Source organism: Paenibacillus helianthi (assembly GCF_001909055.1).
Taxonomy (GTDB): Bacteria; Bacillota; Bacilli; order Paenibacillales; family Paenibacillaceae; genus Paenibacillus_AQ; species Paenibacillus_AQ helianthi.
Genome location: NZ_LVWI01000052.1, coordinates 1 through 57,671, shown reverse-complemented (window position 1 = coordinate 57,671; position 57,671 = coordinate 1). Strand labels below are relative to the sequence as shown.

53 protein-coding genes, 1 pseudogene and 1 riboswitch (1 of these 55 running past the window's edge) are annotated in these 57,671 nt (G+C 49.3%); of the genes and pseudogenes, 48 read left to right on the top strand and 6 right to left on the bottom strand.

Features of this window, described 5'->3' with window-relative positions:
* The 3 genes from rnhA to A3844_RS19975 all read left to right on the top strand — a co-directional run.
* Window positions 1-528: the 3' portion of a ribonuclease H gene (gene rnhA / locus A3844_RS19985; RefSeq protein WP_074108319.1), read on the top strand. 138 nt of this gene lie to the left of the window's left edge; the window shows 528 of its 666 coding nt (coding positions 139-666); the start codon falls outside the window, past its left edge; it ends in the stop codon at window positions 526-528.
* A 78-nt stretch (window positions 529-606) separates the two neighbouring features.
* Window positions 607-1,275 carry a uracil-DNA glycosylase gene (gene ung / locus A3844_RS19980; protein WP_074085392.1) on the top strand — a complete coding sequence of 223 codons (669 nt, stop codon included), beginning with the start codon at window positions 607-609 and terminating at the stop codon, window positions 1,273-1,275.
* A 37-nt stretch (window positions 1,276-1,312) separates the two neighbouring features.
* Window positions 1,313-1,717: a hypothetical protein gene (locus tag A3844_RS19975; RefSeq protein ID WP_074108318.1), complete on the top strand. Its 405-nt coding sequence runs from the start codon at window positions 1,313-1,315 to the stop codon at window positions 1,715-1,717.
* Window positions 1,718-1,801: 84 nt separating this feature from the next.
* Here the strand turns inward: A3844_RS19975 and A3844_RS19970 are convergent, their stop codons facing one another.
* Window positions 1,802-2,902: an AI-2E family transporter gene (locus A3844_RS19970; RefSeq protein WP_074108317.1), complete on the bottom strand. Its 1,101-nt coding sequence runs from the start codon at window positions 2,900-2,902 to the stop codon at window positions 1,802-1,804.
* 166 nt (window positions 2,903-3,068) lie between these two features.
* On the opposite strand from A3844_RS19970, the gene A3844_RS19965 reads away from it, so the two are divergent.
* A complete protein-coding gene (locus A3844_RS19965) occupies window positions 3,069-3,542 on the top strand; it encodes a general stress protein (RefSeq protein WP_143192114.1) in 474 nt (157 codons plus the stop codon).
* 20 nt (window positions 3,543-3,562) lie between these two features.
* On the opposite strand, the gene A3844_RS33525 is transcribed toward A3844_RS19965, so the two are convergent.
* Window positions 3,563-3,862: a hypothetical protein gene (locus tag A3844_RS33525; protein ID WP_074108315.1), complete on the bottom strand. Its 300-nt coding sequence runs from the start codon at window positions 3,860-3,862 to the stop codon at window positions 3,563-3,565.
* A 388-nt stretch (window positions 3,863-4,250) separates the two neighbouring features.
* Here A3844_RS33525 and A3844_RS19955 point away from each other — a divergent pair, with 388 nt between their 5' ends.
* The 14 genes from A3844_RS19955 (at window position 4,251) to A3844_RS19890 (ending at window position 18,392) form a co-directional block, all read left to right on the top strand.
* Window positions 4,251-5,012: a DeoR/GlpR family DNA-binding transcription regulator gene (locus tag A3844_RS19955; protein ID WP_074108314.1), complete on the top strand. Its 762-nt coding sequence runs from the start codon at window positions 4,251-4,253 to the stop codon at window positions 5,010-5,012.
* Window positions 5,013-5,044: 32 nt separating this feature from the next.
* Entirely contained in the window at window positions 5,045-5,956 is a 912-nt protein-coding gene (gene pfkB, locus A3844_RS19950; RefSeq protein ID WP_074085386.1) for a 1-phosphofructokinase, read from the top strand.
* A gap of 37 nt (window positions 5,957-5,993) precedes the next feature.
* Window positions 5,994-7,937 (top strand): PTS fructose transporter subunit IIABC, encoded by a 1,944-nt coding sequence (locus A3844_RS19945; protein WP_074108313.1) that lies wholly within the window; start codon window positions 5,994-5,996, stop codon window positions 7,935-7,937.
* Between the two features lie 232 nt (window positions 7,938-8,169).
* Window positions 8,170-9,015 carry an STM4015 family protein gene (locus A3844_RS19940; RefSeq protein WP_074108312.1) on the top strand — a complete coding sequence of 282 codons (846 nt, stop codon included), beginning with the start codon at window positions 8,170-8,172 and terminating at the stop codon, window positions 9,013-9,015.
* The gene (locus A3844_RS19935) at window positions 9,015-10,259 is read left to right on the top strand and encodes an STM4014 family protein (RefSeq protein WP_074108311.1); all 1,245 of its coding nucleotides are present in this window, start codon (window positions 9,015-9,017) and stop codon (window positions 10,257-10,259) included. Before A3844_RS19940 ends, A3844_RS19935 begins: the two co-directional genes overlap by 1 nt.
* Complete coding sequence (locus A3844_RS19930; RefSeq protein ID WP_074108310.1) at window positions 10,256-11,041, top strand: STM4013/SEN3800 family hydrolase; 786 nt, start codon at window positions 10,256-10,258, stop codon at window positions 11,039-11,041. The genes A3844_RS19935 and A3844_RS19930 overlap by 4 nt, the downstream gene beginning before the upstream one ends.
* Window positions 11,042-11,077: 36 nt before the next feature.
* Window positions 11,078-12,463: an STM4012 family radical SAM protein gene (locus A3844_RS19925; protein ID WP_074085381.1), complete on the top strand. Its 1,386-nt coding sequence runs from the start codon at window positions 11,078-11,080 to the stop codon at window positions 12,461-12,463.
* Window positions 12,460-13,332, top strand: coding sequence for an STM4011 family radical SAM protein (locus tag A3844_RS19920; protein ID WP_074085380.1), 873 nt, complete (start codon window positions 12,460-12,462; stop codon window positions 13,330-13,332). Before A3844_RS19925 ends, A3844_RS19920 begins: the two co-directional genes overlap by 4 nt.
* Window positions 13,329-13,853 carry an adenylyl-sulfate kinase gene (cysC, locus tag A3844_RS19915; protein ID WP_074108309.1) on the top strand — a complete coding sequence of 175 codons (525 nt, stop codon included), beginning with the start codon at window positions 13,329-13,331 and terminating at the stop codon, window positions 13,851-13,853. Before A3844_RS19920 ends, cysC begins: the two co-directional genes overlap by 4 nt.
* Window positions 13,854-14,005: 152 nt before the next feature.
* Window positions 14,006-14,506 (top strand): Crp/Fnr family transcriptional regulator, encoded by a 501-nt coding sequence (locus A3844_RS19910; RefSeq protein ID WP_074085378.1) that lies wholly within the window; start codon window positions 14,006-14,008, stop codon window positions 14,504-14,506.
* A 338-nt stretch (window positions 14,507-14,844) separates the two neighbouring features.
* The gene (locus A3844_RS19905) at window positions 14,845-15,516 is read left to right on the top strand and encodes a YitT family protein (protein ID WP_074085377.1); all 672 of its coding nucleotides are present in this window, start codon (window positions 14,845-14,847) and stop codon (window positions 15,514-15,516) included.
* 176 nt (window positions 15,517-15,692) lie between these two features.
* Complete coding sequence (locus tag A3844_RS19900) at window positions 15,693-16,484, top strand: TIGR00266 family protein (protein ID WP_074085376.1); 792 nt, start codon at window positions 15,693-15,695, stop codon at window positions 16,482-16,484.
* A gap of 233 nt (window positions 16,485-16,717) precedes the next feature.
* A complete protein-coding gene (locus A3844_RS19895) occupies window positions 16,718-17,416 on the top strand; it encodes a response regulator transcription factor (RefSeq protein ID WP_074108308.1) in 699 nt (232 codons plus the stop codon).
* A 1-nt stretch (window position 17,417) separates the two neighbouring features.
* Window positions 17,418-18,392, top strand: coding sequence for a sensor histidine kinase (locus A3844_RS19890; RefSeq protein ID WP_074108307.1), 975 nt, complete (start codon window positions 17,418-17,420; stop codon window positions 18,390-18,392).
* A gap of 116 nt (window positions 18,393-18,508) precedes the next feature.
* Here the strand turns inward: A3844_RS19890 and A3844_RS19885 are convergent, their stop codons facing one another.
* The gene (locus tag A3844_RS19885; RefSeq protein WP_074102535.1) at window positions 18,509-18,943 is read right to left on the bottom strand and encodes a MarR family winged helix-turn-helix transcriptional regulator; all 435 of its coding nucleotides are present in this window, start codon (window positions 18,941-18,943) and stop codon (window positions 18,509-18,511) included.
* 118 nt (window positions 18,944-19,061) lie between these two features.
* A complete protein-coding gene (locus tag A3844_RS19880) occupies window positions 19,062-20,099 on the bottom strand; it encodes an NADH:flavin oxidoreductase/NADH oxidase (RefSeq protein ID WP_074108327.1) in 1,038 nt (345 codons plus the stop codon).
* A gap of 187 nt (window positions 20,100-20,286) precedes the next feature.
* Between A3844_RS19880 and A3844_RS19875 the strand changes: the two genes are divergently transcribed.
* The 6 genes from A3844_RS19875 to A3844_RS19850 all read left to right on the top strand — a co-directional run bounded on the left by A3844_RS19875 (window position 20,287) and on the right by A3844_RS19850 (window position 29,067).
* Complete coding sequence (locus tag A3844_RS19875; RefSeq protein WP_074108306.1) at window positions 20,287-21,057, top strand: ABC transporter ATP-binding protein; 771 nt, start codon at window positions 20,287-20,289, stop codon at window positions 21,055-21,057.
* Complete coding sequence (locus A3844_RS19870) at window positions 21,032-22,981, top strand: FtsX-like permease family protein (protein WP_074108305.1); 1,950 nt, start codon at window positions 21,032-21,034, stop codon at window positions 22,979-22,981. Before A3844_RS19875 ends, A3844_RS19870 begins: the two co-directional genes overlap by 26 nt.
* Window positions 22,982-22,995: 14 nt before the next feature.
* Window positions 22,996-23,619, top strand: a complete 624-nt coding sequence (locus tag A3844_RS19865; protein ID WP_074108304.1) for a DedA family protein — start codon at window positions 22,996-22,998, stop codon at window positions 23,617-23,619.
* 155 nt (window positions 23,620-23,774) lie between these two features.
* Window positions 23,775-24,635: an undecaprenyl-diphosphate phosphatase gene (locus A3844_RS19860; protein WP_074102530.1), complete on the top strand. Its 861-nt coding sequence runs from the start codon at window positions 23,775-23,777 to the stop codon at window positions 24,633-24,635.
* Window positions 24,636-24,836: 201 nt separating this feature from the next.
* Window positions 24,837-25,050: riboswitch (cobalamin riboswitch) on the top strand.
* Window positions 25,051-25,195: 145 nt separating this feature from the next.
* The gene (metE, locus tag A3844_RS19855; protein WP_074108303.1) at window positions 25,196-27,484 is read left to right on the top strand and encodes a 5-methyltetrahydropteroyltriglutamate--homocysteine S-methyltransferase; all 2,289 of its coding nucleotides are present in this window, start codon (window positions 25,196-25,198) and stop codon (window positions 27,482-27,484) included.
* Between the two features lie 434 nt (window positions 27,485-27,918).
* Window positions 27,919-29,067, top strand: a complete 1,149-nt coding sequence (locus A3844_RS19850) for a DUF4349 domain-containing protein (RefSeq protein ID WP_074108302.1) — start codon at window positions 27,919-27,921, stop codon at window positions 29,065-29,067.
* Between the two features lie 97 nt (window positions 29,068-29,164).
* Here A3844_RS19850 and msrB read toward each other — a convergent pair whose 3' ends face one another.
* Together msrB and A3844_RS19840 are read right to left on the bottom strand one after the other, a co-directional pair.
* Window positions 29,165-30,151, bottom strand: a complete 987-nt coding sequence (msrB, locus tag A3844_RS19845) for a peptide-methionine (R)-S-oxide reductase MsrB (protein ID WP_074108301.1) — start codon at window positions 30,149-30,151, stop codon at window positions 29,165-29,167.
* A gap of 122 nt (window positions 30,152-30,273) precedes the next feature.
* On the bottom strand, window positions 30,274-30,891 hold the full coding sequence (locus tag A3844_RS19840; RefSeq protein ID WP_074085364.1) for a TVP38/TMEM64 family protein: 618 nt from the start codon (window positions 30,889-30,891) through the stop codon (window positions 30,274-30,276).
* A gap of 148 nt (window positions 30,892-31,039) precedes the next feature.
* On the opposite strand from A3844_RS19840, the gene A3844_RS19835 reads away from it, so the two are divergent.
* The 24 genes and pseudogenes from A3844_RS19835 to A3844_RS19720 form a co-directional block, all read left to right on the top strand.
* Window positions 31,040-31,975 carry a Gfo/Idh/MocA family protein gene (locus tag A3844_RS19835; RefSeq protein WP_074108300.1) on the top strand — a complete coding sequence of 312 codons (936 nt, stop codon included), beginning with the start codon at window positions 31,040-31,042 and terminating at the stop codon, window positions 31,973-31,975.
* A gap of 27 nt (window positions 31,976-32,002) precedes the next feature.
* Window positions 32,003-32,326, top strand: a complete 324-nt coding sequence (locus tag A3844_RS19830; RefSeq protein WP_074085362.1) for a hypothetical protein — start codon at window positions 32,003-32,005, stop codon at window positions 32,324-32,326.
* A 93-nt stretch (window positions 32,327-32,419) separates the two neighbouring features.
* Window positions 32,420-32,737, top strand: coding sequence for a winged helix-turn-helix transcriptional regulator (locus tag A3844_RS19825; RefSeq protein WP_039295412.1), 318 nt, complete (start codon window positions 32,420-32,422; stop codon window positions 32,735-32,737).
* 334 nt (window positions 32,738-33,071) lie between these two features.
* Window positions 33,072-33,794 (top strand): hypothetical protein, encoded by a 723-nt coding sequence (locus A3844_RS19820; RefSeq protein WP_074108299.1) that lies wholly within the window; start codon window positions 33,072-33,074, stop codon window positions 33,792-33,794.
* A 582-nt stretch (window positions 33,795-34,376) separates the two neighbouring features.
* Window positions 34,377-38,408, top strand: a complete 4,032-nt coding sequence (essC, locus tag A3844_RS19815; RefSeq protein ID WP_083606939.1) for a type VII secretion protein EssC — start codon at window positions 34,377-34,379, stop codon at window positions 38,406-38,408.
* A 19-nt stretch (window positions 38,409-38,427) separates the two neighbouring features.
* Window positions 38,428-39,138, top strand: a complete 711-nt coding sequence (locus tag A3844_RS19810) for a hypothetical protein (RefSeq protein ID WP_074108297.1) — start codon at window positions 38,428-38,430, stop codon at window positions 39,136-39,138.
* Between the two features lie 20 nt (window positions 39,139-39,158).
* Complete coding sequence (locus A3844_RS19805; protein WP_074085358.1) at window positions 39,159-39,410, top strand: hypothetical protein; 252 nt, start codon at window positions 39,159-39,161, stop codon at window positions 39,408-39,410.
* A gap of 27 nt (window positions 39,411-39,437) precedes the next feature.
* On the top strand, window positions 39,438-40,892 hold the full coding sequence (locus A3844_RS19800; RefSeq protein ID WP_074108296.1) for a hypothetical protein: 1,455 nt from the start codon (window positions 39,438-39,440) through the stop codon (window positions 40,890-40,892).
* 21 nt (window positions 40,893-40,913) lie between these two features.
* Window positions 40,914-41,216, top strand: a complete 303-nt coding sequence (locus A3844_RS19795; RefSeq protein WP_074108295.1) for a hypothetical protein — start codon at window positions 40,914-40,916, stop codon at window positions 41,214-41,216.
* Window positions 41,217-41,237: 21 nt separating this feature from the next.
* Complete coding sequence (locus A3844_RS19790; RefSeq protein WP_074108294.1) at window positions 41,238-42,287, top strand: SAF domain-containing protein; 1,050 nt, start codon at window positions 41,238-41,240, stop codon at window positions 42,285-42,287.
* Window positions 42,288-42,292: 5 nt separating this feature from the next.
* On the top strand, window positions 42,293-42,862 hold the full coding sequence (locus tag A3844_RS19785; RefSeq protein WP_074108293.1) for a hypothetical protein: 570 nt from the start codon (window positions 42,293-42,295) through the stop codon (window positions 42,860-42,862).
* A gap of 6 nt (window positions 42,863-42,868) precedes the next feature.
* Entirely contained in the window at window positions 42,869-43,702 is an 834-nt protein-coding gene (locus A3844_RS19780; protein ID WP_074085353.1) for a CpaE/TadZ family protein, read from the top strand.
* Window positions 43,695-45,542 carry an ATPase, T2SS/T4P/T4SS family gene (locus tag A3844_RS19775; RefSeq protein WP_083606938.1) on the top strand — a complete coding sequence of 616 codons (1,848 nt, stop codon included), beginning with the start codon at window positions 43,695-43,697 and terminating at the stop codon, window positions 45,540-45,542. Before A3844_RS19780 ends, A3844_RS19775 begins: the two co-directional genes overlap by 8 nt.
* The gene (locus tag A3844_RS19770; RefSeq protein ID WP_074108292.1) at window positions 45,539-47,620 is read left to right on the top strand and encodes a hypothetical protein; all 2,082 of its coding nucleotides are present in this window, start codon (window positions 45,539-45,541) and stop codon (window positions 47,618-47,620) included. The genes A3844_RS19775 and A3844_RS19770 overlap by 4 nt, the downstream gene beginning before the upstream one ends.
* A gap of 13 nt (window positions 47,621-47,633) precedes the next feature.
* On the top strand, window positions 47,634-48,140 hold the full coding sequence (locus A3844_RS19765) for a hypothetical protein (RefSeq protein WP_074108291.1): 507 nt from the start codon (window positions 47,634-47,636) through the stop codon (window positions 48,138-48,140).
* Window positions 48,141-48,196: 56 nt separating this feature from the next.
* Window positions 48,197-48,703 carry a hypothetical protein gene (locus A3844_RS19760; protein ID WP_074108290.1) on the top strand — a complete coding sequence of 169 codons (507 nt, stop codon included), beginning with the start codon at window positions 48,197-48,199 and terminating at the stop codon, window positions 48,701-48,703.
* Window positions 48,704-48,765: 62 nt separating this feature from the next.
* The gene (locus tag A3844_RS19755) at window positions 48,766-49,308 is read left to right on the top strand and encodes a hypothetical protein (protein ID WP_074108289.1); all 543 of its coding nucleotides are present in this window, start codon (window positions 48,766-48,768) and stop codon (window positions 49,306-49,308) included.
* Window positions 49,308-49,670, top strand: a complete 363-nt coding sequence (locus A3844_RS19750; protein ID WP_074085347.1) for a PDZ domain-containing protein — start codon at window positions 49,308-49,310, stop codon at window positions 49,668-49,670. The genes A3844_RS19755 and A3844_RS19750 overlap by 1 nt, the downstream gene beginning before the upstream one ends.
* Window positions 49,671-49,685: 15 nt before the next feature.
* Window positions 49,686-50,237, top strand: coding sequence for a hypothetical protein (locus tag A3844_RS19745; RefSeq protein ID WP_074085346.1), 552 nt, complete (start codon window positions 49,686-49,688; stop codon window positions 50,235-50,237).
* Entirely contained in the window at window positions 50,224-51,204 is a 981-nt protein-coding gene (locus A3844_RS19740) for a hypothetical protein (RefSeq protein WP_074108288.1), read from the top strand. Before A3844_RS19745 ends, A3844_RS19740 begins: the two co-directional genes overlap by 14 nt.
* Window positions 51,205-51,272: 68 nt before the next feature.
* A complete protein-coding gene (locus A3844_RS19735; RefSeq protein WP_074108287.1) occupies window positions 51,273-52,460 on the top strand; it encodes an S-layer homology domain-containing protein in 1,188 nt (395 codons plus the stop codon).
* Between the two features lie 121 nt (window positions 52,461-52,581).
* Window positions 52,582-55,887: a DUF5704 domain-containing protein gene (locus A3844_RS19730; RefSeq protein ID WP_083606937.1), complete on the top strand. Its 3,306-nt coding sequence runs from the start codon at window positions 52,582-52,584 to the stop codon at window positions 55,885-55,887.
* A gap of 199 nt (window positions 55,888-56,086) precedes the next feature.
* Window positions 56,087-56,386, top strand: coding sequence for a WXG100 family type VII secretion target (locus A3844_RS19725; protein WP_074085339.1), 300 nt, complete (start codon window positions 56,087-56,089; stop codon window positions 56,384-56,386).
* 109 nt (window positions 56,387-56,495) lie between these two features.
* Window positions 56,496-57,671: pseudogene (locus A3844_RS19720) on the top strand (hypothetical protein); the annotation flags it as partial.

The window sequence follows — 57,671 nt, the reverse complement described above, 5'->3', positions numbered from 1 at the left end:
GCCGCCTACAAGGCAGGGTGGAAGGGGAACTGGGGAACCGGAGCCGCAGCCTCGGGTGCAGGGAAGAGCAAATCTGCAAGCACGTATAAGCGCAGTACAACGGCTGCTGAGTCTTCGTCGGAGATTGATTACGACAGCATTTCCGTAGACGTGGGGACCCGCGGCAACCCTGGACCTGTAGAATATAAGGGGGTCGATACGCAGACCGGGGATCTCATTTTTTCATGCGGACCGATCAAGAAAGGCACCAATAATCTAGGGGAGTTCCTGGCGATTGTCCACGCGTTGGCTCTGCTGAATAAAGAAGGAAGCAGCCGCACGATTTACAGTGATTCCGTGAATGCCATGAAATGGGTTAAGCAAAAGAAGGTTGCCACCACGCTGCCGCGTGATGCTTCAACCGAGGAAATCTGGACACTGATTGACCGCGCGGAACATTGGCTGCAGACGAATACATACAAGAACAAAGTACTCAAGTGGCAGACCAAAGAGTGGGGAGAGATCAAGGCTGATTACGGGCGGAAATAAACTGCCGGGAGCCAGCTATATTTTGGGTAATATCAGGTAAAGAATGAATAACACGCATGGGAGCGGGAGGAAACATAAATGTTCGGCAACGATTGGGATGAAATTCTGCAGGAAGAGACATTGAAGTCTTATTTTCAGGAGCTGCGTTATGGGCTGGCGCGGGAATACAAAGAGTACACGGTATATCCGCCCAAGGACGAATTATTCTCAGCGCTTAAGCTGACGCCTTACAGCAAGACAAGAGTAGTCATACTGGGGCAAGACCCCTATCATGGAGCGGGACAGGCACATGGACTCAGCTTCTCGGTCAAACCCGGGGTGCGGATCCCACCTTCCCTGCGCAATATCTACACAGAGCTGCACTCAGACATGGATGTGCCAGTTCCGAACCACGGCTCGCTGCTGCACTGGGCGGAGGAAGGGGTTCTGATGCTGAATGCTGTGCTGACGGTCCGGGAAGGACAACCTAATTCCCATAAAGGACTCGGCTGGGAGACTTTCACCGATGCGGTGATGGAGAAGCTGAACGAACGGCAGGAACCCATGGTCTTTATCCTCTGGGGCAGTTATGCCCAGCAAAAAGGAGCCTATATCGACCCCAGCCGCCACCTTGTGATGAAGTCCCCGCATCCGAGCCCATTCTCAGCGCACCGGGGTTTTCTGGGCAGCCGTCCCTTTTCCCAGGCGAACAAGTATCTGGAATCGAAAGGCTTACAGGGAATCAATTGGTCCATACCGAATATATAGATAACTTGGATTTGGATACAGCTAAGGGGGTGGAGCCATGAAGCATTGGGTAGGCAGACCAGTTATTATGTATTGTGGCGAAGAACCCTACACGGTCATGAAAGGTGTTTTGCGTAAATGGGACCCGGCAGCTTCCGTAGCTGTCATTGGTCATCAGGAAATTGCCGTGCCTTTTCGCGACATTGTGTACATCAAAGCTCTGGCCCCCAAAGAGAGATCCTTGGCCCCAACGCTGCATGTTGTCGGATATGTCATGAGAGAACGCCAGCAGTTCGACAATGCAATCTATTTCAAATCAGCGGTCACCGTCTGGAAGGGCGATCAGCTGATTGCTTACAATACAACAATTGTTTCCCATACCAAGGGCTCCGTCACGCTCAAGGATGGACAGAATCTGCCTAAAGTTGGCCATATTTTTGTAGTACGTTCTCTCCGGGGCTGAACGGTTCGGACTAAAAAGGCGTAGGCTCCGTAACGAGAGCCTGCGCCTTTTGGTTGTTGCTGTAACCGAAGCTGACGCTCAGGGTCACAGCTGCTCTTCTTTGGTAACGACAACATCTTCGACCCGTTCGGCAATGATAATCTCGTAGATCCGCAGGAAAATGATTTTGAGGATCATATAGACCGGGAGTGCGATCAACACACCGATGATGCCATAGAATTCGCCCCCTACCAGCACGAGAATTACGGTTGTCAACGGATGCACGTCCAGGGATTTGCCGTAAATAATCGGAGACAGCACATTATCCTGGATCTGCTGGGCAACTACAATGATCACCAGTGACCAGAGGGCCATCGTCGGAGATTCAATGAAGCCAACGATGACGACGGGTATTGCGGCCAGCAGTGAACCGACATACGGAATGAAGTTAAGCGGGATGGAAATGATGGCGAGCAGCATGGAGTAAGGCAGGCCAATGATCAGGAACCCTACATAGAGCATGGCTCCCAGGACCACGTTCAGCAGCACTCGTGTAACGATGAACCCGCTCAGTGCGCTGTCAATATCGACCAGCATGTCCTGCCCTTCCTTACGGAACTTCCTGGGTACCAGACTAATCAGGATCGGTGAGAGCTTGTGCCCGTCCTTTAGCATGTAATAGAGAATAATGGGCAGGGTAGCAATTACCACAACGATGCTGGACACGACACTGATCAGATTGGTCATCGAATTGCTAACCCAGGTGATGGCATCGTTCAAATATCCCGAGAGCTTTGCTGACAGATCAGCATCGCTTTTGAAGAAGCGGGAGAAGGTGGGGTCGTTCTGCAGCTTGGTGAACTGGTCCTGAAGTCCCTGCACCAGATAAGGTGTATTGTCGATGAAATTCTGGATCTGCTCACGCAGTGTCGGCCAGACCAGCACCCAGAAGAGCACAAACAGACCTAGGAATACGACATAGATGAGGAGAATGGACAGCATACGGTTCAGCTTTTTACTCTCCAGAAGATTGACTAGCGGCCTTAGCAGATAATACATGAAGCCGGACAGCATCATCGGTACAAGCAGAAGATTGAAGATCGCTACCACCGGTGAGATGAGAAAAGCGACTTTGGAGCCCAGATACAGAATCGTCAAAAATGCGATAATGGCCAGGCATGTTCTGAAATATTTGCTTTGCAGCACTGCAGCACCCCCTAATTCTCTTGATTATAGCATTTATGTATCAATTCTATCTTTATAACCGAATTAAGAGGGATTGATTCAGTACGTTCAGATGTAAATCAGCACCTCTGGTTTAGGTACCGGAAGCAGCGGTTAATATCGCATTAAAACAGGAGGAGGGATGACAGTGACGAAACTGGTTCTGGGGATATTTGAACATCGGAGTGATGCCATCCTTGCGATAGAGGACGTGTGTGCGCACGGAATCAAGCCGAAACAGGTCTCGGCTGTAACGAAACAGAAGAATACGCTGGAGATCATAAGCCATGATACGGGGATTGGCCGGACAGAAGCCGGCGAAGGTAACGGAGGCTTGTTCGGAACCGCCAAAGGACTCGGTATAGGGCTGGATATGCTGCCTGATACTGCTGTAGCGGCCGGGCCGGCAGCCCACAAACTGGCGGGGGCGGATCTGGACAGGGACGGTCTTGAAGTCAGTCTGATTGGCATCGGAATTCCCATAGAAGATGCAAAGCTCTATGCAAGACATGCCGACAAGGAACATGTTATTGTCATCGTAGCTCTGAAGGAAGAGCAGAGCCAGCAGGAGGTGAGCTCCTTGTTTGAGCTGCATCATGCCATTCCGCTAGACGCTCCGTAAGGCCCTCAAAGTATAGATAATCAACGCGGTGAACGGTTTTTCCGTTTCGCCGCTTTTTTTTTCCTGGATTGCACGAACAGAATCGGATCTACGCTGACATTACCACCAGTTTCTTTGGATACCTGTTTGGCTTTTACAAGAGATAAAAAGGCGAAAATTTCCCCTAGTGCCGTCAGGCCCGCCGCAATAATGGCATAGTCTTCCGCATCCAGCTCTTCACCTTCGACGGGGGTTGTATTATTGCCCTTAGCCGTATTGCCCTTAGCCGTATTGTCGCCATTCCCGTTATTCCCGTTTCCCAAGTAGTTATTATGAGCCATCGCCTGTTCACCTGCTTTTTCCCATATGTAATATAAAATATGTCAAAGTGTGCCGGGGTGAAATAGGCAATTGAGAGGATATTTCGAAGGCCTATTTCTCATGCGGATTACGTGCTCCAATTGTGCTTGATTGAGCAACGCGAAATGTTCAAATGGTATGCTCGATCCCCTCTGTCAAACGGGTATATCTTTGCTGTCTGAAGAGGAAAATAAACCAAAGAAAAATTGCTTTACTACGAATGAAAACGCTGTTATAATCACAAGTGAGCAGAAACAATCACAAATAATCATCAACAATCATGATTTATGCTCATTTCGACCGTAGTTCTCTAAAGTCCACGAAATGTAAGGTTTCATATTTTGCCGCTGTTCACAAGGAGTGAGCGCTATGTTTGAAGAGGAACGGAAAAGGAGCATTGTTCACTTTGTGGAGAAGCATACCCGGGCGTCAGTCCAGGAGCTCAGCCAGGAACTGGGAGTGTCAGAGTCCACGGTACGCCGTGATTTGAAGGAACTTGAAGAATCGCGGCTGCTGAAACGTACGCATGGCGGAGCAGTTTCACTGCAGAGTGTCAATTTTGAAGCGGCGATTCCCGAAAAGGCGGACCGGTATCTGGATGAGAAGCAGCGAATCGCACACAAGGCTGTAGAAATGATTCAAGATGGTGACGCCATCCTGTTGGACGGCGGAACAACAACACTGCAAATCGCCAAGGCACTGAGGGCATTCTCGAACCTTAAGGTAATCACCAATTCCATGATCGCCCTGAATGAGCTGAAGGATTGCCGTAATATCGAAGTTTCGATTACAGGAGGACTGCTCCGGCAGGATACCTTGGCTTTTGTAGGGCCAATGACGGAGCGTTCGCTGGAAATGGTGCGTGTGGATAAAGCATTTCTGGGTACCAACGGATTGGATTTACGCGAAGGCATCACCACTCCGAACATGCTTGAAGCTGCGACTAAGCGCAAAATGATTTCCGTGGCCAAACAGGTTATTCTGCTGGCCGACCATAGCAAAATCGGGCAGGTTTCCTTCTGTAAGGTGGCTGACCTGCGGGAGATGGATCACTGCATTCTGGATAGAGAGACACCTGAAGGCTTCATTCGCGGGCTGAAAGGCTTGGACCTCGACTACACCTTGGTGTGAGGACAAGAAAACCATAATAAAGAGGGATAACCATGATCTATACTGTGACGCTTAATCCTTCCATTGACTATATCGTGGAAGTTGAAGATTTGAAGCTTGGCAGTTTAAACCGGATGACACGCGACCTCAAGCTCCCTGGTGGCAAAGGCATTAACGTTTCCCGTGTACTGAACACGCTGGAGGTACCCAATACGGCCACCGGTTTTCTAGGGGGATTTACCGGGAGATACATCGAGCAGTGGCTGGGTGAAGAGAACATCTCCAGTGACTTCGTAACGGTAAATGATGACACCCGGATTAACATCAAGCTAAAGGCCGGGGAAGAGACGGAGATTAACGGAACCGGACCGGTGATCCGGGATACAGAAGCGGAAGCTCTGGTGCTTAAGCTGGAGGCACTACAGGCAGGCGATATCCTCGTTTTGTCGGGCAGTGTGCCACCTTCGCTGGGAGCAGCCTTCTATAGCAGACTGATTGACATATGCAAGCGTAAAGAGGCCGAATTTGTCATCGATACCACAGGCCAGGCACTGAAAGATGCGCTTGCGCTGGAACCGCTGCTTGTGAAGCCCAACCATCATGAACTGGCAGAACTGTTCGGGGTCAGAATTAACACAAGAGATGAAATTATCACTTACGGCCGCAGATTGATGGAATTGGGAGCACGTTACGTTCTGGTTTCCATGGCTGGTGAGGGAGCACTCTTCATCTCAGATCAAGGCGTATATTATGCCAATGCGCCGAAGGGCAAGGTGAAGAACTCCGTAGGAGCAGGAGATTCGATGATCGCCGGATTTGTGGGTACGCTATCTATGACTGGTGATGTACTGGAGGCTTTCCGGACAGGCGTGGCTTCTGGCAGTGCGACAGCATTCTCAGATGACCTTGCAGAGATAGCACTAATCGGGCAGCTGCGGACACAGATTGAAATTGAACAGATTTAACCAAGCAGTACACATGTGATTAAGGGAGTGGATTGTAATGAAAATTACAGATCTGATGATAAAAGAAACAATGATCATGAACATTCAGGCGGTGTCTAAGGAAGCGGCGATTGATGAATTGATCGCCAGCCTGGCGGCCAGCGGACGGATTAATGATCCCGTATTGTTCAAGGAAAAGATTCTGGCGCGCGAAGCGCAGTCCAGCACGGGAATTGGCGGGGGAATCGCCATGCCGCATGCCAAGACCAAAGCGGTCAATGAAGCTACAGTAGTGTTTGCCAAAAGCGCTGCGGGAGTAGATTATGCCTCTTTGGATGATGAGCCTGCGAAGCTGTTTTTCATGATAGCTGCTCCAGAGGGAGCTGGAAATATGCACCTTCGCACACTGGCTGCATTGTCCAGGTTGCTCATTGAAAGCGAATTCATTGAAGCATTGATGAATGCCCGGACACCTGATGAAGTGACTGCGCTATTTGATGCCAAACAAGCCGAAGCAGAAGCTGAAGCAGCAGCTGAAGCAAAGGCGAATGAAGCAGCCAGCACTGTTGGAACCAAACCGAAGGCGCCCGAACGTGTAATTGTGGGCAACCCGGATTCGCAAAGCTTTGTCGTTGCTGTAACTGCTTGTCCAACAGGGATTGCCCATACCTATATGGCGGAAGACGCACTGAAGAAAAAAGCCAAGGAAATGGGCGTTAATATCCGAGTGGAGACAAATGGGTCGGAAGGGGCTCAGAATGTACTGACTGCGGACGAAATCGCCCGGGCCAGCGGTGTCATTATTGCCGCCGACAAAAAAGTTGAGATGGCACGTTTCGCCGGCAAGCCGGTGCTGCAAAGACCGGTAAGTGACGGTATTCGTAAGCCTGAAGAGCTGATCACCAAAGCCATTAAGGGAGAGGCTCCAATCTACCGGAGTGAGGGACGAGACGGAGATGAGGCTCCGGCAGAGAAATCCGGCAGCGTTGGAAGCAGAATTTACAAGGATCTGATGAACGGCATCTCGCATATGCTGCCGTTCGTGGTCGGCGGCGGGATTCTGCTGGCTATCTCGTTCCTGTTCGAGCAGGTGGCGAGTGTTGACAATCCGATCGTCAAGCTGCTGCAGACGATTGGCGGCGGTGATGGTGCCTTCCATTTCCTGATTCCAATCCTGGCCGGCTTCATCGCGCTCAGCATCGGTGACCGTCCTGCCTTGATGCCGGGTATGGTCGGCGGATATATGGCCCTTAATTCCAATGCCGGTTTCCTTGGTGGTCTGGCCGCCGGTTTCCTGGCAGGTTATGTGGTCATTATGCTCCGCAAAGCGTTTGCGGGCCTGCCCAAGACACTTGATGGATTGAAGCCGATTCTGCTCTACCCGGTGTTCAGTCTGCTGATTACCGGCGGGATTATGTTCTACCTGTTCGATCCGGTATTCAGCTGGCTAAATGAAGGCCTGATCAGCGGACTTAACAATCTGGGAACAGGCAATGCAGTTCTGCTCGGTCTGGTTCTCGGGGGCATGATGGCGATTGATATGGGTGGACCGTTCAACAAAGCGGCTTACACGTTTGCCATTGGCGTATTTACCTCCAGCGGCAACACGAACGGATTAATGATGGCGGCCGTTATGGCTGGAGGGATGGTACCTCCACTGGCGATTGCCCTTGCCACAACCTTCTTCAAACATAAATTTACGGAAACAGAACGTAAATCCGGTCTCACGAACTATGTGCTGGGTCTGTCATTCATTACGGAAGGCGCTATTCCCTTTGCTGCAGCCGATCCGATGCGTGTACTCACCTCCTGTATCGCAGGTTCAGCTGTTGCCGGTGGTCTGACCCAGTTATGGAAAATCAACGTCCCTGCACCGCATGGCGGTATCTTCGTAGCCGCACTGTCCAGCAATGCCTTGCTGTTCATCCTGGCCGTCCTGATCGGTTCTGTGATCTCCGGATTAACGCTTGGCCTGTGGAAAAAGCCGCTGAGAAACGGCTGAGCATAGCATAATCCAATGAGGTTGTCCCGAAGTCATTCGTTGACGGGGCAACCTCTTTGTTATGGTAAGGAGAAGGAAGTCCCGCTGCTCAGGCACACTGGCTCATAGAAGAATTTGCTAATAGGCCCAGTACCTTTTACTTTTACCTGAAGCCTCTGGACGGATTTGACCTACCCTCCTGCAAGATGTTAGGGTAATTTGAAGAGCCAAAATTTGCCGGGAGGGATTATTCATGTCGGAAGTAAAGCTTGTGATTGGATATGATGAATTTGAAGATGGCCAACGGATAGCGGATGCGATTGAACGCTTAAGTATGAGTCCTGAAGCAGCTTCGCTGAGCAGCCTTATTATCGGAGACTGGGGCCAAGCCTATGAGAACAGCTCGGAGGAGGTTGTCGGGGAGCTCGTGAAGTACAGTGCAAGCTTCCCGGCGCTGCGTAAGCTGTTCATCGGCGAGATGGGTTATGAGGAATGTGAGATCTCGTGGATTACCCAAAGTGATCTTTCTCCGCTCTTGCCGGCTTTCCCGGAGCTTCAATCGCTCACGATTCAGGGCGGGAACGAATTGAGCCTGAAGAACCTGCAGCATGACAAGCTGGAAGAACTGATTATTATTACCGGCGGCTTGGGGAAAGGCGTTCTGGCTGAGATCGCGGCTTCTAAGCTGCCGAATCTGCGCAAGCTGGAGCTGTATCTTGGAGTGGATAATTATGGATTCGACGGGAGTCTTGCGGATCTGACTCCGCTTATTGAGCCAGGCAAGTTCCCCAAGCTTACTTACCTCGGCCTGAAAAACAGCGAAATTCAGGATGAAATCGCCAAAGCAGTTGCTGATGCCCCTATCCTGGACCAGCTTGATACCCTTGACCTTTCGCTTGGCACTCTTAGTGATGAAGGAGCGGAAGCTCTTCTGGCCAGCCAGCGGATAAAGGGCTTGAAGGCGCTGAACCTCAGCCATCACTACATGTCAGAAGAGATGGTGGCACGCTGGCAGAAGAGCGGTCTGCCTGTTGATGTTAGCGACCGGCAGACCAGCGATGATGACGAAGACTGGCGGTATCCTTCCATTACCGAGTGATGAAGGAGACGCGGCCGCTGGTCGTCATCGGCATTCCCGGTGACAGACGGACTGGCGGAATTCAGCAGGCAAGAAGCCGTCTCGGACTGCCTCCGGCGATCATCTTGCCATATACCGGACTGCTTGCAGGTCAAACGCTGGCCGGACTGCTCGAAGCGGAGGGAATCCTGGATATGCAGAACAGGTTAACCTCCGGCATGCGCGCTCCGCTGCTCCGGCTGGATTCGCCAGGGGGCAGCTTTGAGGTGGAACGGGCCCTGATTGCGCTGGGAGCGCCCGATGCCGGGGATTACAATGATGCTCTGCATCCCTTCGGGCAGGAGCAGGATCCGTTCCCCCTGAGCTTCAAAACGGCCGGCAAACTTCGGGAAATGCCTGGTGTTCTGCACCATCCTTCCCAGTGGTTTCGCGGGTATTGCCGCCTGCTGGCCAGGCTGCGGGAGGAGGCGTCTCTCGTTCTGCCGGAGTCCCGGTGGTTGAATGATCCGCAGGATATTGCGGCGATGACCGACAAACGGTGCACCCAGCAGCTTCTGGCGTCTGCTGGTGTCAGGATTCCCCGGCCGCTTGGTGAAGAGGGGATACGGGTAGATTACGCCTCTATCCGTGAAGAGATGCACCGGCAGCGGATGCACCGGGTTTTTATTAAGCTGGCCTGCGGGTCCGCTGCCTCCGGTGTTATCGCCTACCAGATGAACCCGTCTACAGGCGCGGAGATTGCTGTGACCACTGTGGGGGTAGAACATTATATTACCCGTCCCCCTATCTATTATAATTCCGGCAAGCTGCGGCGTTATACCGACAGCCGCACGATTTCCGGATTGATCAACTGGCTCTGCCGCCACGGCGTATATGCCGAGCAGTGGATTCCAAAATCGGGTGCAGGCGGAGCTTCGCTCGACATCCGTCAGCTGGTGGTGCTGGGCGGGGCCTGCCACTCCATTGCCCGGGTAAGCTCAACACCTATCACGAATCTTCATCTGCGCAGCCGGCGGATGACTCCGGCAGAGGCCGGTCTTTCCGGGGAGGTTCAGGAGGAAGTGCGGGATACAGCGGTACGGGCCCTGGCAGCTTTTTCCGGATCTGCGGTCGCAGGAATAGACGTCCTGGTATCCGCCGGTTCAGGGAAGACCTATGCCGCCGATGTGAATCCTTTTGGTGACTTGCTCTATGACGTAGAATATCAGGGCTTCGGCACCTATGAGTGGGAGCTGAAGCAGTTGATAAAGGAAGGACACTTATGATAGACATGAATGCCATTGTCGGCACCCACGATCTGCTGATGATCACTCTCGATACCCTTCGCTATGATGCGGCGGTTCTGGAAGAAGCGAACTGCCCCAATCTGTGCGGCAGCGGTTCCTGGGAGAAAAGACATACGCCGGGGAGCTTCACCTATGCGGCTCATCATGCTTTTTTTGGCGGATTTCTGCCTACCCCGGCTACTACGGATAAGTCTCAGCATGTAAGGCTGTTCCATTCGCGGAATACCGGAATGAAGACCCATCCGGACACCTGGCTGTTTGATACACCGGATGTGGTGTCTGGACTTGCCGCCGAAGGCTACCGGACCGTTTGTATCGGGGGAGTCATTTTTTTCAGCAAAAAAGTGCCGCTCGCCCGTGTCCTGCCCGGCTATTTCCAGCACAGCTACTGGCGGATGACGTTCGGCGTTACGAATCCCCGCTCCACAGAGCACCAGGTGAACCATGCTCTTAAGCTGCTGAAGGATACTCCGCTGGATCAAAGGCTGTTTATGTTTCTCAATGTTTCGGCGATCCACGGTCCGAGTCATTTCTTTGTGCCAGGTGCCCGGAAGGATTCCGTCGACACCCAGCGCGCTGCACTACGATATGTAGACGGAGAGCTAGGCCGGTTGTTCGATGCATTTCGTGAACGCGGCAACCCGGTGTTCTGCCTGGCTTTTTCAGATCATGGCGAGGCTTTCGGCGAAGAGGGCTACCATGGGCACCGGCTGGCGCATGAGACCGTATGGAATGTTCCGTACCGGGAGTTTTTTCTCTAGCCAATAACCGAATGTACCTGAAAGGATGGAGAAAGTATGACGTCGACACAGCATCCCCTGCACCTCCGCCATGACGGAAGACCCCCATTCCCTTCGGAGGAGGTCACGCAGTGGAAAGAACGCATTACCACTTATCCTTACCGCAATTATCTCTATTCTTATCCGCACAAAACGGCTTACCGCGACCTGGAGCCGCCGGTTCCGCTGGAGCCGCTCTGGCGGGAGGAGCCTGCGGAGACTTTTTTTCTGTACATGCATATTCCGTTCTGCGGCGCACGCTGCGGCTTCTGCAACCTGTTCACTCTGCCTGACAAGCGGGCGGAGGTGCACACGGTGTATGTGGACGCATTGGAACGCCAGGCACGGCAGTGGGCAGCATTCACCGGCGGCAAGCCGTTCGCCAGATTCGCCATCGGGGGCGGGACTCCCAGCCTGCTTGAGCCTGTTCAGCTGCGCCGGCTGTTCCGTATTGCTGAGGATATCATGGGTCTGGACTTTAGCACGGCTTCCCTCTCGGTAGAAACCTCTCCCGAGACGCTCTCAGAGGAGAAACTGGATATTCTGAAGGAACATAAGGTAGACCGGGTCAGTATGGGCATCCAGAGTTTTGTTGCCGCCGAGTCAGCCGCCATATTCCGTCCGCAGAATCCGGATACGGTATACCGTGCACTGGAGCTGCTGAAGCAGTATGATTTTCCGATCCTGAATCTGGATCTGATCTATGGGCTTCCAGGCCAAACGATGGAATCCTGGCTGTTCTCCCTGCAGCAGGCGATGCAGCATGAGCCGGAGGAAATTTTCATTTATCCGCTGTATACGCGTGATCATACGATTGTGAAGCCGGAGGATATGCGGCGCCAGACGGACATCCGCCTTGAGTGCTATAAGGCGGCTCAAAGAGTCCTGGCAGAGTATGGCTACACGCAATACTCCATGCGGCGCTTTGCCAAGGATACAGCCAGATCAGGCAAAACCATCCTGGACTACAGCTGTCAGGAGGAAGGAATGGTCGGACTGGGCTGCGGAGCCAGATCCTATACCCGGAATGTACACTATGCTTCCCGTTACGGGGTCAGCCGTAAGGCTACAGAGAGCATCATCGCGGATTATGTCGCGGCTGAGCGCTATGATACCGCAGATTACGGCATTGTGCTGAGTCTTGAAGAGCAGAAGCGGCGGTACATTCTGAAGGCAGTGCTGCACAGTGAGGGACTGAAGCTTGCCGATTATAGCGGACGCTTTACGTCTTCCTTGTGGAGCGATCATCCTGAGCTGAACCTTCTGCTGCAGAGCGGCCTTGCCCTGAATGAAGAGGGCGTATTCCGCTTGACCCCGGAAGGACTGGGCTACTCGGATTCTATCGGCGACTGGTTTATTTCGGGCAACATCCGGGAGCAGATGGAAAGGTTTGTTTTGCCATGAAGGCTGTTCTTTACTATCGTGGCTCTCTCACCTCCTGCAACTATGATTGCCCGTACTGTCCGTTTGGCAAGACCAGAGACAGTAGAGCGCGCCTCGCCAAGGACCGTGAGGAGCTGGAGACTTTTGTCCATTGGGCAACCGCACAGGGAGCTGAAGGCCACCGGCTGTCCATCTTCTTCAATCCTTATGGAGAGGCCCTGATCCACCGCTGGTATAAAGAGGCTATGGTCACACTCTCCAATCTGGAGCACGTTGACAAGGTGGCTATTCAGACCAATCTGTCGGCCGGGCTGGATTTTACTGCCGGGCTGAACCTGCATAAGTCAGCCTTCTGGGCGACCTATCATCCGGGACAGGTGGAGGAGCAGCGGTTTCTGGCCCAATGTATGGCTGTATATGAGCAGGGTATACCTTTTAGTGTGGGGAGCGTCGGGTTGCATAGTGCCTTTGAGGCGATAGCTTCACTGCGGGAAGCCCTGCCGGAGGATGTCTATTTGTGGGTAAATGCTTATAAGGATAAACCTGACTACTATACACGGGAGGATATCGCATTTCTTACCGGCATTGATCCGCATTTCGTGCTTAATACGAGAGACTACGAAAGCTTGGGCAAAGCCTGTAATGCAGGAAGCAGTGTGTTCTATGTACAAGGTTCCGGCCAGGTCAAACGGTGTTATAAGGACAGAGGGGTGATTGGCAGCCTCTACAGGGATGGTCTTGAAGGTCTGTCGGCGGAACGAAGCTGTAGGATGAAAGCTTGTGACTGCTATATCGGCTATATCCATATGCCCGAGCTGCAGCTGCAGCAGATATACGGTTCCGGACTGCTGGAACGAATTCCTTATAGAGTGCCGGAGGGAAGAGCATGAGTGTGCAACCAGGAACAACCCTATGGCTAACAGGGCTGTCCGGGGCAGGCAAATCAACGATTGCCGCGCTGATCACGGACAGGCTGCGGGCTGAGGGACAGGCAGTGGAATGGCTGGACGGAGATGAGCTGCGGCGCAGCATCGGCCACGGGCTGGGATTCAGCCGGGAGGACCGCTTCGAGAACACCCGCCGGGCAGCCTATGTATCAGGATTGCTGAACCGGCACGGTGTGATGACGGTCATCTCGCTGATCAGCCCTTATGCGGAGATGCGGAGCTATGCCCGTGATATGCTTCCGGATTTTGTGGAAGTCTATGTGGCATGTCCCCTGGAGATCTGCGAAGCGCGGGATGTCAAGGGTTTATATGCCAAAGCCCGCCGTGGCGAGATTCCCTCCTTCACCGGGATCTCCGATCCTTACGAGGTCCCTGTCAGTCCTGAAGTGAAGCTCTGCACGGCGGAGCATACACCGGAGGAATGTGCAATCGAGCTGCTGACATGGCTGAAGAAGCGGCAGTAAAGCGCAGTCTGTCCCGTGTGATTTAGGGTAAGCGATGGCTGATTCCCTAGTCATTTTGACAAAACCGTGCCCTACCTGCGATTTCGGACAGGGTTTCTTTTCAATTTGTAGAATAGAGTCATACATACTGAGAATATAAAGGAGAGAGCGGGATGATTTTGCACAAAGGAGAGGTCTTGTTCCGCCAAGGGGATGCCTGCCAGAATCTGTTTCAGGTGAAGAGCGGACTCTTCAAGGTAACCCGGCTGCATGAGAACGGGAACATCGTACTGTTCAATCTCTTGTACCCCGGGGAAACCGTCCCCCATCATTCACTTATTTCACCGAAGGAGGCGCATGGAACAGCTGTTGCCATGATGAAAAGCGAAGTGGAGCTGATTCCGGCAGCAGAATGGTACCGCGAGCTGCGTGAGGACCCGGATAAAGTCATGGAAATCGCCCTGCTGCTTCAAGAGAAGGTACGTTTCATGCAGACCCGCCTGGATCACCTTACGGTGGGCACTCCGGGAGAACGGCTTGCGCTGCTGTCACGCTGGCTTCTCGAGTATTCACATGGCGCAGAGCTGACGGATTTATTGACACAGGAAGAGATCGGCCAACTGATCGGAGTGAGGCGTGAGACGGTCAACCGCCTGCTGCGGAGTCCGGGCTGACAGAGATTTTACAAAATGCTGTATGCTTTTTAATGGAAATGTGTTTAGAGAAGCACCCAAGCGTGGTATAATCTATTCAGAACACATCAAATTAGAGAAAGGATCAGGATACCATGTGTCCCCGAAGGACGATTCCCCAAAGGACGATTTGGAAACGTTATGATCTGTCTTATACTTAGCTTCCCTGTAGAAAGTGCGCGTACCGTTGTTATTTGACGAAACCGCCTCTGCGAGGGAAGGGAGTATTGTATGCGAAGGAGCAACACATCCTCCGGTCAGACCCGTCGTAGAGGCTTGGAATACGTCTAAGCCGCCATCTACAATAAGGGGAGACCTGTATGAGGAAACAAGACAGTGGCATGCGATTGCCGCTTCGACTAACTATTATTTTGTCCGGAACATTTCTGCTTGCATTTACTTATTATCACATCAATTATCAGAATCATTTGACCGAGGGTGGTTTCGTAGGTTTGTCGCTGCTCGGCAAATATGTACTAGGTATTTCGCCATCTTTGTCTATTCTAGTCTTAGACATACCAGTACTTCTAATCGCAATGATCTTCAAGGGAAAAGCGTTCGTGTGCAATACCTTCATCTCTGTAGGAGCCTTCACCATATTCTACAGCCTGATGGAACGTTATTCCGGATGGGTGATCAACTTGCAGGATAACTTGCCGCTTGCGGCGCTGTTGTCCGGTGTACTGACAGGTCTAGGAGCAGGAATGGTCCTCCGCGGCGGCGGGGCGAGTGGCGGGGATGATATTTTGTCACTGCTGATCAGTGAATGGAAGGGAATTAAGGTAGGAACCGTATTTATCCTGATGGATGTTATCGTTCTGGCATTATCACTTTTCTATATGCCTCTCAAGGAAACGCTGTACACCGTAATGGCAGTAGTCGTTGCAGGCTACGTTATTACGTTTACAACCTCACTTGGCAGACCTAAGCTGAGCAAAGCACCCAAAATTCAACCTGCACTAAGCAAACCGCATGATGGTACAGTAATGTGAAGAGTTCTAAATTACCCCCTGTTATGGGGATAAGCGAAAGGTCAGCCAGATTAACACCCGGGCTGGCCTTCTTTGTTGTATAGAGACAGTGAAACCAGTAAAGCACGTGCAGCGTATATATCACAGCTGTACTAACATAGGATTACATAATAAACGTAACTACTGGAGGAATAACAATGAGTGCTCATGAGATTGACTACGTGATTATGGGTGGGGAAATACAGTGTGTCGAAGTCCAGCTTGATCCAGGCGAAAGTGTGGTTGCGGAGGCCGGGAGCTTCATGATGATGGACCCGGAGATCTCGATGGAGACCATTTTCGGTGACGGTACCGGATCACGCGGAGGCGGGCTGATGGGCAAACTGATGGGCGCAGGCAAACGTTTGCTGACCGGTGAGAGCCTGTTCATGACAGTTTTCACACATAGTGGGGCCTACGGCCGCAAAGGGGTTACCTTTGCCGCGCCTTACCCTGGCAAAATCATCCCTCTGGATCTTCAGCAGCATGGGGGAAAGATCATCTGCCAGAAGGATTCCTTCCTATGTGCAGCCAAAGGCGTATCGATCGGCATTGAATTCCAGCGCAAGCTGGGTGCAGGCTTCTTCGGCGGTGAGGGCTTCATTATGCAAAAGCTCGAAGGAGATGGTCTTTCTTTCGTTCACTCCGGGGGCTATGTCATGGAGCGGACGCTGCAGCCAGGTGAGACGATTAAGCTGGATACCGGCTGTCTCGTGGCCATGACCTCCTCTGTAGATTATAATATCGAGATGGTCAAAGGCGTGAAGACTGCGCTCTTCGGCGGCGAGGGCCTGTTCTTTGCCACCCTGCGCGGACCGGGCAAGGTGTGGGTACAATCGCTGCCGTTCAGCCGGATGGCGGACCGTATACTCTCTGCTGCCGGTCCTACAGGACGCAAGGAAGAAGGCAGCATTCTCGGCGGCCTGGGCAATCTGCTGGACGGCAGATAGACGGTACAGACAACGGGCAGTTGCCTTTACTCCTTAACAATGGAACAGCCGTCTGCCGGAGTACTCCGGCAGGCGGCTGTTTTTGCGCGGGTTCAGGGGCGCAACATTTGCCAAGCGGGATTCCATCATGGGATACTCAGGAACTTCACCTCATATTTGACTACTATGCAGGGACTGTATATATTATGGGGCAAACCCCTTAGCGGGCTTATACAGCAGACCGGAGGCCTGATATGTTCAAAATTTTCATTATCGAAGATGACCGTGGACTGGTGACGCTGCTCCAGGATTATTTACATAAGTTTGGCTATGAGACGCAGGCTGTGCGTGATTTTGAAGCAGTCCGTACAGAGTTCGAGCAGTATGCTCCTCATCTGGTGCTGCTGGATGTGAATCTGCCGAAGTTCGATGGTTACTACTGGTGCCGTCAAATCCGGGGAATCTCCACCTGCCCGATCCTGTTTATCTCCGCCCGCGAAGGCAAAATGGATCAGGTGATGGCGCTCGAAAACGGAGCCGATGATTATATCACCAAGCCGTTCGATTATGAGATTGCCCTCGCCAAAATTAAAAGCCATCTCCGCCGGGCTTATGGCTCCTATGCCGGAGGCGGAAGTGACCGCAGCTTGACCGTGTCGGGGCTGATGCTCGATGTGGAGCGTCTGGTCCTGTCGCGGGGCAATGCCAAGATTGATCTCAGCCACACCGAAGCCAAAATTCTCGATGAGCTGATGCAAAAGGCGGGCACCCTCGTATCCCGCGACCGGCTCCTGGAGAAAATCTGGGATGACCAGGCTTTTGTCGATGATAATACCTTGAATGTGTACGTGACCCGGGTGCGCAAAAAACTGTCGGCGCTGGATATAGCGGACGGCCTCCAGACGGTGCGTGGTCAAGGCTACAGGCTGTGCGAGAACTGGGAGGAGGCGTAACATGAAGCTGTTTTTGCGGGAACAGATGCCACTTATTATTATCTATCTGGCCCAGCTTTCGATGATCACTCTGGTCTACCGGCTGGACGGGGGCAGCGGAGTGAATGTAAGCCTGTATGCGGGCTTGCTTAGCACCTGTCTGCTGCTGGCATACCTCGCATACCGCTATTTCTCCAACCGCTCCTTCTACGAACGTCTGCTGAATCTGCCGTCATCGCTGGATGACTCCGGCGGGCCTGCTCAGAATACTCCGCTGGCAGAGAGCCTGCGCGGCCTGCTGGCTCACCAGTTCCGCCTGTATCAGAATGACCTGCATAGCTACCGCCACAAGCTGGAGGAGCATATTCACTTCATTAACCAGTGGGTGCATGGTATGAAGACCCCGCTGTCGGTCATCCACCTCATTATTCAAGACAAAGACGGCCCGCCTTTTACGTCGATTGGCGATGAGCTGGACCGGCTCAAAAAAGGGCTGGATACCGTACTCTATACCGCCCGTCTGGACACGTTCGAGCATGATTTCTATGTGGAGCGGCTGGAGCTTTCGGCTATTGTGCGGGGCGTAACCTCTGAACAGAAACGGCTGTTTATCCGCAAACGTGTTTTTCCGGCCATTTCAGTCGATCATGACCTATTCATTACCTCGGACGAGAAATGGCTGTCCTTTGTACTGACCCAGCTGATCACCAATGCACTGCGGTATACGGTGGAGGAGGGACGGTTTGTGTATTTTCACGGGTATGCAGGGGAACAAGGCAGACCCGTGCTTGAGGTGCGGGATGAGGGTGTAGGTATTCCATCAGGAGATATGCCGCGTGTATTCGATGCCTATTTTACCGGTGTCAACGGGCGCAGCTTTCTGGAATCTACCGGGATGGGCCTATATTTGGTGAAGCAGATTTGCAGCAAGTTGGGGCATCAGGTGGAAATATCCTCCGAGGTGGGCAAGGGGACGACGGTCCGGATTATATTCTGAGTGAACAGAATCAAGTAAAGGAATGAACTGCAACCATAAAAAACCTGCGGTCCCAATATGAGACAGCAGGTTTTTTATGAAAATATATGAATTTTGGGGTAAGCCCGGCTTGGGCGCTATTGCTGCGGGAGGTCCAGCATTTGCTCCAGCAGCAGCTTGATCTCCGCGCGGGGGAACACTTCATGAAGCACTTCATTCACCGTCACTTGCGCGCGGTCCACCTTTTCCTGGCCGATAGGGGTCAGAGAGGTATAAATGCTTCTGCGGTCGTCGTCACAGACCGTCCGTTGCAGTACGCCGCAGCCTCTGGCTTCGAAGCGGCTGACCAGTCTGGAGACGGCACTCTGGCTGAGTCCAACCATAGATTCCAGCTGCTGCAGGCGCAGCTTCTTCTCCGGTGCTTCGGACAGGAAGTACATCAGATAGAATTCATTTAGAGACCACCCAAAGCTCTCCTGCAATTTGGCTTCAAGTTCACCTGCAACCTTCATTTGTATATGAGTTAAGCTTAACCAGCCTGTGATTACGCCACCCTCAAGAGAATTTTTCATCCACACCATTCCTCTCCCGGATGTATGCCATATGATGATATTTTTGTACATTATAACATTCCATGCCCCGGTTTGTATAAGGAACGGCGAGGATAACACCCTGGTTTCTGGGAGGAGGTTATCTCCGGGAACGGGGGAAGCCAAGCTCGTATTGCTTCGGCAGTCCGGCATCTTTACCGAGCTGAACACCGGCTTCCAGGGTCCAGTACGGATTTCTCAGCATGCCCCGTCCCACGGCGACAAGATCGGCCTCATCATTGCCGATGACTGCGTTAGCCAGGACAGCCTCATCCAGGCGCCCTACTGCAATGACAGGAACATTCAGCTCCTGCTTGAATGCACGGGCAAGCGGAACCTGATAGGCAGCGTGGGTTCCCGGCTTGCCATCAGCAGCAATGGCACCTTCACCACCCGCACTGATATGAAAAATATCCGCCCCTGCTTCCTTATAGACTTTGCCAATCTTGATGCTCTCACGTATGGTATAGCCGCCTTCAACATATTCCTGCGCGGATATCCGCATAATCAAAGGCATGCCCTCAGGCATTTCCTTTTTAGCTGCCTGAATAACCTCTTTGCCGAACAGTGTCAGGTCCTGTCCGTATTTATCAGACCGCTTGTTGGTCAGCGGGGAATGGAACTGGTGGATCAGGTAGCCGTGTGCGCCGTGAAGCTCAATCACATCGAAGCCCGCCTGAATGGCCCGCTTAACGCTTGCCTGGAATTTCTGAACCATCGTTTGTACTTCTTCGGTGGTCAGCTCACGCGGAGTCTTGAATTCGGCATTAAAAGGAATCGCAGAGGGAGCCACCGGCCGAGGAGCATCCTCTGCTTTGCGTCCGGCGTGGGCAATCTGAATGCCTACCTTGGCGCCGTAAGCGTGGCAAGCCTCAACAATTCTCGCCAGTGCGGGGATTTGCTCATCTGACCAGAGCCCCAGATCATAATCGGTTATCCGGCCATCCGGATCGACATCGGTCATTTCAATGATAATAAGTCCGGCACCGCCGACCGCCCGGCTTACATAATGATTGTAGTGCCAGTCTGTGGCGATACCATCCTTGTCCGTAACGGAATATTGGCACATCGGCGGCATCACCACACGGTTCTTCAGCTTCAAATCCTGCAGCTCATAGGGGGTAAATAAATCCTTCATTTCAATCTCTCCTCGCAAATTAATAAATGCATGCTCATGCATATAAATATACTCCCTTTGCAAATAAATGTCAATCGTCTTTCGCGGCTTACAATACTGTAAGGTAGTTGTAAGTTTCAGAAATAGCAGCTACTGTTTACACTTTATATAATGAAGGCAAACCAGGGGAACGAAGGAGCGTAAGCATTTGCCCATTCTAGATGTCCATAATCTATCCAAAATATACGAGGGAAAAGTGTCGATTCACGCCCTGAATCATATCCGGTTTGCTGTGGAGAAAGGCGAGTTCGTGGGAATCATGGGACCATCGGGCAGCGGCAAAACTACACTGCTAAATGTGATTGCTACCATCGACGAACCCACCTCAGGAGAAGTAAGGATCAATGGCCGGGACCCTAAAAGCCTGGGGCGCAAGGACAAAGCACTGTTCCGCCGCAAAGAGCTGGGGTTTGTCTTTCAGCACTTCAATCTCCTTGACACGCTGACTGTGGAAGAGAATATTGTGCTGCCCTTAACGCTTGCTGGAGTCTCCGTGAAAGAGATGGAACACAGACTCATAGAGGTGTCGGATAGACTGGGCATCAGCACACTTTTGCACAAACGGACTTATGAGATCTCCGGCGGACAGATACAGCGGGTGGCCATCGCCCGGGCAATGATCCACCGGCCAGCACTGATTCTGGCAGATGAACCGACGGGCAGCCTGGATTCTAAAACTGCAAACGAGGTTATGAATCTGCTGGTGGAGGTGAATGAGGCGGAGGGAGCCACGGTGCTGATGGTCACACATGATGCGGTAGCAGCGAGCTTTTGCCACCGGGTCATCTTTATCAAAGACGGGCGCTTCCACAGCGAAATGTACCGGGGCACCAGCCGGGCCGCCTTCTTCCAGAACATCATCGACATGCTGTCGCTGCTGGGAGGAGCGGGCCATGACCTTCCGGCAGTTCGCTTATAGGAATGTAACACGGAATAAGCGGAAATATGCCGCGTATTTTGTCAGCAGCGCGTTCTCGGTCATGGTCTTCTTTCTGTGTGCACTGTTCATTTATCATCCGGCGATTTCGCAGGATATGATCCTGGGGACAGCTGCAAATACGATGATGGTGGCCGAAGGAATCATTTATGTCTTTTGTTCCCTGTTCGTACTCGTGTCGGTAGGTTCATTCCTGCAATCACGTAATCTGGAGTTCGGAATTCTGTTGATGCACGGGATGACCAAACAGCAGCTGAACCTGATGGTATTTCTGGAAAATATGATGATTGGCGGATCTGCTATCCTAACCGGAACACTGCTGGGGCTGCTGCTGGGCAAGCTCTTCCTGATGATCGGGTCCGGATTTCTGGGCATCCCCCCACTTACATTTCACCTGCCCTGGCAGGCGCCGGTGCTTACCATCTGCAGCTTTGTTCTGCTGTTCATACTGATCTCGCTGTCTACTTTTGTTTTTATAGGGAATGAAGCACCACGCGGACTGTTCCAGGGCGGACACAGAGGGAATGGTGAGCCAAAGGTATCCAAGGAGCTGGCGCTGATCTCAGGTCTGTTGCTCCTCGCCGGGTATGGTCTGGCGGCTGCCACGACAGCCACAACTGTAGAAATCATGATGGTTCCAGTGGTGCTGATTACTGTATGCGGCACGTATCTTTTCTACACTCAACTCAGTCTGTATATTGTGGGGATGCTGCGGAAGCTGCGCCGCTTCTATTGGAAGCATACGCATATTCTCACGTTCTCGGGATTATCGTACCGGTGGAAGGACAATGGGCGGATGTTTTTTATGGTCACTATTGTATCGGCAGTTTCTTTCACCTCGGTGGGGGTATTCGCATCGATCCACACGCTGTCACGGGAGCTGAAGCTGGATTATCCGGCGGCTGTCGGCTATGTAGCCAAGGGTGGGGGGCATACTTCCTCGGAAGAGAAGGACCTGAGGGGGATTACTGCAGAACTGGAGCAGCTGGGTCTGACTTACGAAACCCTGCGGATTCCACTCAAAGTCGCAGCGGTCGTTTCGCAGACAGGTCCCGACCATACACTTCAGCTGCCTCTGATGTCCTACAGGAATTACAAGCTTGCTCTGGAACATGCGGGCTTCAGCTCGAATGAACCGCCGCTGGAAGGCAATGAAAGCCTGGTGATGATCGGTTCCCAGCGCGACCGCAGTCTGACCGCAGAGCGCTTCAAAGCAACATATACACTCAAGCAAGGAATCCAGATTGAAGAGACCGGCTATACGCAGCATGTGCCGGTTGCCGAATATCTGCTGCCGGAGCTGGACGGCAGGGGAGGCGGCGATTTCAGCGGGCTGGTGATCAGCGACAGTCTGTACAACCTGGTTATCCCTGTGCAGCAGGATTGGTATACCGGCTTCTATGTGGATGATTTTACCCGGACGGTGGGGGTGGCTTCAGAACTCGCTGCCAAAGGGAAGGTTCCCTATGAAGAAAAGTCTGCTTATGCCGTTGTGATCAGCGGAACCTTATTTGAGATTCAGCGCACGCTGTACAGCACCATGCTGTTCGCTTCGCTGCTTGTCGGGACCGTCTTCTTCATTGCTGCCGGCAGCTTCCTCTACTTCCGTCTCTATATGGATCTGGATCATGACCGCCTGCAGTATTCCACCCTGTCCAAAATGGGCCTGACTGACCAGGAACTGGACCGCATTGCGACACTGCAGCTGGCACTCATGTTCTTCATCCCGGTGCTGCTGGCGGTTCTGCACAGTCTGTTTGCTTTTATTGCGCTTCAGCGGCTGTTCTATCTGTCCATTGCTGCCGAGACCGGGGCTGTGCTGACCAGTTATCTGGCTGCCCAGACGCTGTACTTCTTCTTCATCCGCAGCCGCTATTTGCGCAACCTCAAGAAAAATCTCATCTAGACGGAGGGAACCGAATGAAAACCTGGATTACAGATATTATGGAGCAGTTCGGATATGCCGGTATTTTTCTGATGCTGGCGCTGGAAAATGTCTTTCCCCCCATTCCTTCAGAGGTCATCCTGCCCTTTGGCGGGTTTATGACTACAACTTCCGGACTCACAATACCGGGTGTGCTTATTGCCTCTACGGCGGGTTCTTTACTGGGTGCAGCCATTCTGTATTGGATCGGCCGGATGCTGGATGTCAGCCGAATGGAACGGATTGTGGACCGCTACGGCAAATGGATGCGGATTAAGAAAAGTGATATCCGCAAGGCGGATGCCTGGTTTGATAAATACGGCTACTGGACGGTGCTGTTCTGCCGGATGGTGCCGCTGGTGCGCAGTCTGATCTCGATTCCGGCAGGAATGTCGGGAATGAAGTTCGGACTTTTTATGCTGTTTACGACGATCGGTACACTGGGCTGGAATACGCTGCTGATCCTGCTGGGTGCTGCGTTAGGAGAGTCCTGGGAGGACATTGGAGGGTATATAGAGGCTTATTCCAGCGTGGTCTACGCCCTGATTGCCGGAGGAATTCTCGTGCTGGGACTGTTGTATTTGCGTAAACGCCGTACCGCCGGCAAAGCCCGCGGGTAACAACACCTACGAATTCTATGCTTCCGAAGCGAGTTTTGAACGAAGTGATTCCATAGATGTGATGCTCACAAAACTAAGTTTATGCTTTCGTAGCGAGTTTTGTACGAAGTGATTTCATAGATGCAATGCTCACAAAACTTTTAGGAGGAGATTACATGGAGCTTTTGACTATAATTAAAGCAATCATCTTGGGTATTGTTGAAGGTTTGACTGAATTTGCTCCGGTGTCCTCCACAGGTCATATGATTATTGTTGATGATATGTGGCTGAAATCGCAGGAATTTCTCGGAAAATACACAGCGAATACGTTCAAGGTAGTGATTCAGCTGGGCTCGATCCTGGCTGTGGTGGTGATTTTCCGCAACCGGTTCATCGATCTCCTGGGTCTGAAGCGGTTCAGCCGCAAAGAGCTGACAGCGGTGCCGGAAGGACAGCCAGCAGTGGAAACGGCGGGACGGTTGAAGCTGGCACAGGTGCTTGTGGGTCTTATCCCTGCCGGGGTGCTCGGCTTTCTGTTCGAGGATTATATTGATGAGCATTTGTTTTCGACCTCAACGGTGCTGATTGGTCTGGTCGTAGGTGCAATACTGATGATCTGTGCAGACCTGTTTGCCCCCAAAAAGATCAAAACGGAGAGTGTCGATCAAATTACATATAGGCAGGCGCTATCGGTCGGTCTGATCCAGTGTTTCTCGCTGTGGCCGGGCTTCTCCCGTTCCGGTTCCACGATCTCCGGTGGCGTTCTGCTCGGTATGAGCCATCGTGCCGCGGCCGACTTCACCTTCATTATGGCGGTACCGATTATGGCTGGAGCCAGCCTGATTTCACTGCTGAAGAACTGGCAGTATTTCACTCTCGATGCGCTGCCGTTCTTTATTGCCGGGTTTATCAGCGCCTTTCTGTTCGCGCTGCTGTCCATGCGTTTCTTCCTGAAGCTGATCAACCGCATTAAGCTTCTGCCGTTTGCGATCTATCGGATTGTTCTTGCTGTAGTGGTATATCTGGTATGGTTCTAGAATAGAAAAAATAATGCAGGCGGTGCCTTCCTTGGAGGGTATCGCCTTTTTGTCATGAGCACTGATCAAGATTCAAGTGCCAAATCGGGCAAAAAGCTGCTTTGCTATAGCGAATGTGTATAGCTGAAATCGCCGGAATCTGTTGCGAATGGCAAAAAAGGTACAGTATGATGGCATCAGATTAAAGGATGAAGTTTTGAAAAGCGAATATAGGAGACAGGTGCCGGATGGAGCGAATGTAGCTTTTGTCCAGCTTAATAGGGAAGTTCGGCTCGAAACCGACGCGGTCCCGCCACTGTAACGGAAGAGTTCCAGCTTAATGTGTCACTGGCAGACAGGTAGATCCAGCCGGGAAGACTTGCTGAAGAACGATGACTCCGCTAGCCAGGAGACCTGCCTGACTCAGAAGCACTGCAGTACCTACGGTAGATAGGGAGGTGTTCAGACGTTATTCCATTTAGAAGATCAATGGGCGTCTTTCCCTGTGGCTTATTTTTCGGGAGAGGCGTCTTTTTATAAGGACATACAACAAATAGCGAACAGATGAGGAGCAGATTTCAATGACAACAAAATTGATCACCAGCAATCTGGGGTACCCGAGAATCGGCAAAAACCGTGAATGGAAAAAAACACTGGAGGCTTACTGGTCCGGTAAAATTGGCGAGCAGGAGTTCCGTGTTGAAATGGCGGACATTCAGCTTCAGCACCTGCAGTCGCAGCAACAGGCCGGTATTGACCTGATCCCGGTGAATGATTTCACCTTCTACGATCATGTGCTGGACACAGCCGTCATGTTCGGCATTGTGCCGCCACGTTATGATTATGACGGCGGGGCTGTCCCGCTTGATCTATATTTCGCCATGGCCCGCGGCAATGCGGCCGCCCCGGCCTGCGAGATGACCAAATGGTTCAATACGAATTACCATTATATCGTGCCGGAGATCGGCAGCCTTACACCCCGGCTGACTGAGAATAAACCGCTGGCCGCCTACCGCTTCGCCAAAGCGCAGGCGGGTATTGAAGGCAAGCCAGTCATTGTGGGACTGTATACCTTCCTCAAGCTGTCCAAGGGATTTCCGGCTGCGGACATCAGCGAGGTTGCCGCCCGCTTCCTGCCGGCTTATATTCAGCTGCTGCAGGAGCTTCAGCAGGAAGGTGTAACCTGGGTGCAGATCGACGAACCAGCCATCGTTATAGGATTGAACGCGGAAAACATTGCCTTGCTGAAGACCATTTATAGCGGGATTTCCGCTGCAGTCCCCGGCTTGAATCTGATTCTGCAGACTTATTTTGAAGCGGCTGAACCCTTGGAAGCATTGCTTGAATTGCCGGTACAGGCCATTGGCCTTGACTTCGTCCATGATGGCGGTGCGAATCTGGAGGCGATCGGACGACTTGGCTGGCCGGAAGATAAATGGCTGGGTGCAGGCATAATCGATGGACGCAGCATCTGGCGTGCCGACCCTGATACCAAGCTTGCACTGATTGAGAAGCTGGCTCTTCATGTGCCGCTGGACCGGCTGATTCTTCAGCCATCCTCCAGCCTGCTCCATGTACCGGTTACGGTGCAGAGCGAAGGGAAGCTGAAGCCTGCTGTGAAGCAGGCGCTGGCCTTCGCTGACGAAAAGCTGACAGAGCTTCGGCTGCTCGCCTCAGCCGCAGGCGGTGACAACGGAACGGCCGAGGCGGAGCTTGCGGGGAGCCGGGAAGCGCTGGCTGTCTTCCGCGCACTTCCTGAACGCGGCCGCCGGGATGTGGCGGAGCAGGTCCGCCGTCTGGACGAACTTCCGGACAGCCGGAGCCTGCCGTTCGCAGAGCGTGTGAAGCTGCAGCAGGATAAATGGCGTTTGCCCCTGCTGCCGACTACAACTATCGGCAGCTTCCCGCAGACGGCTGAGGTCCGCCAGGCGCGTCTCAAATGGCGCAAAGGGGTGTGGAATGAGGAGCGCTATGATATGTTCGTCCGCCGTCAAATCGCCGAGGCGATTACACTTCAGGAGGAGCTTGGTCTGGATGTGCTGGTACATGGTGAATTTGAGCGGACGGATATGGTCGAGTTCTTCGGCGAGAAGCTGGGCGGCTATCTGTTCACCCAGAATGGCTGGGTGCAATCCTATGGCTCGCGCTGCGTGAAGCCTCCGGTGATTTACGCGGATGTCGCTTTTATCCAGCCAATGACCGTCAAAGAAAGCGTCTATGCCCAGTCCTTGACGAAGCTGCCGGTAAAAGGCATGCTGACCGGACCGGTAACCATCCTGAACTGGTCCTTCGTACGCGATGATCTCAGCCGAGAAGAGGTAGCGAAGCAAATTGCCCTTGCTCTCCGTCACGAGGTTCAAGCGCTGGAGGATGCCGGAATCGAGATGATTCAGGTGGATGAGCCGGCCATCCGCGAAGGGCTGCCGCTGAAGGCGGAAGACCATGAGAATTATCTGAATTGGGCTGTACGGTCCTTCCGGGTGGCCACAAACCATGTGAAGGATACCACGCAGGTTCATACGCATATGTGCTACAGCGAATTTAACGACATGATCGGGGCGATCTCGGCTATGGATGCGGATGTGATCTCCATTGAGACTTCCCGCAGCCATGGGGAGCTGATTTCGGCTTTTGAAGATCATGATTATGATAAAGGCATTGGTCTGGGTGTCTATGATATCCATAGTCCCCGTGTTCCGGAAGTAGAGGAGATGACGCAGAATATTGAGCGCGCACTGCGTGTACTGGATGCCGGACAATTCTGGATCAATCCAGACTGCGGGCTGAAGACACGCGGCTGGGAAGAGACGGAGGCTGCACTTCGCAACATGGTTCTGGCCGCAGGTAATGTGCGGAAGAAAAACGCTTGATAATCATTCTCAATCTTGCTAGAATGAGAAAAAGAATAGAAGGAACCTGGACCAGGCTTCCTTCTTATCCTTGAATGGTACGTCTTTTCGCAGGAGGGTTTCACCTCCCCTTGCTGGAATCGACGCCATCTATACAGCAACGATCTGAACGGCAAGGTGGAGCTTGTCCGAGCAGAACCTAACCCTTATTCCTTGTGAGTATAGGGTTTTTGGTGTTTTTCTTTTCGCGAATCTTATATCCCCAAATAACGAAATCAACCTTAGCTGGGCAAATCAGCCACTGGATTGGAAAATCTACCGAATTCCTGCAACCTTCCAGCTTTTGGAACGTCAAAGACTTTAACACGAAAGATGCCTACAGACAAAAAGCTCTTCGCTGGCAGCAATCTGTACAAAAGAAGCGGAAATTCCACTACACTTTTGGAGGAATGGGCATGCAAAAAAGGGGTCTGCATTATCTGTATTATGTATTGGGACTAATAGTGTTTGCTATGGTTTTGGCAGGGTGCGGGGCTGGAAGCAATAATGATTCTGCAAGCCGGTCGGAGATGAAGGCAGACAATTCCAGCACGGCAGAAGGCTTCGACGGCGCAGCAGACCAGAACACTTCAGCGAATGCTGCACCGAAGGATCAAGCAGTGTCGGCTGCAGCTGAAGCTCCTGCGGCTGAGGGAGACAAGGCTGGCGGAGGAAGCTCAGCAGTGAGCAACACGGATGCAGCGCGTGCAGCTGAAGGAACGGCCGGTTTTACGGGAAATGACGTTGTGGCAGGATTGAACAAAAAGCTGATCTATCACGCCAGCCTAACGATGGAAGTGACGGACTATGCTAAGGCGCAGACAGAAGTACGCAATCTGGTGACGCTCGCAGAAGGCTATATTGTTGAATTTTCGGAGAACACCTCCGAATATGAGCATGGCGGAGCCTTTATTCTGAAGGTGCCTGCTTCGGGATTTTCTTCCTTTCTGGACCATTTGGAAAAGATCAAAAACGTGAAGCTTCAGCATAAAATCCAGGGTCAGGACGTTTCAGAGGAATATGTGGATCTGGGGTCGCGCCTCAAGGCCAAGCAGTTGATGGAGGGCCAATATATCGAGTTTATGAAAAAGGCAACCAAATCCGCTGACCTCGTGGCGTTCGCCAACCAGCTTGGTGCCATTCAGGAGGAAATAGAGACGATCAAAGGCAGAATGCGATATATTGACCAGAATGTATCTTTTTCTACGGTTGAGCTTCGACTGTACCAGACTGAAGAGAGCGTGGATATTGCCAAGACCAAAGAACAAGGGCCGTTAATGGACCGGGCTTCGGATGCGCTTCAGAGCAGTCTGCATGCACTGTCCGTGATGTTTCAATGGCTCTTTATATTCCTGGCTGCTGCGCTTCCGGTATTGATTGTAGCTGCTGTTGTTGTGGTGATTGTGCTCTGGGTCCGCAAAAGAAACAAGTCACGGGATCCTGGGACGGTAATGCGTATCCGTCAGGTGAGCCGGGAGCAGAACCAGCCGCTGCAGGAACAGACCACCGGGAATCCGGCGCCAGTTCCTGATGCTGATGAGCGGGACGAAAAAAAACCGGAATAATACGATTTTACAGATGAAAAAAGCCTCCAACACCGCTGCTTGCGGGTTGGAGGCTTTGTGACGCGGATGTGCAACTGAGCGGAGTAACCGCTCTTAGTTAAGTATGCTGGAACAGTACGCGGTATTCGCTGTAGCCTTCCTTTTCCAAATCCTCTTTCGGAACAAAGCGGAGTGCTGCCGAGTTAATGCAGTAGCGCAGGCCGTTTGGACCGGGACCATCGTTAAATACATGTCCAAGATGAGAATCGGCCGCTTTGCTGCGGACCTCAGTGCGGACCATCAGATGGCTGAGATCCGTCTTCTCCTTGACCGAATAGTCGCGGATCGGACGGGTGAAGCTGGGCCAGCCGCAGCCGGAGTCGAATTTATCGCTGGAGCTGAACAGCGGCTCACCGGATACGATATCGACATAGATGCCATCCCCGTGATGATCCCAGAACTCATTGCGGAAAGGGGATTCGGTTGCATTGTTCTGAGTAACTTCATATTGCAGCGGCGTCAGACGTTCCTTGAGGCTCTGCTTCTCCTCCTTGTGCTTCCAGTGGTCCTCGATAAAAGCATCCCGCCCGGAGCCTTTGCGGTAACGTTTATAGTGACCGGGATTCTTGTGGTGATACCCCTGATGGTACTCTTCTGCACGGTAAAAGGGTTTGGCCGGAAGGATCGGCGTCACGATAGGGGCGGAGAAACGTCCGCTGGCCTGCAAGTCCGCCTTGGAGGCTTCAGCCTGCTCCCGCTGCTCTTCGGAGTGGGTGAAAATGGCAGTCCCGTATGAAGTGCCGCGGTCATAGAACTGCCCTCCGGCATCGGTAGGGTCAATCTGCTGCCAGAACAGCTCCAGAAGCTTGGTGTATGGGAAAATATCAGGTTGAAAGGTGATCTGCACCGCTTCCACATGTCCTGTGGTTTCCGAACAAACCTCTTCATAAGTCGGGTTAACGGTATGTCCGCCCGTATACCCGGATATAATCTCAACGATTCCTGGAAGTTCTTCAAATGGTGATACCATACACCAGAAACAGCCCCCGGCAAACGTGGCCTTTTCTGTTTTGCTGCTTATATTGTCAGATTGAACATCACTCATGAATATCCCTCCATCCATAGATTGCAATTAAATAGATCACAATGTAATTATAAAACAAAAAAGCGCCGCCTGCCAGTTAGCGGCGTTTTGTGCAAAAATAAGAATTCATGTGCTTACTTGCATCAATCTTTCTTGGAGCTGAAGGATCGTGGACGTAGCGATAATATGGCCAGAGCCAGTACTGCCACATATACCAGGATAGCCATCCACGCGCTTCGCGGATGCTGGAACAGCTGGCCGCCGAGAAAGGCATATAACGCAATCGCAGGAATTTTGCCCAGTCCGGATGCCGCAAGATAACTCCAAAAGGGCAACCCGGCGGCGCCTGCATAGATATTCACTCCCATCTGCGGAACGACCGGTGCAAGCCGGGCTAGCACTACCGCTGCAAATGGCCTCCGCTGCACGGCAGATGTGAATTTATCCAGCGCGGGTACTGATGCCAAATAAGTACGGGCTTTTTCCTGGAACATGTGTTGAACAATACCATAGATCATCGCCCCGGCAAGGGTAGACGCACTCCAGCAAATCACCGCAGCCGCCAGACTTCCATAGGCATACCCGTAAATCCCGATTATCAGTTTATAAGGCACCGGCGGGAACATCGCCAGCAAAGTAGCGGCACCAAAGCCCAAAAACAGATTATGATCCTGCCGCAGCCAGGCCAGGATATCATACCTGTAGATAAACGTGAGGAATATTCCCGAAACATACAGTAATATAGTCAGCCATTTTCTCATTCTACTATGCCCTTTCTTTCGTTCATTCATTTCATCATACTGAAAAAAAAGAATTTAATGAAGCAAAGATCATTTGTTGCTGCGACTTGTCACGGTATAATACGTCTAAAAGGAAATGGAAATACTCACAGCCAAGGGAGATACGCTTATGAAAAGTACAGAACGTAAAAGGGTGGCTCTGGTTGGCCTCGGCGACATCGCCCGGAAAGTCTATCTCCCACTGCTGTCCAGGCATGATCAGGCGGAGGTGGTGGGAGTGCTCAGCCATTCGCCGGCAACCGTACAGGACGCGGTTCATTCCTACCGGTTCCCGAGAGGCACTACGGATCTGAATGAGCTCCTGTCGTGGAAGCCTGATGCAGTATTTGTGCATAGCCCAACCCCCACGCATTATGATATTGTTATGAAATGCTTAAATCACGGAGTTTCGGTATATGTGGACAAGCCGCTGTCCTATGATCTGGAAGAATCCCGGCGGATGGCCGGATTCGCTGAAGAGAAGGGACTGCTGCTGGGCGTAGGGTTCAACCGCCGCTATGCGCCGATGTATACGGCTGCCAAAGCTTGGCTGGAGAAAGCAGGCGGCATCAGCGCCTGTCACGCGTTCAAGCACCGGACCAAGCTGCAATCCGGCAGCAGCCGTGAAACGATCCATGATGATCTGATCCATATGCTGGATCTGCTGCTATGGTTGTGCGGAGGAGATGCTGAGCTGCTGCACAACAGCCTGAAATCCGACGATGCGGGACGGCTGCTGCAATCTTCCGGCAATCTGGGCTGGAAGAATGGTGCGACCGGTATGTTCAGCATGGTGCGGGACGCCGGGGCAGATCTGGAGAAGCTGGAGTTGCACGGTAACGGCAGATCTGTGGAAGTTGTGGACATGGAACGGGCAACCTTGTATGAGAAGGGCACACTGCCGCGCACGCAGAATTTCGGAAGCTGGGATACGGTGTTGGAGCGCAGAGGATTCAGCGGTGTGGTGAACCATTTTTTAAGCAGCCTGGACATACCGGGGCAATGCGGAATAGCTGCTTCAGCGGTCCTGCCCAGCCATGTGCTGGCAGCGAAGCTTGCTGATTAACATTGGAGCGGAAAGGAGGGAGACCACATGGAGGATTACCGCAAATCAACGGAAGAGCAGATTATCGAGAGCTATAAGCGGGATGAAGAGATGATGATCCTGGTATTTGCCCAATGGTGTGTGAACAACAAGCTGGACCCGCACGCGTTGTATCTTCAGGCTTATCCGCAGCAAGAGGGAAATGCGGCGTTAAGCCATGCGCTTTCGCTGACTGTACCCCTTGACGAATCGGGGTTCATCTCCGACGATACGGTGCTGGGAGTCCTGTCTTTATATAGCAATGATGACCTTGCATATGTAGTGACGGAGGCTATAGCCAATAGGGAATCCCGGCAAGACACAGGCGATTGATCTTTTTTTTGCCAAACGATGTTCATTGTGCTATAAATGTGTTAAAATTATATATACTAACTTAATGTAAGTTAAAAGTGAGAGGTGAGAATAATGGAAGAACATCAGCTGACGATGTGCCCTCGATTCGAAACGGCCTTCTCCTTCTTAGGTAAACGTTGGAATGGACTTATTATTCAGACATTGATGAGCGGACCCAAGCGTTTCAAGGATATTTCCGGTCTGATCCCAACAATGAGCGATAAGATGTTATCCGAACGAATGAAGGACCTGGAGTGTGAAGGGATTCTGGTACGCCATGTGTACCCGGAAACCCCCGTACGCATCGAGTATGAATTGACAACTAAAGGCCGTGCGCTGGAGCCGGTCATGCAGCAGATTCAGTCCTGGGCAGAGAGCTGGGTCGAGTAGAACCGCTTGGCTCCCTGTTGATAGCCCCTTTTTCCGGATGGAAAGAGGGGCTTTTTCCTTTTAAATTACAAATAAATTGCACGGAAGGCGGCAGAATATAATATAATAGAAAAAAAGTTGCTGCCCACCCCTTTATTATGCGGTATTTTTAATTGTGATATAGATAATTATGGCAACGTTAACAAAAAGAAGCTTATCCTTTCGAAGTGAGTTTTGTACGAAGTGAATTCAGGGTTGTAACGCTAACAAAACTAAGCGTAGGCTTTCGAAGTAAGTTTTGTACGAAGTAAATTCAGGGTTGTAACGCTAACAAAACTTTTAGGAGGCGAGGAAGATGACAACCACCTTGTTTTCCCGGGAAATAACCTATGGAAAAAAAGATGTCGCCGAACTGGAGAGTGCTTCGATCAGAGTGCAGCTTATTTACGACAAAGTGTTGTTCATGCTTCACAGCCATCTCCCCGGGTCGTTGTGGAACGCATGGATTGGGGTGCCTTATGACATCATCTCCTCTTTGTACAAAGGGGATAACGATAGCGGCAGTGTTTTTCAAAAGTGGATTCAAAGCCCGTCTGGCTGGAAATGTATCGGCTGCGAACGTCATTGCCTTGAGCCTTCGGCTGGTCCGGTAATTCCATCGTCCGGCAAGAAGCGCAGGTTCACCTTCCATAACGGCATCCGGCAGAGTATGGTGCTGCAGGCAGTGATCTGGTCGATGTATGAAAATACATTGCTCTTCCAGCCCTATTTGGGCGAAGAATCTTTTCTGGATGAAGCTGATCTGGATACAATCTCCACATACTTTGTACCTACCTATCTGAGCAAGCACCGTCTGATCGAGAACGGCAAGCGCTGCAAGGAATATCAGGAGTCGAACATCCGGGTGTATCAGGAATGGATCGCCGCTCCCGATCTGGTACTTCAGTGGAACGGAGGCCTGACCGAAGGCCGCTGGATGACCGGAGTTTACGTGGACCATTCGCGTTTTGCCGGGCTGGGACCTTACCTGAAGGATGCACAGGGCAAGCGTACGTATATGCGGGCTACGGTAGAATAGATATTGTATACGATAGTTAAATAGGATCATAAAATGTAATGGAAAACACCTCACTTTCGGGGTGTTTTTTTTATGAATAGAACTTTACAAGTGTTAAGTGAAACGGATGGCATATCGGAAATATCACTGCCCAATTTAGATATCGCTTTTATTCGTTCTATCACGGGTTAAAAATCCTGCGAATAGCATAGCAGAAGGCAATGCTTTTGATGCATAGGATCTAAAAAAAAGAAAATAGAATGTGAAAAAAAGGTCTGGGTTCTGCTCAAAATTTGCAGAAGTCAGATCTTTTTTTGCAGATGAGATGTGAAGAATTTGATTGAAAGAGGAAATGTAAATAAGTCTAATTTCCCTAAATTTTGCTAAGGGTATTTCTGGATAGCGATCAATGAACTAGGACTATATGCACTGTTAATTTTACCGTACTAAAGATGATGCTTACTAATAAGGGATCAATGAACTATATTAGCAATAAATGTTATGGTAAATATAAACTATTGAGGTGATGTGCCGATAATTCATAATGTATATCCCAATATGATGTAGCTTCAATGTTATTATTAAAAATTTAAATAAGTAGTCATGGTAATCCAAAATTCCTATTCAGTGGTGATGAAAAAGATGAGCTCTCAAGAAATGCTAACTAATCAGGTACAAAGAACCCCCCGAATTAAACCGAATTACCCGGAAGGCGAGCTTGCTTTAGAGGATCCTGCCAAACCTTCGGGGAAACCGACATTCTCATGGTTAACGATCATTGTTCCGCCATTAGGGATGTTAGTCATTGCGATATTTATGTCAACATTGACCAGGTCTTTTACTATGCTGATATCAACCATGAGTATGACTATACTGACGGTTATGGTTTCGATTATGAATTATAAATCCAGTGTAAAAAAACATCATGAACAAAACAAAAAACTGGAAAAGAAATATCTCAACTACTTATTTCAGGTTCGTAATGATCTACAAAATGCTGCCAGTACGCAGCGAGAAGCATATACATACATACATCCAAGTATTGAGTCTTGTCTGGACATCGTACGTGGCCGAAGTAAACAGCTCTGGGAAAGAACTGCAATTGAAGATGATTTTCTAAATACCCGGGTTGGAGTTGGAGTACAGCCGATCGCCCTTGTTCCGACATATTCTACAAAGGCAAAGGCAATTGATGATGAGAATCCTCTGGAAGAAATTGCAAGTAAAATATGCGAAGAAATGTACTTTATAAGAGATATACCAGTCTACATACCGCTAAGGAATATTAATACACTTGGGATATACGGCAAACGGCAGGAGGTCCGCAATTTTCTAAATGCCGCTATTGTCCATCTGACAACACACCAAGGTTACGATGATGTAAGAGTCGTATGCGTGATGCAACCTGAGGATCTGGAACACTGGGAATGGCTGAAATGGCTGCCTCACACTTGGGATAAAGCCCGGAGTCAGAGAAGCTTGGCCACGACCTCTTATGAAGCCTCTAATCTTGCTGATGAACTACTTCCGGAACTTAGAAAAAGAGAAGAAGGAAGCAATAGCAGTTACGGCCTGCAAACCTTGCTGACACCACACTATATCTTTCTGGTGTTTGCTCCTGAACTGTGGGATAGCACAGAAATGATGAAGTATTTATTGTCGGGTAATTCGCCGCTTGGAGTGACCAGTATTTTTATTTCAGAGAAGATCGATGTTGCGCTTCCTCTGAATTGTCAGGCTATTCTGGAAATCAAGGACAACAAGGGAATGGTCCGTAAAGATACCAATCAAGTGTTAAGTCACTTGGCGGATTATTTTACTGCTGATTCTCTAGATAAGGTGTACTCGGAATATTATGCCCGCTCCTTGTCTCCGCTCAGAATCAAGGAGGGGCAGAATAACAGCTATATCCCGCCAATGGTTACCTTTCTGGAGAGCTTTGAGGTTGAACAGATCGAGGAGCTAAATGTAATGCAGCGCTGGGGTAAAAATCAGGCGAACCGCACATTGTCCATTCCCCTTGGGCTCGGGTCAGGCGGGAAATCACTTTTATTCGATATGCATGAAAAAAGCTATGGACCTCACGGTCTTGTTGCTGGTACAACGGGTTCGGGGAAAAGTGAACTGCTCCAATCCCTGCTTCTGGGTCTGGCAGTGGATTATCATCCTCATGAGGTTGCCTTTGTGCTAATTGACTATAAAGGGGGCGGGATGGCCAATGCCTTTCTGGGACTTCCTCACCTGGTAGGAACAATCACCAATCTAGGCGGTAATCAGATCAATCGGGCGCTCGCTTCTATCAAAAGCGAACTTTTAAGGAGACAGCGTTTGTTCAGTGAAGCCGGAGTGACGAGTATTGATAATTACATCGTTCTTTATCGCAACAAGGAAGTAAACCTTCCCTTGCCACATTTGATCATAGTGGTAGATGAGTTCGCAGAACTGAAATCGGATCAGCCGGAATTTATGAAAGAGCTGGTCAGTGCGGCACGGGTAGGTAGAAGCTTGGGTATTCACTTAATATTGGCAACTCAGAAGCCTTCCGGTGTCGTCGATGACCAGATATGGAGTAACTCCAGATTTAAGCTGTGCCTGAAGGTACAGACACCTTCGGATAGTCAAGAAATGCTGAAACGGCCGGAGGCGGCAGAGATCAAGGAAAAAGGTCGGGGGTATTTACAGGTCGGCAATAATGAAGTGTTCACCTTATTCCAGTCCTCCTGGAGCGGAGCGCCTTATCATGCTGGAGAGGCTGATCGGGACGGGAGTCCCAAGATGGATATCGTCACATTAGGGGGGGAGAGGAGAGCTCTAATTCCGAAAGAGAAAAGCAGTGAGAGTACATCGCAATTAAGTGAACTGCAGGCCGTAGTTAATCACATTGCAGCCCTCTCTGCGGAACACTCCATCGGAGAGGCTTTTCAGTTGTGGCTTCCACCGCTTCCAGAGACGTTGGCATTGGCTGAGGTGCTGGATCAGGACCGAATCTGGAACGGGGAGAGTTGGCAGGAACCCAATGATCACCTGACTGCTACCGTTGGACGGGTAGACAATCCTTCGGATCAGGAGCAATACAATTTGGACATCAATTTTAACCAGAACGGACATCTGCTGATATATGGAGCGCCGGCCAGCGGGAAGACGACACTGTTAAAAACAATCATCATGTCGCTTGCTATGAAATATGATCCTGAGTACGTGCATTTTTACATACTGGATTTCGGCACACGTACCTTGGGTGTATTCCACGAGCTTCCGCATTTAGGAGATGTTATTTATCCAGAGGATGAACAAAAGCTTGGGAAACTGATCAGCTGGCTGCTCTCGCAATTGGATGAACGCAAACGCAAGTTTTCTCAGCTCGGAATCAGTAATCTGGTTTCATACTGTGCAGCCTCAGGGGAAAAGGTCCCTTACATAGTCATTCTGCTCGATAATTACACCGGATTCGCAGAAGCTTACGATGATTATGTACTGGATCTCGCAAAGCTTGTGCGCGAAGGCGGTAACTACGGAATTTACTTTGTGTTTGCAGCCAATGCTGTCAGTTCCTATCCTTACCGGATCAGCCAGAATATCAAGCAGTCGCTTGTGTACCAAATGTCTGACAGACTGGATTACTCCAGTATTCTGGGTAGAACAGAAGGGATGGAGCCAACCAATACCGTGGGCCGCGGGCTGCTTAAAGATAACCGGATACTGGAATTCCATACTGCACTTCCTGTGGGAGGCAACTCGGATGATCAAATTGCTGTTGGCATCCGTCGGATTAGCTCGGAGATGAAGGCAGTGGCAGGAGACACTAATCCTGCCGGAATTGCGGTGATCCCGGACAAGCTTTCTCTTTCAGAACTTCTGGAGCGTGCTAACAAGAACCGGCAGGAAGGAAGCGGGGATGCTCTGGTACCGATTGGATTAGATTGGACAACCACGCTTCCGGCAGAAATAAATGTGAAGCAAATTAGCAACTTTGTGGTGTCTTATACAAACCAGCTGCAAGTGGATTTGACGTTCACATCCATACTACAAGCTCTTTCTCAGTCGGCGGGTTCAATCACCAAGGAGTTTCATTTGTTTGATAGCGGTGGTGTTAAATTGTCAGGTCTGAAGGCTAGTCCAACCTTAACCCGCTATATGAGTACAGCAGAAGAGTTTCTCCAACTTACGCAATCGTTAATAGAACAGCTGCAACTCAGGAAAAATGATGCCCGAGAAGCATTGGCTGCTGCTTCCGTCCCTGGAGAATTTGATGAAACCAGCTATATTTTATCCAAGTATCCGCTTCTTGTAATCGCAATGCCTCATTTTAAATCTGCTTTCGATCTGATGGAGAATGATTCGCTGGATCACTTGGAGCGGATAGCTAGATTTGGCGGCGGGCTTGGTGTTCTGCTGCTTATTGGCAGCAATGTGGTTGAACTTAGCCAAATGCAGCTTACTATTGAGCTTGCTGGAGAGCTGATCAATAGTGGAAATGCGCTGCTCACGGGTGGAACACCAGGTGATCATATGTCATATTCTCTTTTGCTGGAGGGCATGGATTACCATGAGCTTAACCAGTCTATGGCTGTAACTGAAGCATTGCTGCTTATTGAGGGGTCCCAAATGCGCATCAAAATGATAACAGATCTATAGTTGGCAGGTGAACGAAGTGATGAAACCAGTGCGTGAGGTGTTTGAATTACAAGCTTTAGAGATCATATATTTGACTGCTCTAACGGGAGGAAACAGCTTTCCGGGACTGGCAATGAATCTGGAAGGTGAATCCGAGATCAAGCAGCGTTCCCTTATGGATGCACAGATGAGGGCTCTTGAAGCAAAGGGATATCTGGAGATAGATTTTATGGGGATTGCTAAAGTAAATGAAGTGCTTCATAGATTTATAGTGGCAGCCTCCAACTGCAAATCTTATCTCTGTCAACTTGTACAGAGAAATCAAGAGATATCTAAGATCTGTTATTTTATTCAGGATGAAAGCCGTTTCGAACTTAAGCATCAGTCAGGAAGCAACACGTACAAGCTGCAGGAAATATATGCACGGCATGAACTGATGTTTCAAGTCATTGATAGCATACCGCTCATTCAGAACTTGGCAGAGGATGAACAATCACAAACAGTGATGAACGGAGAGGTGGATCTTGAATCGTGGACGGGGCAACTTCTTCAAGCAGGGGCGGTGGTAACCTCCCTTGCAGAAATCCAATGCATTTCTGAGAAAGCGCAGGTTATTCGTGAACTGAATCTCTTGATTCATGAAGACCAAATGTGGCTGCTGCGGCGTGGATCAGATGAGCAAATCAGTCGAACCAGTGCGACCCTGTCAACAGCAGTAGAAGAATTATGTCTATGGCTGCAAGAAGCGTAGCCATCTAGGGGGATCAGAGCATGTCAACGGCGTTAACGACTTTTTTATTTAAAGGCAAGGAAAAGAAAGTTATGGATTTGGATATCTCCCTATCTATTTCAGCAGGGCAATGTCTCGAGCTTCTAAAACAAGCACGTTGGCTTCCAGACAATTGGGAATTCAAATGCGAAATCAGTCGTACCGGAGAGGAATGGACGGAGCTTGACCTGCATGCTGTACTGGCTAATGTAATTCAGGGAGACGGGGCTATTATTCGAATTTTACCGTATTGAGTGAGGGGATCGTAAAGGGGGATATCAATGAAAAACGTACATTTAGTCTGCTCACCTGAACTCATTATGCTTTTATCACGGTCACTTGAGCATGAGGGTTATGTAATTTCCGGGAAACATTCTACACTACATAGTTTTATTAGTGGCTTCAGCAGCAAGGAGGTAGATCCTTCATCCATCGTTATTATGGAGGGCGGAGCGGGCCTGGGTACACCGGTTAAGGCTGCTGATATTATCAGCTTCATGACGCTGATCCGCAAATATCTCAAACATACGCGTTTGATTGTTCAATTAGATCCTGCGCTGCAGACAGATATTGAATTTATACGGGCTATGGTGAATATGAACATTCACGATCTTCAGTTCACCACGGAATTCCGGGGCGATAATCTTCTGAACTGGATCAAGGAGAAGAAAACTACAAGAGATTATTATCATATCCTTGGTAAGAAGAAAGGCCTTTTTTCATTTAAAGGTTCATCATCTGCACCGGCTCCAGTTCCGGAAGTAGAAGAGCCGCTGCCTGCTCCCGCAAGACCGGTAGATTCGCTTACCCGACCACAGCCGACGGCCGCGGCCGGGCCCGGTACGGGTGCCGCCAGTGGGAGGCCATCCAATGCTCCACGCCCTCCCGCAGGGTCCGCACCACCCAGACCGAAGCCCCCGGCCAGAACAGAGTCTCCGGCTCCATCCGAAGCGGGAACACTGGAACGCCTGGAACAATCCATTCCCGTGGAGGAACAGTCAACGCCTGTTACAGGTCCGAGAATTCTGGGCAGCAATGTGCCGCTTGTCATTGGGGTTTGCGGTGTCGGAGGGGAAGAGGATGTAGGCGCGGCGGCTTTTCTGGTAGCGGCAGGTCTTGCAGAGCTAGGCTGGAAGCCGCTGGTTTGCGGAGATGACAGGCCGGAAATCGGTTCACTTGAACAGATCGTATTTGAAGGGGAGAAAGAAGATTCCGTTTCTACTATGTTCGAATATGAAGGGGTTACCTTCTATCGCAGGGGATATACGTGGGATATTTCCGAGCTACTGGCCAGCGAGTTCACACATATCATTCTTTGGCTGGATATCCACCGTGAACGGAAGGGAACTAGCGGGCTGGAGCTGTGGTGGAACTCACAAATTCCAATTATGGTTGGCAACGGAGCCATGTGGAAATATGAACTGTTGAAAGAGAAGCTGAACACACTGAACCCATTTGAACGCAAACGGTGCAGGCTTCTGCTGGAGAACGGGCATCAGGAAGTGCTGCAAGCACTGAAGAAGGACTTTCCAGAAATACAAGCCACTCTGATGCCTGCACATCAAGATCCCCTGTATCCAGATAAGGCGGCAGTCGAATGGGTGATGAAGCTGCTGACCGTTCAGAAAAAGCTCTTTCGCAAACAAACACTGCTCTGGGGAATCGCAGGGGCGGTCTTGTTTGTGACTTTGCTATTAATTGGCATCGGATTCTCTTTCGTTCCGGAGAGCCGGTAATTCACAATCAGGAGGCTCGATATGGATTCAGGTATGGTTAGAGGTATTGCTTTTAATTGCCATCAATTGCAGCCCCGTGCTCAGGAATGCACCGATAAAATGACCGGGGCAATCGCTGGAGTATCTGATTATTGGGTAGATTTGGGCGGAGAAGAGTTTAAGCAGCACTGTATGGATTGGATTGGAAAAATGAACAAATTCAAAGCTGCCATAGCACTTATTGAATCAGAAATGCTGAAATATGCAGATAAATTGCAGGGAGAAGAACAGGCAGCAGCGGCAGCGGCGGCGGCGGCCTCGAAAATGAAAGGCAAAACCAAATAGGAATGGAAATGAGGTTGTGAAGTGGCAGTACGCAAGCGGAAAAAAATTTTAAGATACACAATTATTTCAGGTTGTCTTGTTGCCGTCATTACATCCGGGGTATGGTTTGCAACCTATCGCCACTATAATGCGAAGCTGATTGACGAGCGGGCGGCTTACGAAGAACAGTTGAAGGATAAAGATGAAGTATTGCAGCGCTATATGGATCAATCCCAGACTGCCTATGTTTTGATATCCCCCAAGCTTGCCGGTGAGGCAATTACTGCAGAGGATGTAATGGAAGAAAAGCTTCCAAAGTTCTCCTCGCCGGATAATCTGATCAATGAGTCCAAGGCGATTGTGGGCAAATACCTGAAAATTGATGCCATGCCAGGTACGGCGGTAACGACTGAAATGGTGCGTGATGAAGCAAGACTGGATGCTTCAGAACGAAAGGAAGAGACCGAATATATCAAGCTTCCGCTTCGGTTAACGAAAAGGGATGTTGTCGATATCCGGATTGTATTTCCTAATGGTGAAGATTACATAGTCGTTGGAAAGAAGTCGCTGGAGGACGTAGATCTGGCGAATCAATATACATTCTTTAATGACAACGAAGAAGAGGCACAACTGCTGCAGGCAGCCTTGGTGGATGCTTATATTAACAATGCTGAGCTGTATATGAAGCAGTACGTAGAACCGGAGCTTCAGCCTGAACCTGTAGTGAATTATGTGCCTAACCTGGATGTGCTCGGAGTGATCAAGAATGACCCATTCATTATTGATCAAGCCAAATGGAGTCTTGCCGAGAAGCTTCGTAAGGAGCTTGAGAAACGGCTTAAAGCCATTGAGGATGAAAATAAAATCCGTGTCGGAGCGCAGGCTCCAAGTGGTAGTGGTGTGATTCAGAGAAAAGCTGAACAGGGAGCGGCGGCAGCAACTGGTGCTGCGGAAGCAGATAACAGTCAATCCGTGAACGGAATTATAGATCAGAGCAATCAAGCGCCAGTTGATTCAAGTGCGGATCAGAGCTCAACAGGCTTGACGAATAAAAAAGCAGCAACCGATGACAGTCTGCTGGAAGGAAAGTGACCGATTTGAACATTGTTGTCGCAGGGGATTGCGAGAAGCACGATTTCATACTTGTAGCAGCTATTTTGTTAAAAAGTTATTTTAACAATGATGTCATGATTATATCGGACAATAGCAGGCACTATCAGTATTTTGAAGGGGAAGTGTCAGGCATAAGGATAGCTGATTCATCAGCAGCCGATAAACCGGATATTGTTCTGTATGACTGGCATTATGGATATCCAGAGGATCTTGAGGAGGAGGTGGTTGTCTTTGCAACCACCTATGAACGTCAGGCTATGGAGAACGTAGATAAGCTGCTTGATCAGAAACAGATGCCTGCTTTATTGCTCGTCATCGAAGAAGAATGCGGACTTGGATTGAAGTATGTGGATAAATATTATCCGGTGATTCATTCGAAAATCAGTTATATCAGCAGCCCGGAGAGAAGAATTGACTGGATCCAAGATGGAAGAGTGGATCTTAAAGTGGATAAGGATTTTGCCGAAGCCGTAAATGACTTTTTGATTGAAATCTGCAATGTTCCAAAGAAAGACATCAAGAAGCTGTGGCAGTATGCAAGGAAACGGGGGTAACTAATTGTGCTTGTAGCTTTCTGGGGACCTGCCCAAGGGCAGGGAAGAACAACTTCGAATATGGCAGCTGTTGCGGCAACCTTAGCGCTGGATCATCATATCAGGGTGTTAATGACACATACGCATTTGGAGCGAGGGGTACTGGAGCATGTATTCTCACAGACAAGAACAACGCTTCAGTCTGCACGGACCTCGGGAGGGATGGATGCGATTGAGAGATTGGTGCAGTGCGGAATGCTCACGCCCGAGGGTATAAGAGATCATGCGGAGTCCATTCTAAAAGACCGTTTGGAGCTTTTGGGTGGATCTACGAGTGCCGAGAAACATGAGACAGAGCTTTTGCTTCCGCACATTTTTAAAGATTATCGAAGATTTTATGATTTACTGTTTGTGGACATCTCCTCTGAAGACAACCCGGATGTGGTGTCTCTGGTTATGGAGCAGGCAGATTTGATTGTGGTTAACCTGAATCAGAATCAGGTAAGTCTGAATTCATACTTTTTGAAAAACAACAAGGATCCTGTGCCGAAAACCAAGCCAGTCCTGTATTGTCTGGGTGCATATGAGCGTACCTCCAGATTTAATCGGGAGAGAATCATTAAGCAGTACGATTTGAAGAAAAAGGAAGTAGGCTTCATCCCGCATCATATCGGTTATATGGATGCCCAGAACGAGCGGCGCATGGTTCAGTTCTTGTTGAAGGCAAGAGAGGCAAAATCCCGTTTTCTGGAGTTCAGTGAGGACGGATATTTCACTGGTGCGGTACGCCAGATGGGGCAGCTCATTCTGAGGACGCTGGAGATCTCCCCTGTATCGGAATTGGACGTTGCGAATGATTAATCTGATTCTGATCTTTGTTATCCTGATTGCTATTGGAGTGTTCTTGTACTTATGGCTGGGCAGACGTAACAACTCGGCTCTTCCGTCCGTTCAACTAAAATATGATATAGACGAAATCGTGCTGTTTCTGAGACGGGCTTTTGAGGAGATTATTGCCTCGTCTCTCTATGAAGGAAGCCCTAGTGAAGAAGAATACAACCGCCGGAAGGCGCGGCGGAGAGAATTGCAGAAGGCGCTTAGAAGCTGTATGCACGGCGATTTGTCCGCCAAGAAATACGTGAAGCTGTACATGAAGGATCTGCTGGTTCAGACCTATGGCCTAGAGGAAGGTAATGTAGACAAGATTATCAGCTTCGGTCATACGAACCGGCTGACTTCACAGGATTGCTTCGATATCCTGCTTCATGTCTTCAAGAAAGAGCATGGGCAGGATGCATTTAATGTAATGGTAAGCAAGTATAGTCTGGACACACTGCAAAGACTTCCCGACGGGTCTAAGGGCTACAAGATTACCGAAGAACAAATTCGCAGTATCTATAGTTCCGAGCAGCCGAGATTGTCCATTCAGGACAAAATTGAAATTATCGTTCAGCGAGCCTATCAAATTTACAAGGGCCTCGGAGTTATCGATGAGCTTCGGGACCAGAATATCGACGGTATCAATGGCGGAACAAGCGGTATGCCTCCAGATGTTGTGCAGACAACAGACTTTCTGGAATATACCAAGCAACAGCACTTCATTCCACAGTCCTATGATGCAGTATGGACATTTTACCGGGGGAAGTCACTTCATCTGGAATTCTTAAGCTTTGGCTCGGAGAAGGAGCTCAAGCGGGTCTGCCAAAATATTTACGGGTTCGGTAATCCCGGACAATTGAATGAGTCCAAGGGATATATCATTAATGATATGGCTGATGGCAGTCGGGTCGTGGTTGTACGGCCCAAAATGGCCGAAAGCTGGGCTTTTTTTGTCCGCAAATTTAACGATTCGCTTGTGGAACTGGACCAGCAAATCAAAGACCAGGGTGCACCGCTTGCTATTAATATGCTTGTCTTTCTCATCCTGGGCCATCAGGTCACAGCCATCACTGGCAGACAGGGATCAGGGAAAACAACGCTGCTCAAGGCGCTGATCAAATATATTGATGCGAAGAACATTCGGATTCAAGAAACGTCCTTCGAGATCTGGGCGAGAAAAATGTATCCGGGCAAAAATATTTTATCCTTCAGAGAAACACCCTCTGTTAGTGGGCAGGACGGGCTCGATGTGCAGAAGAAAACGGATGGTGCAGTGAACATCGTCGGTGAGGCAGCCACTCACAGTGTAGTTAGTTATGTAATTCAGGCAGCCCAGGTGGCTTCTGAATATACATTATTTACGCATCACGGCAAAACACTGGCTAACCTGGTCAGCGCATTACGCAACAGTCTTATCGCATCTGGAGCCTTCAGTAACGAGAAGATTGCCGAGGTTCAGGTCGTAGAAGCACTTGGCTTCAATGTCCATCTGGTTTTGCGTGCAGGTAAAAGATACATCGAACGGATTACAGAGATTATTCCGGCTGATCCCCAGTATGAATATCCTCAGAAATACAAGGAACCGGAGAATATGGCAGATAAGCTGGATGCTTTTATGGATACCATGACTGAATATTTCGGAAGGATGACGGATCGCCGCGCCTATGATTATAAGGATGTAATTGTGTGGGAGGCGGGAGAATACGTAGCCAAGCATCCAATCAGCAGCCGTAAAATCGATGAAATGCGCAAAAATATGGATGAGGAGGATGCACTGGAATTCACTGCATTTCTTGAAAAGTATTGGGGGCAATCTGCATGAGTCTGCAAACCGTTTTGTTGATTGTTCTTGGCTCATCGGGCGTGCTGCTGGCCATCCTGCTTGTCCTGCTCAGCATTGTGCAGCGTAAATTAAAAGGCACGCAATATCAAGAGCAAAGACGCCTAAAGGCGCTACTGCCTGCACGTACTAAGGGGAAAAGATGGTTGGAGCAGGCACATAAAGCTTATCCGGTGCTAGATGAACTTCCGGTTGTAAAGAAACTCCTTCACCGGATGCGCTCCCGTCTGACCATTATCCATGCCGGCAACGAAATCATGATCAGGAGCCGCGCGGCTGCGCTGACAATGATGATTGTCGCTTGTATTCTAATCATCTCGCTACTTTCTTTCCTCTGGACTTCTTCCTGGGTAAGCCGAGCGACAATTATGCTGGTTTCTGTTTACTTAGGAGGTATTCTTAGCGATCTCTTCATTGGCCGTTTAGTGAAGCAGATGCTGTATGACCAATCTTCCATGATTTTGGATATCCGTCATGAATATCATCAGACGCATATGGTACAAGTCAGCCTGGAGAACTCTGCGGAACGTACGAAACCCATGGTAGCCGTGCATGCCCGGCAGATTGCTGGAATTCTGGCAGCGGTGGACCCTGAAGATGAGCTGCAGAGATATTATGAGATTGCACCTAACCGGTATATGAAGCAATTGGCCGGAGTGAGCTACAAAATAGGTGAATACGGCGATGCGGACATACATAAAGGGGAACGTTCCATTTATCTATCCATGCTCGGCAATATTAGAGAAGAGATTCACATGGATATCAATCGACGTGAACGTATCGACCGTTTGTTATACGGCATTGTTTTTGTGGCTATTTCACCGGTATTCATGCTGGATCCGATCCGCAATTGGGCGGAGGGCATGTTTCCGATTGTATCCAATTACTACAATTCCGCATGGGGGTTGTATTCGCTAATCTTGCTATACATCACGTTCATAGTATCGTTTATTGCCCTACGGATTCTCAAGGGTGTGGATGAAGATACGCAAGCCATCAAAGATGAGGGCAAGTGGTTAAACCGGCTTTTGAAGAAAAAATGGATCTTCAAGCTGGTAGACAGGATCACTCCTGAAGAACATGAGCCTATCCATTTCAAGGTAGCCGGTAAATTGAAGGATGCCAACTCCGGGCTGTCACAGCATGCCTTTTATTTACAGAAAACAATGGCGGCAATCGTTATCTTTTTGCTGATCGTGGCGATTCAATTCTCCATCCATGCCAATATCAAGCATAACATCCTGCATCCCAATAAGCAGATTACGACGGGGGGCAATCAGACGGAGTCCCAGAAGATGCTGAGCGAGGAACGGTATGCCTTTGAGCAGTCTCTCATTGGAGAATTGGTAGCGAAGGATATTACTCCGGATCAGATGCTGTCCTACATTCAGGAGAAAGCGGAGAATAAGCCGTTTCTTCAAACCAGCCTGGACCAGAATGCTTATGCAGCGCAACTGGTGAACAGAGTGGAAGATTATCATCAGGAATATTTCAAATGGTATGAGCTTCTACTGGCATTTGGACTGGCAATGGGCGGGTTCTATCTCCCGGATGCTTATCTAATTATTCGTACCCAACTGCGGAAATGGGAGATGCAGAACGAGGTGGATGGCTTCAATACGCTGTCTATGATGCTGTCCCAATTTCCCAATATAAGCGTGTATGAAATGATAGAGTGGCTGCATCGGTACAGTTACATTTTCGAGCGGCAACTGCTGCGCTGCATGCTGGATTATGAAGCGGGAGGCTGGAGCGCTATTGAGAAATTGAAGGAAGATGCACGCTTCGTACCGCTCGAACGGCTGGCAGACCGCTTGCAGGTTGCAGCCGATCTGATCCCGGTGAAGAAGGCGTTTGATGATATGGATGCCGAGAGGGCATTCGCAATGGATCAGCGCAAGGAACACTACGAGAAGGTAATCAGCAGAAAAAGCACACTGGGTAAAATATTCGGTTTCTTGCCGATGCAGGCAACGTTCACCTTATATTTACTGCTTCCCTTCGTCTATATGGCCTTCCAGCAGCTCGGCGACCTGACTGTTGTAACTGGCAAAATGTGAAGGAGACACAGGCATGGAGAATATAGCAAGCTTTCTTAAGACAACCATATCTATTTTAATTACGCTTGCCATCATTTCAGCAGGACTATTCCTGTGGGGCAAAACACAGCCTGTAGTCGAGCTGGCGAATAGCCAGGCGGCGGATCAGGCCAGGGAACTGTCGGAGCAGCAATATTCCGCATTCGACAATCAGATTGTCAGCGGCTCTCAGATTCTGACTGCTTACCGGCGGTATGAATCGCAGGATGGGTTTTGTCTTTATGTTGAGCAGCCATATACCACTGCTGCGAAAGAGCCGTATAGGAAATTCACCATGAATCCGAGCGGGAAAGGCTCTTGCCGTGAGTTCGATTATTCCGGTGAGAAACTCAAAGACAATACAGATAATTTTGATGCGGACGAAGAGGAAATCTCGGATGCATCCGGCCTGTATTACATCAGCCCGCAAGCCAGATATAGGGCGAAGCTGATAAAAGATAAAAATGAGCGGATCGCGGCTATTTATTTCGAAGCGAAGTAACAGCCGCCAAGTCAGTAGAATTGAGAAAGCTTCAAATAGAGTGAGGAGAAAATATCATGGAGAATATTTCGACCGGCCTTAAATGGGTCATCGGCATTATCGTTACCATCCTGATTATAGCCGCTGGTGTGAGCATTTACCTGGTTATCAACAACTACTTTATCCGTGCACAGGAACAAACCCTGGCCCAGACCCAAATGATTAATCAAGCGGAATTCAACAGCTACGATAACAAGGATGTATCCGGGCAGGATGTTATTAATGCGGCGATGCGGTATAAGGGTCGTCCGCAGTTTGCGATTAAGATTTATACGGGGGAAAATGCTACTACAGGATTTTATGCGGAGAATAATTATGGATCTTACTATTCAGTTCCAAATACTGGTAAATATGTGGACTTGACATTAACAGGTCCAGGAGACGGAAAAAGTGTTTCTCAAATGCTAGATGTAACAGATTCTGACGATTTTAACGTAAACACGCTTGGTGTTTTTACAGCTGAGATCTATAGAGATGAGAATGAGGAAGTGAGATTGATTGTATTTACACAAAAACCAAAATAATATGTGATAGTAGTTTCGGTCTTTTACATAATACCTTTAATAGGAGAATAGGGGAGAATGGCATGGAGAATATTTCGACCGGTTTAAAGTGGGTGATTGGTATCATTGTCACCATTCTTATTATTGCTGCTGGAGTCAGCATTTATCTAATCATCAATAACTACTTTATTCGTGCTCAGGAGCAGACTTTAGCCCAGACTCAAATGATTAACCAGGCGGAATTTAACAGCTACGATAACAAGGATGTCTCTGGCCAGGACGTTATTAATGCAGCGATGCGCTATAGAGGTACACCTCAATTTACAATAATTATTAAGACAGGTGTAAATAAAACAGGATTTTATGCGGAGAATTCTTATAAAACTTACTATACGTTGGCTACAGAAAAGAAAGGAGAAACACCAGCACAACCAATTGATTATAGTAAGAAAAATGATAGTACCAAAGCATATAGTGTATCGGAAATGCTGGACCAGAGCAAAAAACCATCTGGTAGTGATCCTAATGTAAATGTGAATACTCTTTCGATTTTTAAATCGACAGTAATTAGAGATAATAACGGTCAAGTTCGAATAATTGTATTTAATCAGAACCCGAAGGACTAATGAAAACCGCCACCCAGTTTCTACTAACCCTGTTCGCCTGGATATTGTTCACTATCGGCGGTTTTACATTTCTACACTTGGAAGGGGAGAACATCGTCAAGGCCCGGCAACCGGAGCAGCCAACGGTTGCAAACGCGCTTTACAAAGGGACAGGCGATCTAAAAAAAGTCAGCGGTGAGCAAGTCATCGGTATGATCCCTGCGGCACTGGAGGGGGACTATATTTTACATATTGACGGCATTGTGATTAATGAGGAAACAGACCTTACAGCAGTGGATTTGCGCGGAGTTCCTGGTGCTGCTTATCAGTTAAGAGTCACGCGAACCAATGAGATGATTACGGAAATCTCTGCCACCCGCTGAGAATGGAGGAGCCGCATGGCAGATGCGCTGAAAGGTGTAATTATCGTTATTCTGCTTGCATTCGTGTTTGGAGTCTATCCGGCTTTTCGCCAATCCGAGGTTGTAGAGAGGAATACTAAGCTCGCAGCCAGTGCGGCTGTGGTGGAATTCGTGGATACAGTTCGTGCTAAGGGGTACGTGGATGTAGGCGACTATGAGCTTTTTCTCCATTCGCTTGATGCCTCATATGGTGTATTCGATGTCCAAATGGAGTATTACAAAAAGAATTTGCAGCCTTTGTATACGAACCCTGACGATTATTCCACATTCCAGAACAGCTTCAGTGTCCGGTACGATGGCTACTTTAATAAAGATATTTTGAAAGTCTTATATCCGGATTCAGGTACTTCACTGGCAGCAGATGATCCTGGCAGAAGATTCACCATGCATGTGGGCGATCTGTTTAATGTCCGGCTGGAATCCGAAGGGACGACGCTTGCCTCTCGAATGCGATCTCTGCTTTTTCATAGTGAACTAATTCCGGTCAATTTGAAGTACGGGGGGATGGTACGAAGTGAAGCCCCTTAGTGTGGTGCTTGTTTTTCTGATTCTGGTTATTCCGCTTGTTCTTATGGGTGATACCAGAGAAGATCTTCGGGTCTTCAATCAAGACCTGTACAAACGGTATTCGGATGATTTTCAGTCCGCAGTGGATGATGCGGGTGATTATCTGTCGCGACTGGAAATGCAGCCGACAACAACAGCGGTGCACTACGGGCGGGAACGTCAACTGCAGCTAGATCAGGACGTGCTGAGTGTGTTCTACAGTAATCTGGCTATGAAATTTGGACTGGAGAACAATCAGACCGAAATGAACAATTTGAAATTACATATGCCGGCACTGGTTATGTTTGGTTATAGCGGCTATAGGCTGGTTACTTTGGACGACACGGCTACAGTTAGCGGCAAGGGAGAGCTTAAGCCTGTCAGTTGGCCTGAGCGTCCTTATTACTATAAGCTTCAGAACGGCAATCTGCTGTATTTCACTTTGGATGACACCGCACGGGTATATGATACAGGATCAAATGAATTCTATGAGGGAGAGTATTCAGCGCTGGCGGCGGAGACCAATCTCTCACCGTTAACCTCAATTGAACTCTTCCGTGAGGTACGGCAAAGTACGATAACTTCACTGGTAGAAAATGATTTGGCAACCGCAATTAACAGGCACCTGGAGCTGGTGAAACGGATGGGTTTGTCGATTCAGTTCACACTACCCCGAGGGCTGCAGGAGCAGTCCATACAGGATGTGGGGATTATGGCTTTTATTCAAGGTTATCCGCTTCCTGGCGGAGAGCTGCTGGATGCCTATTCCCTTGGCAGCGGTGCAGTGATGCGGCGCAAGGTTCTAATAGGTACCCGGAATTCATCAGGAAGGCATATCGCCTACGGAGAAAGCTGTGTACCGGCCGGGGCGGCTGTAATTGAGACTCTGTTCGACCCCGAGGAGGCCGCACGGAAAGGGTATTTTATTGAAGATTGTTCGGTTCGTTAGTAACTTAATCTGTAATTGAGTTGTACCATCCAAGACTTATATATATTAACAATGAGAGGAAGTGTTTTATGAATACTCTTTTGAAACTAAGTAAAAAAGCAGTCCCTTTCATCTTGGTGCTCACTGTTTGTATGGTCTCATCATCCAATCCTAAAGTCAAAGCAGCCCCCGTTACGTTCAGTGACATTCCCGCTAATCATTGGGCGAAGTCAGGAATTGATACGGCGGTAAACAAAGGCTATGTAGTGGGATATCCCGGGGGGCTATTTATGCCTAACGCAAATGTAACCCGCGCAGAATTTATCAAAATGATTGTGACAGCGACCGGACAACCCGTGGAGGAGACTACAGGGAAATGGTATGAAAGTTATGTGGAAGCTGCGGAACAAGCGGCCTTGTACACCAAAAGTGATTTTGCAAATTCGGATACTGAATGGAATAAAAAGATTACGCGAAATGAAATGGCTCGTATCGCGGCAAGAGCAACGGGTCTGAAAACAAATGAAGCAGATAAGTGGATGTATCTGGCTACGAAAACGGGCTTAATCTCCGGACTGGGCGCGGGCAAGCTTGGAGAAAAGGAATATACAACAAGAGCACAATCTGTAGCCACTGTAGAGCGTGTATTGACTGTGAAAAGCGGGGGCAAGCTTCCGACAGATAAGTACGCAATTGGCAGCGCAGAATTGGCCTGGCATAAGACGAATATTTTTACGGTAATGCCTGAAGTCTTTAAGTCCGGTGATCCAACCATAGATCTTACTGTTGCAGAACTATGGAAGGAAGATAAACTCAAGATTGCCACAAAAGATAAAATGTTCATAGAGCATATTGATGCTGTTATTGCTATTGATTTAACCGATAAGAATGACCCAAACCTGAAATTGGTCCCCCCCTTGTCTACATTAAAATGGAAGAATACTACTGATAATATTCCGAAGGGAATTCCTGTGACGAAATCGATGAGTAGTTATCTGATTTATTTCAAAACTACAGTCGATTTTAGTAAATACGATTTTGATGTGCACATGGATATTGGTTTTATAGGTTTCGCTCTTGATTGGGGTCCCTTCATGAAAGGGAATTTGAATTCTATTGCAAATGTATTTCAAAAGACGCCTGGAGATCTGGCCATAAAAATACTTCCGAAAACCGGTTGGAAAAGACAAGGTGATTTACAACTTTTAATAAGAACCCCTTCTGGTGAGTGGAATGGGGCCACTAATGAAATCTTGAAAATACCTCAGGCTCATTAATTCGATGGTGAAATTTGAAACCATGAAGCATAAACCTTTAAAAATAACTTTGGGCTGTACTGTCGTTTTATTATTTTTGATATTGTGGACTATGTTTAGTGGCCTTCAACCTGACATTCTTATGGCGGCAGCAAATGATGAGACCCTGCTGAAAACCGATGGAATTCAATATAAGGTGGATGATCCGGACACCGTAATCCGCGATTATCAATCTGTATTTCACAATGAGAAGGAGATAACTACGAAGCCACTGAGCTTTGATGCAGGAAATGGGAAGATCATTACGAAAATCGTATTAAAAAAGGATAATCAAGTGTTGCAAACCATTAATGTTAATGCTCAAACCTATAATAATATTCTTACATTGCATGGAGAGCCGGTGCCTGTTAAATCAGTGGGCAATGTTCCATGGGGAACCTGGTTTGCATGGGATAGAAAAATAAGTGGAGAACATTGGACTCCTGGTGAAGGAGGACATTGGAAATACGATATCCCTGGGGAAAACAGTGATCCAGGAAGCGAGGAGATTGGAGGCTTAGTAAGGGATGCTTGGCCTGGGAAAAAAGTGATTTTGGATATTCCCTATCAAAGGAAAGAACCATATAGAGCTGTTGGAGGTGTGGATTATGGAAATATACCCACCTCGATAATTGATGGTAGTTCTGAAACGCTTCGTACAGCAAATCCCTTGCAGGTCAATGTAAATGTTTCTTTGATTCATAATCAGGCTGTTATTGTGGTAGATGATCATGGCAACCCTGTAGACCCCAGTGTAAGTGGCTACACAGATCCAAGTACAGTTATCTCTGGTCTGAAAATTATTGATCTAGATAAAGCAAGTATAGAATTCAAACAAAATTATGACCATGAAGGCCTTAGGAAGAAAATTGCACCGAATGGCTCTTCAGCAACGATGTATTATTTTGCACTCTTCAAATTTGATATCAAATCCTACACCTACCGTTATCCAAATGTCTATGAGGTTTACGTTAAAAATGGGACTGCAACACCACCGCCTCCCACACCCACACCCACACCTGAGGCCCCGACGGTAGTATGTACCGACCCTGCTCCGGGTCAAGTCGTTTCCGGTGAGTTCCTGGATCCTGGTGTAGCCGCTGAGATCAGAGCAGATCAGCGTGGAAATGAGCAATTCGATGTTCTGCAGGGTATCCCGAGCTCAGAAAGCTTATATGGTCATGCCTCTACTAAGGGTTATCTTTATCAGAATAGATTTGTTGAGATGAAGGGTACGTGCACATATGATATTAAGATTCAAAAAGTATATACCTTAAAATGGGACCCTACAAAACCGGCTCCCTCAGGACCAGGGACTGTTCCTGCTCCAACAAGCGAACCAAAGCCGGTAGTCTACTCTTACTCCATCAATCGTCCTTATTCGTATTGGACTATTGATACTTTGGAAGTTTACGCCCTTTCTAAGGCGGTGCTGAGGAATGATGCTCTTTCAGGGGGAGCAGTAACCCTAAAACCAAATGGATATACTCCCCCTGATTTTTCTACAGAAATCACGGGCAAATATATTCCTCCTGAGGCTCCGGATCTGATCACAGTTTCTCCGAGTGATGTACAGGGAGGTACGACCCGCCCGGAACCAGATAATGAAAAAGAAGTTTTCCAATCAAAAGCAGAAGAAGCCGCGAAGAAAATCAAAGTTCAGAATGATACCTTTGATTTCATTGGACAGACGATCATGGACGGGAGTGAGGCTACAGAGGCGGGACAATCTCCAGGTACCATCCCGAACCCGCAGCCGATAGGCGATTACGTGCTGTACAGCCCGGGAAACATCATTGAGCCAGCACACTTGAATGCACCTAATCTTCCCAGCTCCGGTGAGATTACCTATATTCCGATGGATGGGAATATCAACGGTGGGACAGAGGATAAGGTGTCTCCGATTGATGGTATAAACTCCATAACGGTGCACACGCCTGTCGTCAACTACTCGCTACTCCCTGACGATAACCGCCCGTTCGACCAGCGGATGGTTCCGGATCTGACACGGACAGTGCTGATTCTGGATCGGCCCTTCACCGTACACTTTACGGAGAGCGGCCAGCATCTCAATATCCCTGGGTATGGCAACCGGGATTATGCCAAATACACGAAGAACAAACGCATCCAGTTTCCGTTTGGCGTATTTCAAGACGGCCAGTATTACCCGGAAAATACCTGGATTTACATTCCTGTCGGGACACCGTCCATGACTTTTACCATGCCGACCTGGGTCAATGAAGGCGATTATACCATCAATACACAATCCTGGGCTATTAATGCCCCGTCAGATGGCACTGATCTTTGCGAGGTGAACCTGAACGGGGACTTAACGAATTACTGCGCATCGGAGAGTTTCAATGTTGGTGTGGTTGGCCGGCTGTTTAATTTTCGGATTTGGGACATCGGAGATTTTCGTTTTGAAAAGGTATTCCGCACCGGAGTTGGGACATTGGAGCATAGCACTGCGATGTATTATACAGGTGGTAATGACGAGAATGGTAATCCAACGGCCATAAGCGGGCAACCACAGTGGCAGTTGCCAATTCGCAAGGGTTCTCATCCTAACGAACAATTGACGGTACCGCATAACGGATACTCTTTCCTGTTTGATTTCCGGACCATGGGGAACCTGTGGCAGCCGGGCGAGGGCATCCGGATTGAACCGAGCTTCTATTTTATCCCAAAGAGTGGGGGATCGCCGACACCCGTTGATCTGTACTATGATATCTCCGGCTCAAACAACAAAATGATTGGCGTTGGCTCCTCCAAGGACAAGCTGAGTTATACCCGAACCTATCGCTTGGCGGATGACCTGCGGAATATATCGAGTGGCGAATTATCGACGGCGGCCAGCTATGAGTACAATTATATACTGAATGAGCAGGAGCGGGAGAAGACCCCTTGGCTGAAGTTCTACAAGCAGTATGTAAAGCGCAAAACCAAACTTGCCACGGGCTATGACCTGGAGGTTCTGCCCTATAAATCGCGGACCTTAGTCGGTCCGACTGATATTCCGAACGGAGTAGACCCCATTGCGGCTGTTCGAAGTGTTCAGCACTGGTACGGAGAATACAATCTGCCGATTTCTCCTTACATCCTGCCTAAGGGAACCAATATAGTCACTCTGGCGAATCAGTACGGCGGCGCACTGGATGGGCATGAGAAGGAGTTCATTAAGGGTGGATATATCCTGGTGAAGTTCGGAATCTATACGGTCAAAAATGGAGATGCAGACACGCGTATTCTAGGCTACAAGGCCCCCATTGCCAACATGTGGGCGATTGAAGGCCAGATGACGGGAGACACGGATGAACGGGGTCAGACCTTTTCTTTTTCTTCCGGGGACATTATCCTGTTCGAATCGGACTACTCTGTGCGAAATGATTATCAGGGGCAGGGAAGATAGGGGATTTGTAGAAAATTCCTTAGGAGTTTAATTTATCTTTAAAAGGATTTATATATAAACTTATTAGTGCTTTAGACCGATAAATATATAGTGGGAACTGGATCTATAATAATGAACTTAAAAAAACTGATAGGGATGAAAGAATATTTTTTTAAGTTCATTTTTATATAAAAATCAATTACTTAAGGAGAGGTTAATAATGGCACAAACCACCAAAGTTACATTGAATTATGATGGATTAGTTGGACAGGGAAAGATACTTAAAGGGTATGGAGATGAAGTGGATAGATTAATCAAAAAAATAAAGACTACAATGACTAATCTCAACAGTGTATGGGATGACGCGGCAGCACAGGACTTTACGCAGAAGGTTGTAAAATTGGAACCGACGTTTCGACAATTCCAGGAATCACTTGAAAAGCTTGGATTGCACATGGAAAAGGTTTCTGAAAGTTATAAGACACTTTCAGATCAAGTTAAAAATTCGCAACAATTCTAGCATATTTTTAAGTCAAACAAACTTCACGAGCCCCACTACATAAGATTGCCATTAGCTATGCAGAAAGTTGCATAGCTAATTTTAATTAGAAGCAAGCAGGGGGAAGCACATGGCGTCAACGAAGCTAGTATTTAGCGTAGATGAAGTCCAGCACCTGCAAACAAAGATCGGACAGGTAAGCCAGGACACGAATCTATTGTATTTGCAACTGAAAGGCCAGGCCAACAACTGGAGCGGTATTCCGTTGGGACAAAACCTGGTGCAGGCCCAGGTGCTGATCAATGAGCTAACGGTGGAGGCCGAAAAGCTCGAAGATATTATTCATCAAGCCGTAAAGGGCGTTGAAGGCCTTCAGGAAGAGAAAAAGCGGCAGGCCAGCCAACTCACCCAGCAGTTCAGCCTCTTTGCAGGCATGTTCGGAAGTTTTGGGGGAAACGGAAGCCAAGGGAGGTATTCGATTCCAACCTTTGCGCAGAAAGCAGCGACGAAATTGATCTCCTCCATTGCTGCCTTAACAGACCGGGATGAACTGGATAGCGATCCGATGGTAAGGAATCTTCGGGACATCCTTCAAAAGTCCGGTCTAGGGACCGTAGAGGGTATCGCAGCGCAAAGCAAGCTAAACGATATCAACGAGGCACGGAATCTGATCGCGAAGGCGCAGACAGCCTACGGGGTATACGAAGCTTTTGGAAATCAAACACAAATGGATGCGATGCACAAGCTGGCGGAAGACGCACGCAAGAAGCTGGAGTCCCTGGGCGTAGATAAGGCTCAATATGAGGCAGGGAAAGATTTAAGCGTGTATTTCAAGCAATCGGCGTTGAAGGCATGTGACTACGATCCGTCGAGTACGACCAGCAGTGTGCCTCTGTTGGAAACGGAAGAATATTCACTTCTGCTGCAGATGTCGAGGATGGAAGGGACGAAGGGGGATTGGGCGAAACAGCAATTGGCGCTGATGAAGCCGCAGGCCTCGATAGGATCGTCTGACCCGACTAAGCAGGTGTCGTATGAAGAGATTTTAAACCGGGACAACCCTGAGGTAATGAAACGGCTGAAAGAGACGTATTGGTCTACCCTGTCGACAGAGGAGCAGGACCGGATCTATGCAGAGACCAAAGCGTATTACGAAAAGCAAGAGAAGGAAGTGGCAGATAAAAACCGTCTGCTGCGAAGTGGTGTTGGAAACCAGACGCTTGCCAATATTCTAGAAGGTGGAAGTAATATCCTGGTGAATGCAATCGATACGGCATCGTATGGGATGGCAGGGACAATTACGGAT

Excerpts from the sequence above, each read along its gene's own strand:
- A3844_RS19825 (WP_039295412.1), top strand. The coding sequence starts at position 32,420 with ATGGAAGAACATCAGCTGACGATGTGCCCTCGATTCGAAACGGCCTTC.
- A3844_RS19755 (WP_074108289.1), top strand. The coding sequence starts at position 48,766 with ATGGAGAATATTTCGACCGGTTTAAAGTGGGTGATTGGTATCATTGTC.
- A3844_RS19975 (WP_074108318.1), top strand. The coding sequence starts at position 1,313 with ATGAAGCATTGGGTAGGCAGACCAGTTATTATGTATTGTGGCGAAGAA.
- essC (WP_083606939.1), top strand. The coding sequence starts at position 34,377 with ATGGTAATCCAAAATTCCTATTCAGTGGTGATGAAAAAGATGAGCTCT.
- A3844_RS19735 (WP_074108287.1), top strand. The coding sequence starts at position 51,273 with ATGAATACTCTTTTGAAACTAAGTAAAAAAGCAGTCCCTTTCATCTTG.
- A3844_RS19895 (WP_074108308.1), top strand. The coding sequence starts at position 16,718 with ATGTTCAAAATTTTCATTATCGAAGATGACCGTGGACTGGTGACGCTG.
- A3844_RS19795 (WP_074108295.1), top strand. The coding sequence starts at position 40,914 with ATGGATTCAGGTATGGTTAGAGGTATTGCTTTTAATTGCCATCAATTG.
- ung (WP_074085392.1), top strand. The coding sequence starts at position 607 with ATGTTCGGCAACGATTGGGATGAAATTCTGCAGGAAGAGACATTGAAG.
- msrB (WP_074108301.1), bottom strand. The coding sequence starts at position 30,151 with ATGAGTGATGTTCAATCTGACAATATAAGCAGCAAAACAGAAAAGGCC.
- A3844_RS19940 (WP_074108312.1), top strand. The coding sequence starts at position 8,170 with ATGTCGGAAGTAAAGCTTGTGATTGGATATGATGAATTTGAAGATGGC.
- A3844_RS19835 (WP_074108300.1), top strand. The coding sequence starts at position 31,040 with ATGAAAAGTACAGAACGTAAAAGGGTGGCTCTGGTTGGCCTCGGCGAC.
- A3844_RS19765 (WP_074108291.1), top strand. The coding sequence starts at position 47,634 with ATGGAGAATATAGCAAGCTTTCTTAAGACAACCATATCTATTTTAATT.
- A3844_RS19925 (WP_074085381.1), top strand. The coding sequence starts at position 11,078 with ATGACGTCGACACAGCATCCCCTGCACCTCCGCCATGACGGAAGACCC.
- A3844_RS19725 (WP_074085339.1), top strand. The coding sequence starts at position 56,087 with ATGGCACAAACCACCAAAGTTACATTGAATTATGATGGATTAGTTGGA.
- A3844_RS19885 (WP_074102535.1), bottom strand. The coding sequence starts at position 18,943 with ATGAAAAATTCTCTTGAGGGTGGCGTAATCACAGGCTGGTTAAGCTTA.
- A3844_RS19910 (WP_074085378.1), top strand. The coding sequence starts at position 14,006 with ATGATTTTGCACAAAGGAGAGGTCTTGTTCCGCCAAGGGGATGCCTGC.
- A3844_RS19770 (WP_074108292.1), top strand. The coding sequence starts at position 45,539 with ATGAGTCTGCAAACCGTTTTGTTGATTGTTCTTGGCTCATCGGGCGTG.
- A3844_RS19935 (WP_074108311.1), top strand. The coding sequence starts at position 9,015 with ATGAAGGAGACGCGGCCGCTGGTCGTCATCGGCATTCCCGGTGACAGA.
- A3844_RS19810 (WP_074108297.1), top strand. The coding sequence starts at position 38,428 with ATGAAACCAGTGCGTGAGGTGTTTGAATTACAAGCTTTAGAGATCATA.
- A3844_RS19730 (WP_083606937.1), top strand. The coding sequence starts at position 52,582 with ATGGCGGCAGCAAATGATGAGACCCTGCTGAAAACCGATGGAATTCAA.
- A3844_RS19905 (WP_074085377.1), top strand. The coding sequence starts at position 14,845 with ATGAGGAAACAAGACAGTGGCATGCGATTGCCGCTTCGACTAACTATT.
- A3844_RS19920 (WP_074085380.1), top strand. The coding sequence starts at position 12,460 with ATGAAGGCTGTTCTTTACTATCGTGGCTCTCTCACCTCCTGCAACTAT.
- A3844_RS19860 (WP_074102530.1), top strand. The coding sequence starts at position 23,775 with ATGGAGCTTTTGACTATAATTAAAGCAATCATCTTGGGTATTGTTGAA.
- A3844_RS19840 (WP_074085364.1), bottom strand. The coding sequence starts at position 30,891 with ATGAGAAAATGGCTGACTATATTACTGTATGTTTCGGGAATATTCCTC.
- A3844_RS19760 (WP_074108290.1), top strand. The coding sequence starts at position 48,197 with ATGGAGAATATTTCGACCGGCCTTAAATGGGTCATCGGCATTATCGTT.
- A3844_RS19775 (WP_083606938.1), top strand. The coding sequence starts at position 43,695 with ATGATTAATCTGATTCTGATCTTTGTTATCCTGATTGCTATTGGAGTG.
- A3844_RS19800 (WP_074108296.1), top strand. The coding sequence starts at position 39,438 with ATGAAAAACGTACATTTAGTCTGCTCACCTGAACTCATTATGCTTTTA.
- A3844_RS19745 (WP_074085346.1), top strand. The coding sequence starts at position 49,686 with ATGGCAGATGCGCTGAAAGGTGTAATTATCGTTATTCTGCTTGCATTC.
- A3844_RS19900 (WP_074085376.1), top strand. The coding sequence starts at position 15,693 with ATGAGTGCTCATGAGATTGACTACGTGATTATGGGTGGGGAAATACAG.
- A3844_RS19930 (WP_074108310.1), top strand. The coding sequence starts at position 10,256 with ATGATAGACATGAATGCCATTGTCGGCACCCACGATCTGCTGATGATC.
- A3844_RS33525 (WP_074108315.1), bottom strand. The coding sequence starts at position 3,862 with ATGGCTCATAATAACTACTTGGGAAACGGGAATAACGGGAATGGCGAC.
- pfkB (WP_074085386.1), top strand. The coding sequence starts at position 5,045 with ATGATCTATACTGTGACGCTTAATCCTTCCATTGACTATATCGTGGAA.
- cysC (WP_074108309.1), top strand. The coding sequence starts at position 13,329 with ATGAGTGTGCAACCAGGAACAACCCTATGGCTAACAGGGCTGTCCGGG.
- A3844_RS19750 (WP_074085347.1), top strand. The coding sequence starts at position 49,308 with ATGAAAACCGCCACCCAGTTTCTACTAACCCTGTTCGCCTGGATATTG.
- A3844_RS19865 (WP_074108304.1), top strand. The coding sequence starts at position 22,996 with ATGAAAACCTGGATTACAGATATTATGGAGCAGTTCGGATATGCCGGT.
- A3844_RS19830 (WP_074085362.1), top strand. The coding sequence starts at position 32,003 with ATGGAGGATTACCGCAAATCAACGGAAGAGCAGATTATCGAGAGCTAT.
- A3844_RS19880 (WP_074108327.1), bottom strand. The coding sequence starts at position 20,099 with ATGAAGGATTTATTTACCCCCTATGAGCTGCAGGATTTGAAGCTGAAG.
- A3844_RS19890 (WP_074108307.1), top strand. The coding sequence starts at position 17,418 with ATGAAGCTGTTTTTGCGGGAACAGATGCCACTTATTATTATCTATCTG.
- A3844_RS19820 (WP_074108299.1), top strand. The coding sequence starts at position 33,072 with ATGACAACCACCTTGTTTTCCCGGGAAATAACCTATGGAAAAAAAGAT.
- A3844_RS19870 (WP_074108305.1), top strand. The coding sequence starts at position 21,032 with ATGACCTTCCGGCAGTTCGCTTATAGGAATGTAACACGGAATAAGCGG.
- A3844_RS19955 (WP_074108314.1), top strand. The coding sequence starts at position 4,251 with ATGTTTGAAGAGGAACGGAAAAGGAGCATTGTTCACTTTGTGGAGAAG.
- A3844_RS19805 (WP_074085358.1), top strand. The coding sequence starts at position 39,159 with ATGTCAACGGCGTTAACGACTTTTTTATTTAAAGGCAAGGAAAAGAAA.
- A3844_RS19850 (WP_074108302.1), top strand. The coding sequence starts at position 27,919 with ATGCAAAAAAGGGGTCTGCATTATCTGTATTATGTATTGGGACTAATA.
- A3844_RS19945 (WP_074108313.1), top strand. The coding sequence starts at position 5,994 with ATGAAAATTACAGATCTGATGATAAAAGAAACAATGATCATGAACATT.
- metE (WP_074108303.1), top strand. The coding sequence starts at position 25,196 with ATGACAACAAAATTGATCACCAGCAATCTGGGGTACCCGAGAATCGGC.